We start from the raw sequence: 57,671 nt of genomic DNA, 5'->3' as shown, positions 1-57,671 counted from the left end.
CAAACAGAGTTTTTTATTACATAAGATAGCCAATTATTATAAGGTTGTCATCACATTAGTTTTCCACGTATCGTGAACTACTATTCCCGCATGTGATAAACGTTTAGCATTATCATTATGTTTTATTGTGCCATCAGATATCATTATGCCCACCAACATATTGCTATCTGTGAATTCTTGAACCGCGTTAAAGTCCCAAGTACCTTAACAATGATTCTTTCATAGTATAGCCAGTAATAACCGCTTTGCGGGCTTGACGTCATCACTACCCCAAAATATGTCACCAAATGATATCATTTTGTAATTCTATTCGTATTCCAAAATTTTACTGTTCATTTAGTCGCGCTCTCAGAGTTTTTAGTTTTAATGCAAGATACTCATGATGACCACCCTCATGACCATTATAGGGATAAATGTACAGTTCCTTATTACTACTTATTTTGTCATAAACAGGTTGGAATAACCGTGCAGGACATACATCATCTTTACCGCCAACCGACACACTCACGGGTGCTGATATAGATTCTACAAGATTTATCAAATCGAAGTTTTTTTGTACGGAAAGTACCTGTGATTCTGTTGAAGGATATTTTTTGATAAATTCTGTAATGGAGTGATAACTTCCTGATCCGTCTTGAATTCGTAAAGGAATTGATGATGAACTTGGGACATCCGCAAAAATATGAAAAAGTTTCTGACTGGTGAGTGCTGCGGATGCTAGGACTAGCGCCCCTCCCTGACTTGCACCATTTAAAATGATTTTAGTTTTGTCTATCTGAGGTAGTGACGCAACAATATCTATTGCACGAACCGCATCACAGTATAGTCGACCTTGATAGTAATCATGGGCATCCATCAAGCCAAATGCTATGGGTTGATTCCCAGAGGGATACGACGTATATTTTCCGTCAGTTGAACGACCGCCTTGCATTCGATTATCATAGACAAATACTGCATAGCCTTCTAATATCCAGTGCATATATTGATACAAAGACGAGATAGTAACCATGTATCCTTGCTGTTCAATAACACATGGTACAGAAATAGCATCAACTGGTTGTAGGAAGTAACCTCGAATTTGGCCATCTTGGATACTGTTGAAGCAAACGTCATAGACTATAGTATGAGGCAATACTTCCGGCGATTCCACAATGTTTACATTAGCATCAACATTACGCAAGTGTTTGAGCTTTTCAGTCCAAAACTGGGATACGTCATTCATGGTACAAAGATGCTCCATTTGTGGCAATCACATCTTTGTACCAGAAGAATGATTGTTTCTTACTTCGTTTCATTGTACCTTGGCCTGCATTATCTTTGTCCACATGAATAAACCCATAACGTTTTTCCATCTCACCAGTACCGAAACTTACGATATCGATGCAACCCCAGGCCGTATAGCCCATTACGGGAACACCGTCATTTTCAATTGCTTCCATCATTGCCTTGATATGGGCTCCTAAGTACTCCATCCGATAGTCATCATTAATGCTTCCATCTGCATTGACCGTATCATATGCGCCAAAACCGTTCTCAACAATAAACAAAGGTTTATGGTATCGTTGCCAGAGCATATTCAAGACATAGCGCAAACCAGTTGCATCAATAGGCCATCCCCAATCACTGGATTTAATATAGGGATTATGGGTAAATTTAAACCCTTGCGCATCAGGATCTTTCCATCCTTCAACATCATCACGATTTGTAGCGGTATGGGACATATAGTAACTAAAACTAATAAAATCAACTGTACCCTTTTTCAATGCAACAAGTTCTTCCTCAGTATAGTCAATATCATAGGATTTGTGTTCCCACTCTTTCAATGTATACGTCGGAATTTCGCCATAGACATGAATATCATTGTAGAAGAAACGGCGGTTCATTGCCTTAAGTGCTGCCATTTGATCATCCGGGTGACAGGAATAAGGATAGACAGGTACATATGCCATCATGCATCCAAACTCAAAATCCGGATTAATGCTTCGCCCTTTTTCAATAGCCTTAGCACTTGCAATCAAAGCATTTAAACCTGCTTGATATACTGTTTTTTCTTTGTTTTCACCCGGTTCAAAAACAATCCCTGAATTTGTGAATACATGTAAATCATGTGCACCGTCTGCTTGATTATTAATTTCATTAAATGTTAACCAGTATTTTACTTTATCTTTATAGCGCGTCATTACTGTTTCAGCATACGTAACAAAATAATCTATTACTAACTTACTACGAAATCCGCCCAAGGTTTTAGCAAGATGATATGGCATTTCGAAGTGGGATAACGTCACAACTGGTTCGATATTATACTCACGCAATGTATCGAATAAATCATCATAGAATTGTAATCCTGCTTCATTCGGCTCGGATTCAATGCCATTAGGGTAGATACGTGTCCAGTTGATACTGGTTCGAAACGCTTTAAATCCCATTTCGCTAAGAAGTTTGATGTCTTCTTTATAGTTATGGTAAAAATCAATTGCGGTATGGTTGGGATAATTCAAGCCTTCAATAACGCCATCGGTAATTTCGCGATTAACGCCGTTTGCTCCTGCAGTCATCACATCTGCTATTGATACACCTTTTCCGTCAACATTCCAAGCGCCTTCAATTTGATGTGCAGCTACTGCGCCACCCCATAGAAATTTGTCATTACTTAATTTCATAATTGACTCCTTTATATATTGTTTTACCTGCACATGGTGCAGTACTGTCCGTACCGACAAAGATTTCAAAAGAACCTGATTCAACAACTCGTTGTTCACGACTATTTATATATGCAAATTCATCGCACGGGATAGTATAGTGCAAGGTTTTTGTTTCATCTGGTTTTAGAGTCAGTTGGACATACCCTTTTAAAAGTTTTACGGGTTGGGCAATTTCTGCAACTTCATCCCTAATGTAAATTTGAATAGTTTCGGTACCAACACGCTCGCTAACATTTTTAAGTGTAAATGTCAGTGTCAGTCCTTCCCGAGTAAATTCTGCAGGTACTTTAATATCATCTAGTTTAAACTCACTGTAACTTAAGCCATAGCCAAATGGGTATAAGGGCGTATTGGGTGCATCAAGGTATTTCGATACATATTTGTTATCCTCATTCCAAGGGCGAAGTGGGCGTCCCGTTACTGTCTGGTTGTAGTAAATTGGAATTTGTCCAATATTATATGGGAAGCTCATGGTCAATTTACCACTAGGATTATAAACACCATATAGGACATCAACAAGAGCATTGCCGGCTTCACTTCCAAGAAACCATGCCTGAACAAGGCTATTACTATTTTCTTTCGCACGACGAAGATCAAGTGGACGACCACTATAAACCACTGTAACGACTGGTTTCTTAAAAGTGCGAAGGCTATCAAGTAATGCTTCCGTTTCTTCGGAAAGGCTAATTGAAGTTCGGCTCGCTGCTTCACCGCTCTGTTCGGATGTTTCGCCAACAACTGCAATTATCACATCAGCATCTACAGGACTCACAATTTCTATGTCCTGGGCAACTAACGCGTCATAAAGGCTAATGCTTTCATCCGTCCGTCCGACCCATGACCAGGCACCAAGAACATCTTGAGTCTTAACTTTGTCACCAACGAGTGCAATCTTTTGCTGTGTTTTAAGCGGTAAAGAACCGTCATTTTCAAGCAGGACGATGGAAGATTGACCTGCTTCTCGTGATAATTTACGAGCTTCTTCTTGTTTAAATTGATAGTCATAGCGAGAGAGCAGTCCCCGATAAGGATCTTCAAAGAGCCCCAGTTCTTGTTTCAAAGTTAGGACACGTAACACTGCCTCATCAATTTTCATCGCAACATCGTTATCATTGCTAGCAATTCGTGCTAAATTTTTTAAATATGAATTCGTCATCATATCGATATCAACACTTGCATTAATTGCCTTGTGAGCAGCCGCTTCTCCATCAGCTGCGACACCGTAAGGAATCATTTCGCCGACACTACCCCAATCCGAAATAACCACACCTTTAAATGCCATTTGATCTCTTAAAATACTCTTAAGGAGCCATTGATTTCCGGTTGCTGGAATACCATCGATAAGATTAAAAGATGTCATAACCACTTTAGCGCCCGCATCAATTCCAGCTTTAAATGGTGGAAAAACAAATTGATGGAGTTCGTTATGTGAAATATCTACTTTATTGTACTCGCGCCCAGCTTCAGTATAGCCGTATCCCGCAAAGTGCTTGAGACATGCAGCAATTGCATCATAGTTCTCATCCAATTTCGAATTCCCTTGATATCCTTTAACCATTGCTGCTGACATCATACGATTAAGATATACATCTTCACCCGTTGATTCCATCACACGACCCCATCGGGCATCTTTAACGGTATCAACCATTGGAGAAAACGTAACATGAATCCCCTGTGTAGCCGCTTCGTATGCGGCATACTGAGATACACGCTCAACTAAATCAGTATTCCAACTCGCACTTAATGCCAATGGAATCGGATAAATCGTTTTATATCCGTGAATGACATCTGCCATGAAAAGCAATGGAATTTGATGACGACTTTGCTCGAGATATGCCTTCTGGATTGCGATTACTTCTTCTTTTGTATGCGTTCCGAGGACCGAACCAATATGATTCAAATCTTCGATGGAATAACCAATATCATGGAGCGGTCCCGTGATTTCGCCCTTATCTTCCAAGAAAAAATTGGGTGTAATTTGCGCTAATTGTCCAACTTTTTCCTCAAGCGTGAGTGATTGAAGAAGTGCTTGAATATCAACTTTAGACATTGTGCATTCCCCCTTTGGCTTTATATGCAGCACCAATTATTCCTGCATCATTAAGGAATCGGCATTTTTTAATTTCTGGAAATTTTACAAGTCCCATGTTCACGTGATTGTCTTTTAGTGCATTGACACTTTGACGAAGCCCATCCATGAATGCATCGTTAGTGCTAATTGCACCTCCAATTAAAATAATCTCTGGATCCAAAGTCACAGATATATTAAAAATACCGATTGCTAATTTATCATAAAATGAGGCAATCACGTCTTGTGCTTTTTGATCACCGCGTTGGGCTAACTCATAAATCTCTTTGCCATTGTATGATTCCATTGCTTCAGCATCATTGTAGGATTCAATGAGTCCAAACTGCACAGACGATACCATACTGTATGTTGCTTCACGCGTATCATGCGCCTCAATCGGTTTAACTATCATAAATCCAAATTCACCTGCACTAAAGTTTCCACCTCTATATAACTCATCGTTAACAATAATACCCCCACCGATTCCGGTACCAACTACAACAGTTAAACTATTCTTGTAATCTTTGGCATTACCATTCCACTTCTCGGCAAGTGCAGCACTGTTCGCATCATTTTCAATAAAAACAGACTTGCCAGTTATGTCTTCAAGTGTATCTTTTAGATTTATACCATAAAAGTCACCAATCGCACCGGCTGTTATCATAAATCCATCATCCGCCACAATTCCCGGAACACTAACACCAACTGCCTCAACACGATAGTCTTTCTCATAGTCACGAATCACACGATTCATGACGTCATAAATCTCTATATCCGATAACGGTGTTTGTGTTCGATCTTTAGCAATAACATTTCCAGTTTCGTCAACAAGACCAAACTTAATATCTGTTCCACCGATATCAAAACCAATATAATATTTCATATCAATCCTCTATAAACTTTCAATAATTGTATATGCACATTTTGCTTTCATTGTTATTGCGATACCCTCGTTTTCAAAGGCAACATTTTGATCTTCCCAACTATCATTGAAACAAACCAACACGCGACGATTATCTGGTCGTTCAAATGCCACAACACGTAATGTCTCAGTCTGATTTGAAGCTATTTGAACAGATCCCTGCGGCACGAATTTACTAAAGTGTCCGATTCCATAGTAATCTAGTGTTAATTGATAGCATCTGGTAGATTCATCCACTTTCACTAAACCGCGACATGTACTTGTTCCAAATCCAGGTACGAATGGACCATTTTCTTCATTCAGAGCCATATTCCATAAAATGAGTGTCTTACTGTAGTTCCGCATAATTTCGATGGATGTTCGCATTAGGTTTGAAAATGCTGGTTCAAACTCAGGAATCCACGAACCTCCTGATCCTTCACTAAAATAAGTTTCTTTCATTGGATACGCCTCATGGACCATAGTCTGTGCATCAGGTCGACCACCATACCAATGCCATGCCGTTCCATCCACACTTTCTTTCGCATGCTCGAGAACATATAGCGGAAACTCAGGATGATCCCAGTTATGATCATATGCGATGATTTTCGTTTGAAGATCACGCGCCTTGAAGTGAGGCTTCAAGTGATCAACAATCACCGTCACCTGTTGTTGTGCATCCATAAGCATGCTTGGGTAGTGCAATGGCATATATCCCGGTTCATTTTGTAGTGTCACCGCCTGAATCGGTATGCCTTCGGCATGCATGTGTTCGATATAATCCACAAAATACTTAGCGTAATGATCATAGTATTTTGTAAGAAGTTTTCCACCATTCACATGATTACTGTCTTTCATCCATCCTGGAACAGACCAAGGCGAAGCCATGATCCATAACTTAGGGTTTAGGGCTAATGCGTCTTTTAGTGTTGGAATGACGTACTCATAATCAACACCTAGATTAAACGGTTGGCCTGGTTGATCCTGATACGTATAGAAATCGCGTGCATAATCACTTGCACCCATCGTATTTCGTAACGCAGTAAGTCCTATTCCCGCTTCAGTGTCAAATAATTTATGCATTACTTCATGGTAATCACTATCGGATAAAACTCCTTTTAAGAGATATGATGCACTATCTGTAAACGATGCACCAAACCCTGAAATTGTTTGTTTCTTATGCGTGCTATCGGTTGTGATAGATACCGTTGCTTTATCTTTCGCAACCATATATGTCTTTAGCGATTGTGCTCGCAACATTGATGTCATGTCTTTTGATTCAAATATTTTCCACATCGTCATGATCCTCATAGTTTCTATAAATTTTTAGCAGTGATTTCATATTTAACGTCGCGATCATCGGAAATCCAAACAGAATTCCGAGAATTAAAAATGTAAATGATAGTACCGACGCCATAATTACGGCAACATTAATTGCAAACAGGATTATGCTTATCGCAATATTATTAAAACCTATGTAGAATGCATTCATGATAACTTCCTTAGCATTATTATCAAATCGTGATAAGAATGGGAATGCATGGAATGCACCAATACATAACATTGCAAGGATTACCATTAATGGATACGCTGCATAGGGTGCAGCAATAAACTCAAAGACAACTTTCATGAGTAAAAAGACGATTCCAAATAGAACCATAAAGACAAACCACACTTGGGTCGCTACTTTAAAGTCTGCTAAAAAGCTATAAGTATATGTTTTTAGAATACCTTCGTCTTTATGTTCCATCATTTTTGTCACGGTATAATGTAGCGCAGTTAACGCAGCGCCAAGTGTCACAATTGGTAACGCACTGATAATAAAGAGTATGCTCAATGTAATCAGTTTACTCAGGTAGTCTAACGTTTTGTAAAGTTTTCCTTCAATGCTAAATATTTTCATAAGATACTCCTATATTGAGGATATCGTGAGATATCCTCAATCATTTATTTTTCTAAGCGCTCAATGTTTGCTTTGATATTTTTTGTATAAATTTCTTGAATTCCAGCGAAATTATTTGATTCTAAGAATGCTTTATAGGCATCCATGTGACCATTTAATTCTGCCTCGTCTTTTGAACGAATCATACTTACTAGTGTTGTATTCCACTGTGTTTGAATTGCTGTTAAATTACGTGCTTCCGCTGATCCAGCTTCTGGTTGAATGTTTTCAAGGACAAAGTGTGGATAAAGTTTACCTTCACCCCATTCTTGCATTTGACGAATTGATGATGGGAAACCATCAGGACTCATTGCTTTATATTTGTCATGACCGAAGATAATGAACTCACCCAATCGGTATTCTTTCTTAAATTTGTCAGACTCTTTTTGACGCATTTCTGCAAGTTCTGGAGTGAGAACATATTGGCCCTCTGCATTTTTAGTAAATGTTTCGCCTTCAATTCCAAAGTTCGTAAGAATTTGACCCTCTTCACTTAGTAGGTATGTAAACAATTGGATTGTTTTAATTGGATCTGCATTCTTTGTTGTAACATAAGTGCTCATCCATCCAGAAATCCCACTTTGATTTAACGTCTTCGCATTTCCTTTTGAGTGATCCATAGCATCCACAGCAATGTAACGTTTGCCTTCTGAGTTGGCTGTAAATTCTTCAAGTTGGCCTGAACGTTGTGGCGTACCGTTAATTAATAATGTTGCATAATTTCCTTGTTTAATTTTTTCTTCAAACGTTGTACCATCATCAGAGAAACTATCATCAGTAATTCCACCGTTACGGTAAACTTCGTTCATTGTAGCAATCCATGATTGATATTCTGGATCAAGATCACGTTGATAGAATTCATTGTTCTCATCGACCAATGGAATTCCCAACATATCTTGCAAGACATTCGTCATCGGTCCTACAGATTGACTCATAGGGTCAAATCCAAAAGGTACTAATTCTGGGAACTTTTCCTTAATTGCATTCATGCTTTTTACAAATCCAGCTTGAGTTGTGAAATCCAAATCTGGAAGTGCTTTTTGAACATCATCACGTACTACAAATGCTGTCGTTGCAGGAATCATGCCACTTTCGTAGTCTGCTGCAGTATTTGAATAGTTAGGATAACCGTAAGTTTTTCCATCTTCTAGCGCATACCAGTTAAAACTATCTTCGGAAGCAACTTTCTTAAAATGAGGATCGTATGCTGTTGCTAACTCATCTAATGGAATTGCCCATGTATTTGCTTTTTTCGCCACCGGTGAGTTCTTATCAAAGACAGTAATAATATCTGGAAGATCCTCACCTGCAAAGAATGTATTCAGTTTTGTATCATCACCTGTGATAAATTTAATATCGATGTTTAAGTCTTCTTTAATTTTTTTCGTCACTACATCATTACCAAAATCGGTATTCCACCAGTCTGCATTTACATACCACGTTAATGTTGTGGTTTCTTTATTTGTATCTAATTTCCAAGCTGGTGTATTCTCATCCAATGCGTAACGGTCTCCAAGTTCAGGGAGTGTATATCCTGTAGTTGAACCACCTTTACTTCCACACGCAGCCAATACCATTGACATTGCTAACATAAGCACAACTAATAAAGATTTTCTTGTCTTCATAATTTCCTCCTATTTGACAGTCAATCGTTTTCCCTATTCCTTAACAGCCCCAACCATCATTCCAGAAATAAAATGTTTCTGTAATAATGGGTAAATCACAAGAATTGGAAGTGTCGTAATTACAATTGTTGCTAATTGTACACCACGTGTTGTTGTTTCAATGGCGAAACTTCCTGTATTTTGTAAGTTACTCATTTGCGACTGAACAATGATTTCATATAATTTCATTTGTAACGGATACAATGCTTTGTCTGTGATATAGAGCTTTGCCGTCATGAAATCATTCCATTGTCCAACACCGTTAAACAATGCTATCGTCGCTAATGCTGGTTTTGAAAGCGGTAGGTATATTTTTAAGAAGATTTGCCACTGGGTGGCACCATCTATGTTCGCAGACTCCTCTAAAGACTGCGGTACATCTCTGAAGAAGTTCATTAAGATAATTACATCATAATAGCTAAACATAGCCGGAATGATATAAACCCAAAAGGAATTCAGTAACCCTAGAGATTTAATTAAGAGATACATTGGGATCATACCACCACCAAAGAACATCGTGATAATTCCCATTGTTGAGTAGATTTTTCGTCCTTTTAAATTTTTCTTACTCATCGCATAGGCGACCATAGCACAGAAGAAGACGTGTGTCGTCACTCCGACAACAGTCTTTAAGACCGAGACACCAAAGGCACGCCATATCGTTGAATCGTTAAACACCATTCGGTAGTTTTCTAACGTAAATTCTTGAGGCCAGAAAATCATACCAATACCTGTATTCCCTCCAGCTTTACTGAAAGATGATACAATCACGTTCCATAATGGAATAACTATCAAAAGCGTGAAGATAAGGAGCAAGATACTATTTATACCGTTGAACACCTTTGTATCACTATGTTGAAATCGTTTCTTTTTCATAGATCCTCCTATAACACTGAACTGTTATCGTTTAAGCTTCTCGTTGCTTTGTTTGCAAGCAAGAGTAAGATAACTGAAATAATCGAGATTCCGAGTCCAACTGCAGTGGCATAAGAGAAGTTTCCTTGTGTCATCCCCATACGATATACATATGAGTTGATGACTTCTGCTTTGACTTGGTTTTGTGTATTCATCAGAACAAGTGTTTGATCAAGATTTGAACCCAAGATTCCACTAACACTCAGTATTAAATTAAGACTGATAATATGACGTATCATGGGAAGTGTAATCATACGTATCTGTTTTAATTTTGAAGCACCATCAATACGCGCCGCTTCATAGTAAGTCGGATCAATGCGAGACATGGTCGCTAAGTAAAGAATTGTTCCCCAACCTGCCTCTTTCCAGATATCTGAGAATACTGCAATGAACCAGTATTTATCAGCATCCAGTAAAAAGTTCGTTGGTTTATCAATTAAGCCAAGACCTAAGAACATCTGTGTTATCAATCCTGTGGTTGATAGCCAGTTGATAAGCATTCCACCAAGAATGATCCACGATAGAAAGTGTGGCATATAGGAAATCGTTTGAACGATTTTCTTGAATTTAGTATCTTTTAATTCGAAAATCATAACTGCAAGTATGATTGGAACAATAAAGCCAATACCTAGTTTCAATAAGCTGATGCCCAATGTGTTCTGTACTGCATGCCAGAAGAATTGATCGGTAAGTATTATTTTAAAGTTATGAAGTCCTACCCATGGGGCAGTTGCCATCGTATCTACTACGGTATAATCTTTGAATGCGATGGTGAGTCCGTAAATAGGAATGAAGCAAAAGACTATCATAAAGATTACACCCGGCAAGACCATACTTTGTAACTGCCATTGCTTCTTCAATTCAGCACAATGTGCTTTGAATGATTTCTTTGGCGGTTTGTTGTCCATTTCAAGTTTATTCGTACGTAACATTATTCCTTACCCTCCTAATAAAAACGTTTTTATTTTTTTACAAAAAATATATGTCATTGACCTATATTTTTATTTAAATAGCATGATCGACGAATTACTAAATTTCCTGGTAATAATTCTTTATGTCCTAATTTTTCCTCATCTATCATACTTAGTAATTGTTTCACAGCACGTTGCCCCTGTTCTTTCACTTGATTTTTCACCGTTGTTAATGGTGGTACAAAATAGGGTGCAATATCAATATCATCAAATCCCATAACACTAATATCTTCAGGTACACGATATCCTGAATCTTGCAACGCCTTTATACAACCAATGGCACTGAGATCATTGGATGCGAGGAAGGCTGTTGGTATCGTTTCCGGTGTCGTTTCAATAAACTTTTTAACGGCTTCGTATGACTCCCGTTCAGCAAAATATCCAGGCAGCAAATACGAATCGTTGAACGGAATTGCTTGTTCCTCTAGAGCTGCTAAGAATCCATTTTTTCGATGTTGTGCATCATACATTGAAAGATGCCCTTCGATGAATGCAATGTCCTTATGACCAAGACTTAAGAGGTAATGTGCCGCATCATAGCCAGTTTTATAAGAATCGAAGAGTACAGATCCGATTGTGTCGGATTCAATTTCTCGGTCGAGGAATACAGCTTTAACCCCTTCCTTTTCCATCTTTTTGATTTCACGCTCTGTAATTGAAAACTCTTCAAAGATTATGACTCCATCTGTACGATCACCATGAATGTAGCTAAGAATCGTGTTCTTATCTTTGGTAATCACTACGTTTAATCCATAATGGTTACTTTCACATTCTAATGACATTGCTTCAACCAGATTATAGAAGTATGGTCCAACAACATTCGTTGTTAGAAACGTAATCATATTGCTTTTTTTCGCCTTCAGTAAGCGTCCATTAAAATTGGGAACATAATTGAGACGTTCAGCGACTTCAAGGATGCGCAGTTTGGTTTCTGGTTTTAGAACATCAACGTCGTTGAGTGCGTTCGAAACCGTTGATATCGAAACACCCGCTTCCCGTGCTACGTCTTTAATTGTTGTTTTTTTCATAGGTCCCCTTTCAGTAAAAACGTTTTTATTTCACTGTTAGTTTAGCACTATCTTTTTATGAAAACAAGCATAATTGAGAAAATAATGTAAACGGATACATTTTTATTCCTCGAAATACCACTTGTAGCTCGCTTTATTGTATTTTATTCTTTTTTGTCCTCCCATAAAAAAAGCATCCAAATTGGATGCTTACTGATATTTATTAAAAATCAAGAAAGATGGAAACTTTGGATCAAATGCAGTTGATTTGGGAGGCATGATTGCTCGCTTACTCGAGACAAACAAGACTTCCTCTTTGGAGATAGGTGCAAGCTCTAACTGGACCGCTTGAATATTATGTTTGCATTTATCTTTGCATGACTTAGAACTAATATAGTACTCTAATTGACTTGTATCATAGATTCCAAATGCTTGTGACAGAATCTGTGTGTTAAGTCTATAAACATCATTGTTCCAAAAATCATCGGACTCTAGGTCGATCAATTTAACATTGACGCTTTCAGTACCACGGCTCACACGGACCATTCCTTTGGTTAATGGGCCACTAGCGTCAGATACTTCAAACTGATTCTGAATGAATGTCATCGCTTTTGAGAATAAGGCATCATCAACGTAAGGAATCATACGATCAATACTATTAATCTCAATATCATCGATACTCATCAAGCAACTGAAAATTGTACCTTTACGACGCCATAAAGAACTTGTATAGAGGCGATGATGACCATCCCCAACAATCAGTGTCTCTATGCTGCTAAGTCGTTGCATGATTCGTTTAGCATTGGGTTCCTTGAAAATGTGAACGGCCATTGCTTCAATTTGAACAGTTTCATGGTCGAATGTTTCCACAATATCTTTCAATTGTAGGTCCGTTGGACTCATCAAAAACACCGGCGCAGTTTCTGCATTGTATGCTTTAAGATTGCTGAGCATCCCCTGAATGATATCAGGTAACACAAGTTCGTGAGTAATCAAATTACCATCTGCATAATCACTCATATCTACATTACATATGACACAGTATTTTCCATCTCTTTCAACGATGTAAACAACATTCTCATAAGCAACAATTGCTTGTTCATTTAGAATATCTTTCTCATCCTGATTTAGAAAACGAGTTTTTTCATCAAAATTAATGCAATCATCGGTTATTTTCGCAAGATTGATGAAGTCAGGTCCATAAACATGGCCACTTACGTTCAGATGACTCTTTTTTAAAGGTGAGAGTTTCATGAAGCACGCTCCATGATTGTACGCAATCCTTCCACAAGAATCTTGTTTTCTTCAGGACGTTTCACCGCGATTCGAATAAATTCTTTTTTGAAGCCAGCTTTTGTTGATAAGTCTTTAATAAAAACATTGTGCATATCAAGAAGTTCTTCAGTTACACTTTGTGCTGTATGATTACCTAAAATTTCAATCATGATGTAGTTCGCTTGAGATGGATAGACGTTGAGGTTTGGAATTGTATTCAACTGATCCACATAGTCGCGACGAACCGCTCTAAATTGAACCATCGCCTGTTTGAAGTCTTTTTTATATTTATCCACAATTTGCATATAGTACTCACCAAAGGAGTTGATGTTCCAAATGGACACATCTTTTTTAATATGGGCGATCATCGATGTGTCTGCTGTCGCAAGAATACCAAGTCTGAATCCTGGAACGCCATATGATTTGGAAATACTCTTAACCAAGTACAGATTTGGGTAAGTATCCAATATATCTGATTTCAAGAGCGTACCCGCATCATCACTTTCTGCAAAATCGATAAATGATTCATCGAGAATAAGTCGGATATTTTTTTGCTGACACCATGCAAGTAGTTTGATTACATTATCATGGGTTATATAGTTTCCTGACGGATTATCAGGGTTAATGAGTATTAGCGAATCAAGATTCTTATCTTCATAGAAATCAATCAGTGTTTCTGTATCGTATTGGTAATCTACAATCGAGCTATCAAATGGTATTACATGCATATGTCCACAGCGATTGGGATACTCTTCAAAAGTAGGTGTAATAACCCCAATATTACCTTTTAGTGTTTCCATAAGGGATTTAATGAGTTCAGCAGCGCCATTTCCGATGACGACGTGTTCTGGACGCAAGCCAAAATGTTTTGCCGCTAGCAATGTATTAACACCCATACCGGATGGATAATCACGAACCAGACGATCAAAATTGGCTTTGACTTCATCCAACAGACGCGCATTGGGATAGAATGGATTCACCAGATAACAGAAGTCGATTAATTGTGGGTAACGCCAGTATCCACCATAACGTTTCTGCATTAAATCAAGTTTCTGACGGGCAGTTTGTGCAAACATAACCTGAGCGATATCAAGATCTTGAACATCATCAATTTCATACCATGTAATGCCATCGTTAACTACAGCCTTGAACGCAACAGTCGGTAATTCTACAACAAACTTAAGAACATTTTCATAGTATTCATTGACGCCAGAAGCTTTCATGTAAGCTTCCATAAACGGAACATACACATCTTTTGAAAATTCTTTACTAAACTTATAAATATTGATTGTTTTGTAGTAAGTATCGGTATGTTGATAATTGAATGCTTGTTTACCAATGAAATCCGTAATTGTTTTTGTACTATCAAGTGTTACAACGGTTCCATCCATCCATGCTTCATACTTCGATACGAGTGCACTATTCGGATTCGGATCATCAAGAATGACGTCAAGAAGTGCTTCATCAAAGATTAAGTCGGATTCTAGAAGAATCGTGTCCGACTCCAGCAACAACTCATGGGCTAAGTACAGAGAATAGATATTATTCGTCTGATCATAGATTTCGTTTGTGATAAATTGAATTGGTGTTTTAATCTCAAATTTGTTAATGAATGATTCTAGTACATCGTTTTGGTATCCGTCCACAATAATGATGCGTTCTAAGTTCTTAGCATCCAATTGACGAAGTACACGTTCAATCATTGATGTGCCATTGACTTCTACCATACATTTTGGATGAACTTCAGTAAGGTTCCCCAAACGAGACCCCATTCCAGCTGCGAGTATTAATGCTTGCATAATTGCCTCCATGCAAAGATTTGTATCTTTGTTCAAATATACTATAATTCTATCACAAATGAACATTACATTGAAACCCTTGTTTCTTGACCGTCCATTTTCGTGTGGTCAGCGTGCACATTTTCCGGCTGAATGTGTAACTTTCATGACATCTGTTTTATTGATACTTTTCTTCACAAAATATGAGCTCCAATGGAATTGGCTACATTCTCGCGTCTGGTGTTGCTGTGTTGCTCATCGACGTTCGCATCCCAAAAATTTCCAAGAATCTATAAAAAACTGAAACCTTTCGGCTTCAGTTTATGATTATTGTTTTATTCTCTTATGACGGAATGAAAGCATTGTAAGTCCTAGAACTGCTACAACACCCCCGACAAAGATTGCCAAGTTGTCTGCATATCCTGTCGCCGGTAAAACAGCTTCTTCTTGGTTCCATTTTGCATACAGAGTCATTGTATTTTGGACGGTATCAGTATCAAAGTTCCAAACTGTTTCAAATGTTGGACTTGTGTACCATCCTGCGAATGTGAATCCAGTACGGGTTGGATTACTTGGTTTCACGACTTTTGCACCTGCTTCTAAATTTTGTTGCGGTGCTACTGCTGTTCCACCATTACTTTCAAACGTTACATCATAGGTGTTTACACCTGGATTTTGATTCCATTTCGCATACAGTGTCATTGTATTTTGGACGGTATCAGTATCAAAGTTCCAAACTGTTTCAAATGTTGGGCTTGTATACCATCCTGCGAATGTGAATCCAGTACGGGTTGGATCACTTGGTTTCACGACTTTTGCACCTGCTTCTAAATCTTGTTGTGCTGCTACCGCCGTTCCGCCATTACTTTCAAAATTCACATCATAAGTATCCACTGCTAGTTCTTCCCATTTTGCGTGCAAGGTTATTGTCTTATCGACATAGTCTTGGTCAAAATCCCATGATGTTGTGAATGTTTCATCAGTAAACCATCCTTTGAAAATTGCATTAGCCTTAGTTGGATCAGCGGGCTTTGCAATTTGGGTTCCGATGTACACTTGAAGCACTGGTGCCACCGTGTCACCGCCATGACTATCAAAATAGACATCATACTTAGCATCAAAGGCAGGAAGATATGTTGGTTTTATGACATTCATATCTTTATTAATATCAAATCCATCATAAGCATAGGAATGCAAAACAAGCCCTTGATCCATTCGGTAGAAATCGGTATCCATATAAGATCCAATATCTTCGATTTCTCCCATATCGTATGCATCATACAGTGCTGAATTCTCAGCAAGTCGTTCTGTGACTAGATCTATTTTCGCTATATACAAATCAATCCGTTGAATACTTCCAACGATTGAGGTATCGGTATCAAAATCATAAAAGAAGGTGTAGCGTTCGTCATCGTCTATTTTATCAACATCATCATAATAAATGCGGTCAGCTTCAAACATACGACCATCCGCAAGCGTTGCTTTGACTTTGAAGGGAATCGTCGTTACTTCATCATCTCCCAATGAACTATCAATAAAATACGCTAAATTATCCAAATCAATTCCCACTGTTTTTTGGTTTGCATTCGCTTTTTGGAAGGTATTGCCTTCTGTGCGAATTACATAAGGAATGTTTTCATCTTCAATTGTGATTGCATAAAACAAAGTATCATCCAGGCTTTCAAGGCGCACTGGACGTCGTATGAAACGATCTGGTGATTCTGCTTCGATTTCATAATCCATATTTCGATTCAGCCCAGCCAACCAATTTAAATTGACAATGAGTGGATCTGCTTCATCCAAGTATACGATGACGCGTGACCCTGTGTATTGTTCGGACACTGAGACTAATTCTGAAATGAAAATTGTTTGATACGTTTTTAATGTATTGTGGTTGAGTGTTTTCGCTGTTGCTGGATCACTGTCACCCCAATAGGTATCACCCAATTGTTCGTACATTCCGGTTTCAGTTGAATACTCGGCTGCAAAAATACGAATTCCACTTCCATAATCATAAAATTCTTGAGGAAGTGTTGTTAGATTTTGTATGGTCTTTGGGGTTCCTGTTTCGCCCATTGTTCCTAAATCCACGACAATAGTTAATTCGGCTAAATTTTCGAATTTTTCAATTCCCTTATAATCGAATATATAGTAATTCTTTTGATCTGTTGTTGATTGGTAGCTTGGACCCACACTGTGAATCATTTTTACGTATTCATCAACTGCTTGATCATCGACAAGTAAATCTTCTTCCTGATTATCACGTGCTGTCGCATAGACAACATCTAAAATATCTTTTGAATATGTAGCACTCCCCGGTCGCGTTTCAGCACCGATTGGCAATGCCATAATATACAGTAAAACAACTAAACTAATGCTTAGTATTTTCTTCATAATTACCCCCTTGGTTATTAGACCTATTTTACCAATTTATGCCTTAAATTAATGTGAGATTCTCTCGAAATTCTTAGATGTAAATCCATCCCTCTTGATGATAGATTACCGCCATCATTTGCGGTATAACCGATGTAAAAAACCATAAGAAAAAAGGACTAAGTGCAACACGTATTGTGCACTCAATCCTCATAGCATTAATACAGTTTTATGATATTTGATAACGCTTATTGTAGCGGTAGAGAACGCTTAAGAGAAGTACCAAACCAATGAGCATGATGCCCAAACTTTGAATCCCAACCGTCTTTTGACCAATTACGACACAGGATACGCCAACAATAAACATCACAAATTGAAGACTATATGATAATACTGTTTTCATCAAGGACCTCCCAACGAAGTTCTTCACTTCTCAGAATCATACTGTGGGCATTCCCATTACCGTCATAAACTGTTGTGCGTTGCTCATCGGCGGTATTATTGATGATTGCAACTTTCCCAATCTCTGGGTACACATTCACTTCGCAATTAAAGTTTGTCGAGAACCAACGGTGTAGTTCTGTTTCTTTTCCTGCGGCATAGAATAAGCTACGGTAGAGAATGCGTGCATTCTCCGAAGAGTATGGAAGACCTGATAAATAGACACCGCGACCGCGACCGTATTGATTCGCCGCAATCGTTACATTCTGATCTTGGATATCGATGACTTCAGTCTCTTTATGGGTTGCGTAAATATTCGTTACAGGTTCACCACTTTCGAATGGTTGCGTTTTGTCTTCTGTGATGAAGTGCTTATCCATGGCAGTATAGAAGTATTTGTTTGATGAAAGTGTTAGACCACGTTCCCGCTCAACCCCTAAGATATCTGCAAGTTGGAAGAATTTTCCAGATTTATCGTATGCACTGGGTTCACCCACACCGACGAAGCCATGACCTTCATGAACCCATTGGCGGATGATACTTACAACTTCTGGATCATTCCAATTGCTTCCGCCACTCATCGCAGTTCCTGCTTGACCGGCATTAATCACAACATCAATGTCCGCTAAGGCACCTTGCTTCACATCGTCGAAGTTAATAAATTTCACATCCACACTCATGCCACTAAGAGCATCCATCATGCCGTAGAAAGAGTATGTTTGTTTGTACCACAATTCATGCGCAACCATAAAGGCTTGCCAGGTTCGTAAACGACCCCATGAGTTTAAAATTCCAACCGTTAAATTGGCATGTGGTTTTACGTCTTCAATGTTTTCAATAATATCTCTAAATTGATCGGCAATCCGTTCGACATAATCGACAAATTTCGGAAATTGGTAAGCAAGACTTGGATAACCACCATAGCCAATACGATTCACAGGTTTACGCATGATTGCACGACGTGCACGTAACCAATTATCTGATGCTTCAATTACAGGGTCATTTCCTTCACGGAAGGTATCTGGGAAGAAGTAAGGCAGGAAACGACCCTCAGTGTATTTAACATGTGGAATATCTGCAATAACACGAAGGCTCGCACCGCCTCCGACAGAACCAACAACGGCATCCAAACCAATTGAAGCAAAATAGTCACCATACGGTTCGGTACCAATCCAGTTGTCACCCAGGAACATCATCGCTTCTTTACCATGGGCATGAACCATATCGACCAGTTCTTTTGCTCGACTTGCGACAAACCGCTGCTGGAAATCAATGTAATCAAGGTAACGTTGGGTTGGTTCGTTAAAGGTTGAGTTGTACGTTCCTGCTTGGATGAAGTCTTCGGCAAGCAAACGATAACCATGTTCCGCTTCAAATGCTTTCAAGGCTGCTGGTGACACACTAGCGCCATAGCCAAACCAATCGACAAACTTATCTTTTTTCATATCGTTAAAGAATAACGTGAAATGGTAGAAGAAGGTAGTAAATCGGACCACGTCTGTCTTAGGATTGTTTTCTAACCATGTCTGCAATGTTGCTTTCATGAATTCCCATGATTTGGGTCCTCGAGCATCAAACGGTATGTCTTTCGGAACATCACCCCAATTATTCGTTAAGTGATTGTACATTTGTGTTGGATCCCACATTACAAAGGCTAAGAAGTTGACTGTGTATTCATGGAAGGGTTGCACATTATTGATTGTGACGGATTGTGTCGTTGCATCATAAGTCCATGCATCCACAGGGAGTAATTCACCCGTTGTTCGGTTATGTACTTGCCACCATTCTTTCGGATCTTCTAGGGTATTGGGTTGAATTTGTTCAGTGAAGAACCCTTTCAAAATTTCAATCGTCATATGGGTCGACGTTGCAATGGTTCGTTCACTCATAACAAAGATTTGTTGGGTTTCATCCAAGTGTTGAAGAGCAAACTCGTTATAGTTTCGTGCTACAAAATATGTTGTATAGATTTTTGCATCCAGATCTTTAACACGCTCTTCTAACTTCGTCCCATCACTATCACGGATTGCATCAGCTCCCCATCGTCGCATCAATTCTTTCGTTTCATCATAAAATTCATGTTCGCCAGGTAATGTAAGTCGGCCTTTTGTTTCGCTCATAATAATCTCCTAATCTTTCAATCCACCAAGAGTCATCCCTTGGGTCAATTTGTTTTGCACAAAGATGTACAATATTAAGGTTGGAAGCATGACAATCACCAATCCCGCATACAACGGTCCTGGATTTGCAGCTCCTCGTGCAGCCTGTTGCAAATTTATCAAACCAACAGGTAAAGTTTTGGTTGTGCCGGGCATCAGAGTGAGGGCAATGATATATTCATTCCAAAACGATAGAAAATTGAATAGAATGACTGTCACAATGCTAGGTTTGGCCATGGGTATCATTATCTTCATCATCGTTTGAAAATGTGAAGCACCGTCAATTGATGCCGCTTCTTCAAACGCATGGGGTAAAGTTTTGAAGTATCCAGATAACAGATAAATTGTGAACGGCAATGCTGTCGCCGCATAAACCAATGCAAGTGTGAATCGATTGTTGATGAAGACATCACCAAACACTGCTTTAACACCTTGGTTCCATTCCAATAGCATCAAGAAAATCGGAACAACAATATAGTTAACATTAATAAAGAGACCTGCCATAAAAAGACTATTAATTGGTTTCTTAAATTTAAAGTCAAAACGCGACAACACATAAGCAGCCGGTATCGCTGTAACAAGCAAGATTACAATTGCTAATGCTGTCACTATAATCGATGTCATAAAGTACTCACCCATTTTAGCTTGGTTGAATGCATCGATATAGTTTTGGAAATGGAAGGATTCGGGAAGTTTCCAAGGATTCATAAAGAATTCTGCGGGAGCTTTCACCGATGCAAGAAATACCCAACCTAACGGAATAATGATTGAAATTGCCAGCGTTATTAACGCAACATATACAAACAGTTTGTAGAGTTTATCAATTGGCATATTTTTAAGTTTTGTCATTTTACGCTCCTTCTACATTTGTATGGTGTCACGCTTAGTAACACGATTAATAATGGCTGATAAAGCAAACGAGAATATAAAAACGATGACACCAATGGCCATACCATAGCCATACGATGCATTGTCATAAGATTGTTTATATAAGTAACTTAAGAAAACTTCACTGGATCCACCCGGTCCTCCCGAGGTCAAGACTTTTACAAATAAGAAACTCATATTAATCGTCGAAATGACAAAGAATGTCAGTGTCGTTCGAAGATTCGTCCAGATCAGGGGTAGAGTAATTTGAAAGAACTGTCGTGTTTTTGACGCGCCTTCAATTTTAGCGGCTTCATACATATGCTCAGGTATGCTGCTAATACTTGCCATATACATAACCATATAGTAACCAACCGCCTGCCAAACCATCGCTCCAATAATTGAATACAAGACAATATTCGGATCTCCGAGAAACTGTATGCTTTGCCAGGTATCAGGTTTGAATAATGCAATGACACTATTTAAGAGACCACCTTGATCCACTGCGTAAATCTGCGCAAAGACCGCTGATATGACGGCTACCGATAAAATATTCGGAATATAGAAAATAACGCGGAAGAAACTTTTCCCTTTCACATTTTCACGGACTAAGACATTCGCAAAGAGAATGGCTAAGACAAAGGTAACAAGTGTTACAATAACGATTAATAGTATGGTGTTTTGAAATGACTGAATAAATTTTTGGTCGCCAAATAAGGTTACAAAGTTACTCAACCCGATAAATGTTTTGTTGGCTGATAACCCACCCCACTTAAACAACGACATGTAGAAAATATTGAGGGTTGGATAAACCATGAAGACACCAATTAATATTAGAGCCGGCGCCAAACATGCAATGATAAAGCGATTTCGGGATTTTTTGTGGATCATAAGCTACCTCTTCTCATAATAAGGGCGATGAATAGACATCCATCGCCGTTAAACTTCGTACTAGTTAAATTTAGCGACTGCCTCAACGACTTCGTTGTACCATTGGTCTGCTGTTTTTTGACCTGAAACAACGGCATTTACAGTTCCATATAAAATACCTTCTGGTGATGTTAAATCAACACCTTCAACTGCATCGTGTGCAACAAAGCCAACTGTGTTTGCTTTTGCACCATTATCATAGACACTGTAGAAGAGATGTTTTTCATCATCTGCTGGAATTAGACTATTTGCTTTTGCTGTTGGTTGGATTGCTCCACCATTAGTATAGAGAAGCTCTACCGCTTTATCGGAATACATAAATGCTAAGAACTCTTTCGCAACATCAATATTTTTTGCTCCTTTAGGAATGTACATTTCTTCGGTAAATGTTGATGAGTATGCATCTTTCGTTGTTTTTGGAATTGCTGTGAATCCCCATTTAAATGAATCTGTACGTGGTGCATCTTTCATTTCTTCAGTAAGCCATGTTCCATTCGGAATAAAAAGTGCTTTATTATCCAAAATTAATTGTTGGTTCTTTGTGAACCCTTCTTTATTTGCTTGTGCAACGGTATCTTGGTGTGTGTATGTTGCAAGCTTCCCTACAATATCAAATGCTTCTTTCACTTCAGGAAGTTTCCATGCCGCTTCATCATAATTCATCAGTTTGGCATACACATCTGGACCTGCTGTTGCATTTAAGAGTGACGAGAAGAATCCATCAAAGTACCCGGTTGTTGGGTATGTAAAGAGGGCAATTCCTTCTGCTTTTGCTTTATCTCCTAAAGCAAACATTTCATCCCAAGTTGTTGGAACTGTCCAGCCTTTTTCAGCGAAGAGTCCTTCATTGTAGAATAGACCAAGTGGTGAATAGTTTTGAGGCATTAGATATGTTTTACCATCTGCATAAGGTTGTGTACGAATGCTTTCTAGAAATCCTGGAAGCACTTTATCTTTGACCGTTACTTCTTCACCAGGAATTTTCATATTTACAACATCCGAAATTTCTTCAATGTTCTTTTCTGCAATCATAGTATCTGTTAGTTTTCCTTCAGCACCAATACTTAAATGAATCACATCTGGAACATCACCTGCTTGAATTTGTGGACGTAGAACGTCAGTAATGTTTTTCGCTAAGGTGAGCTCAACTTTTACCGTGCCACCTTTCGTTTCCTCAAAAGCTTTGGCTACAGCTTCAAGTCCTTTATTTCCATAGCCACCTTCTAAGCCGGCAATTTTTAAGACTGTAGGTTCTGATGCCGATGGCGTATCTTTAGATTTAGAGCCACATCCTGTCAGAACAAGTAATGCTGTTACTGCTACAACAAATAATTTTTTCATCAGTAAATCCTCCTGTAAGTTCATCATACATACTTGAAAGCGTTCTCACTACGTGAATGTTGCCTTTGTCTTGTAATATCTTGTTTTTACCGGTTTACTAATAAATTTCATACATATCGTATTTCTGGGCTTCCTTTTCATATTCTTTACAATCTCGAAATATCTATAGATAAAAGAAAAAAACGTATGCTTATAGCGAATACGTTTCTCTTTCTTTTAAAGTTGAATTGAATTTTCCACAATGGATTCCCAACGGAGTTCTTCACTTCTCAGAATCATTGTATGGGCATTTCCATTGCCATCATAAACTGTTGTGCGTTGCTCATCGGCGGTATTATTGATGATTGCAACTTTCCCAATTGCTGGGTACACATTCACTTCGCAATTAAAGTTTGTCGAGAACCAACGGTGTAGTTCTGTTTCTTTTCCTGCGGCATAGAATAAGCTACGGTAGAGAATGCGTGCATTCTCCGAAGAGTATGGAAGACCTGATAAATAGACACCGCGACCGCGACCATATTGATTCGCCGCAATCGTTACATTTTGATCTTGGATATCGATGACTTCAGTCTCTTTATGGGTTGCGTAAATATTCGTTACAGGTTCACCACTTTCGAATGGTTGCGTCTTGTCTTCCGTAATGAAGTGTTTATCCATGGCAGTATAGAAGTATTTGTTTGATGAAAGTGTTAGACCACGTTCCCGCTCAACCCCTAAGATATCTGCAAGTTGGAAGAATTTTCCAGATTTATCGTATGCACTGGGTTCACCCACACCGACGAATCCATGACCTTCATGAACCCATTGGCGGATGATACTTACAACTTCTGGATCATTCCAATTGCTTCCGCCACTCATCGCAGTTCCTGCTTGACCGGCATTAATCACAACATCAATGTCCGCTAAGGCACCTTGCTTCACATCATCGAAGTTAATAAATTTCACATCGACACTCATGCCACTAAGAGCATCCATCATGCCGTAGAAAGAGTATGTTTGTTTGTACCACAATTCATGCGCAACCATAAAGGCTTGCCAGGTTCGTAAACGACCCCATGAGTTTAAAATTCCAACCGTTAAAGTGGCATGTGGTTTTACGTCTTCAATGTTTTCAATAATATCTCTAAATTGATCGGCAATCCGTTCGACATAATCGACAAATTTCGGAAATTGGTAAGCAAGACTTGGATAACCACCATAGCCAATACGATTCACAGGTTTACGCATGATTGCACGACGTGCACGTAACCAATTATCTGATGCTTCAATTACAGGGTCATTTCCTTCACGGAAGGTATCTGGGAAGAAGTAAGGCAGGAAACGACCCTCAGTGTATTTAACATGTGGAATATCTGCAATAACACGAAGGCTCGCACCACCTCCGACAGAACCAACAACGGCATCCAAACCAATTGAAGCAAAATAGTCACCATACGGTTCGGTACCAATCCAGTTGTCACCCAGGAACATCATCGCTTCTTTACCATGGGCATGAACCATATCGACCAGTTCTTTTGCTCGACTTGCGACAAACCGCTGCTGGAAATCAATGTAATCAAGGTAACGTTGGGTTGGTTCGTTAAAGGTTGAGTTGTACGTTCCTGCTTGGATGAAGTCTTCGGCAAGCAAACGATAACCGTGTTCCGCTTCAAATGCTTTCAAGGCTGCTGGTGACACACTAGCGCCATAGCCAAACCAATCGACAAACTTATCTTTTTTCATATCGTTAAAGAATAAGGTGAAATGGTAGAAGAAGGTAGTAAACCGGACCACGTCTGTCTTAGGATTGTTTTCTAACCATGTCTGTAATGTTGCTTTCATGAATTCCCATGATTTGGGACCTCGAGCATCAAACGGTATGTCTTTCGGAACATCACCCCAATTATTCGTTAAGTGATTGTACATTTGTGTTGGATCCCACATTACAAAGGCTAAGAAGTTGACTGTGTATTCATGGAAGGGTTGCACATTATTGATTGTGACGGATTGTGTCACTGCATCATAAGTCCATGCATCCACAGGGAGTAATTCACCCGTTGTTCGGTTATGTACTTGCCACCATTCTTTTGGATCTTCTAGGGTATTGGGTTGAATTTGTTCAGTGAAGAACCCTTTCAAAATTTCAATCGTAATATGGGTCGACGTTGCAATGGTTCGTTCACTCATAACAAAGATTTGTTGGGTTTCATCCAAGTGTTGAAGGGCAAACTCGTTATAGTTTCGTGCTACAAAATATGTTGTATAAATTTTTGCATCCAAATCTTTAACACGCTCTTCTAACTTCGTCCCATCACTATCACGGATTGCATCAGCTCCCCATCGTCGCATCAATTCTTTCGTTTCATCATAAAATTCATGTTCGCCAGGTAATGTAAGTCGGCCTTTTGTTTCGCTCATAATAAACTCCTAATCTCTATTTTCGTTCTACACCCATCATACCCAATCTTATTGAAGCCCGACAATGCGTAAATTGTGGACAATTTACGGTATCTTGCTATAATTTCATTTTCTTAATAATTGACATTCGGTTAAAAACATATAGACTAAGAAGTAAGGAGCCTCTTCATTCATGAACAAAAAAAATCAGACCGTGAAACCTAAGCTTTTAAGCATTGAGCAGTACGCCTATGAAAAAAACTGGCACTCTATTTTGCACTCCCATTCATTCACCGAACTCTTTTACGTCGTATCGGGAAAAGGAAAGTTTCTCTTCTTTGATGGATACACTGTCAATGTTCAAAGTGATGATTTAATTATTATTGACTCGAATATAATGCATACTGAGATGAGTAGTAATGAAGATCCACTTGTTTATATCGTATTGGGAATCCAAGGGATGACCTTTATTCCCAACGAGGATGAATATCGTGGATATTCTATGCATAATTACCAAGAATATAAGCATGAAGTGCTTTTCTATTTGCGCTCACTATTACAAGAATTTAAGTCACCGGATGCTTTTTTAGAATCTGTATCTGACCATCTTCTTAATGTTCTCATTATAAATATTTTGCGACGCACACATTTAAAAATGTCCATCAAACAATCACAAACTGAGGGCAAAAATGAATGTATCTTCGTGGAAAACTATATTAATACGCATTATAAACAGGATATTACGTTAGATGAACTTGCCGACTTAACGTTCTTTAATAAGTTCTACTTATCCCATATTTTTAAAGATCATTCAGGATACTCACCCATCGAATTTTTACTCAATAAACGGTTGAATGAAGCAAAGAAACTGCTCTTGCGCTCCAACCATTCGATATCCGATATTGCTACCGCAACCGGATTTAACAGTGCCACCCATTTTTCTGCATATTTCAAAAAGAAATTAGGGATGTCACCATCAGCATTTAAACAACAAGGAGAACACCATGATAACACTTAAATCTGCCCGTGAAATTGAAGGAATGGAAGCATCTGGGCAACTGCTTGCACGCGTTCACGAGGCGCTACGAACCTTTATTAAACCTGGAATTACAACGCACGATATTGATCAATTTGTCCAATCGATGATCGAAGAGAATGGCGGAACCGCTGCCCAAATTGGCTATCAAGGCTACAAATATGCAACATGCATTAGCGTCAACGATGAAATGTGCCATGGTTTTCCAACATCACAAGTTTTAAAGGCTAATGACCTTGTTAAAGTTGATTTTTGCATTGATTTGCACGGATTCTTATCCGATTCATGTTGGGCTTACTGTGTTGGAGACAATGCACCAGAACCCATCCAAACACTTATGGATGCAACACTGAAGGCACTTGAATTAGGCATTGAACAAGCTGTTGTGGGAAATCGTACGGGTGACATCGGTTTTGTCATGGATGAATATATCCAACAATTTGGCTATAAAATGTCTTTAGAATTTACGGGTCATGGTTTGGGACCTACCATTCACGAAGACCCAATGGTTCCATTTACTGGTCAAAAAGGGACCGGAACGCTTCTCAAAAAAGGCATGGTCATCACGATTGAACCCATCGTAAATGTTGGCACTCACTATGCAAAACTGGATTCAAATGGTTGGACCGCGCGCACTGTAGATGGCTCACTAAGTTGCCAATACGAGCATACCCTCGCCATTACAGATGGTAAACCTCATATTCTCACATTACAAAAGTAGGATCTCCTACTTTTTCTTTTTTTTGCGTTATAATTGATGTGGAGGATTTTATGATACATACCAAAAATTTAACCTTTAAAAACATGTTGATGTACCCAGACATCACAATTGAAGCACAGTCTATGAGTTTCATCATCGGACCCAGCGGGGTCGGTAAAAGTACTTTTTTCAAACTTTTAAACAGTACTTTGTCGGTCGACGATCACCAAATATATTATCATGACCGTGATATTAATACCTTAGACCCTATCGCACTGCGTCAAGATTTACTCTTATGTGGTCAATCAGTTTTTCTCTTTCCTGGAACCATCCGTACTAATTTTAATCAGTTCCGAGAGCTACGACATTTAGAACCACTAACTGATACTGAAATATCAGCATTTCTTGAAATTGCCGAAGCACAATTTGATCTCGATAAGAATGTTGATGTTCTCTCTGGTGGTGAACGACAACGCGTTTACATTGCAATCTTTGTGTCACTTGCGACGACGGTCCTTTTATTAGATGAGCCGACAGCTGCATTAGACAAAACTACAGGTTCAAAAGTTCTCGAAAATATTAAAAAATATATAAAAACCAAGCAAATGACCGCACTCGTTATCAGTCACGATCCTGATTTGGCGCGTGAATACGCAGATGCATTGATTGACTTTAGTGCTGTGAAACGAGGTGAAAACTAATGAACTCTGGAATTATTCAACTCGATATTCTACAATTTTCAACTGTCTATGTATTACTCATACTCGTTTTAGCAATTATGAAATATGCAAAAATCGACCAAAGCAAACTGCTTTTCGTAGCAAGTTTACGGATGTCGATTCAACTCTACCTCGCAGGGCTCGTCTTAACATATGTCTTCGGCAATCCCCACCCTTTATTTGTGGTCGCTTATTTAGTTGCAATGGTTATCTTTGCGAGCCACCGTATTCTTAAGCAAAATCAACGCTTGAATAGAGCCTTTCGTCGTCGCATTGTCATGGCCATCGCAGGGTGCGGTACACTAATTCTTGTCTTTTTTGTTACATTGGTCGTTCGTACCGATTTCTTCAACCCACAATATACGATTTCCTTAGGTGGAATGATTTTCGGAAACTCGATGACAGCTGTGAACCTAGGTCTTAAAGCCTTCACACAAAACCTTGACCAAGAACGTGCAAAATCTGAAACACTCCTTAATGCCGGTATCGAACCTAAAGCAATTCTTATGCCACATGTAAAGAATGGTTTAGAAATGGCATTCATCCCAACGTTAAACTCCATGCTTAACATGGGAATTATCGCATTACCAGGGATGATGACAGGGCAAATTCTGTCGGGCACATTACCACTTACGGCTATTATGTACCAAATTGCAATCATGATTTCGATTGCAACGAGTGTCACCTTGACTGCCTTTGTGGCTCTATACTGGGGATACCCTACTTTAATCTCGCAACGCAAACAAATAACTTGGTATCAACATGAGCAGTAAACGACGCAAACAACAACCAAGTATGATTGGATGGGTTCTACTCGTTTTCGTCTTATCCATGGGTTTCATGATGATTCGCAATCATTTTTCAGAGCCCGAGATATCGTTTCAAGAACAGTTTATTGAAACCTTGAATGCCAATATGACCCCGCATCCGACATTTAAAAGTGTTGTCTACGCGCAAGCTATTCTTGAGTCCAATTGGGGCCAAAGCGAACTGTCGACCGAAGCAAATAATCTCTTTGGGATTAAGGGTGACTATCACGGGGAATCCTATATTGTTACCACAACTGAGTTCGAAGATGGTGCCTTTGCCTCAATGGATGATACCTTTCGACGATACCCCGATTATCGAACATCCATTGCGGACCATGCTGAATTGATGTATCTTTCCCGCTATGATGGGGTTCGTGAAGCACGAACTTATCGCGAAGCCGCTCAAGCTTTACAGGATGGTGGTTATGCGACCGACCCAAATTACGCTGCGAAACTCATCGAGATTATCGAAACCTATCGCTTATTTGAGTATGATTTGACACAATAAAACCGCACATAAGGTGCGGTTTCTTTTTAATCAATCGTAGTTTCAAAGACGAATTGGTTATTGTATAGTTCGGCATAATGATTTCCATCTGCGAGTAAGGACTCATGAGTTCCTTCTTCGATGATACGACCATTCTCTAGAACTACAATCTTATCTGCCTTGAGGATCGTTTTTAAGCGGTGCGCAATTACAAAACTTGTGCGCCCTTCAATAACAACATCCATTGCTTGTTGAATGTCAGCTTCGGTTACAGTATCAACATTGCTTGTTGCTTCGTCTAGAATTAATAAATCTGGATCTACCAACATCGTTCGCGCAATACTAATCAATTGTTTTTGACCAACACTCATGCGACTGTTGCTTTCGCTTACAATCGTATCATAACCATCTTCAAGCGTCATGATAAAGTCATGGACATTGGCCTGTTTCGCAACGCGTTCAATGGCTTCCTGGGATGCCTGAGGATCTCCAAAAGCAATATTATCGCGAATTGTACCTGTAAACAACACAGAATCTTGGAGTACGATACCGACATGTTTCCGTAGAGTTGGTAATGAGATATCGCGAATATCGCGACCATCAAATTCGATTCGCCCCTGACGGACATCATAGAAGCGATTTAGAAGATTCATAATCGTTGTTTTACCAGAACCTGTATGACCAACAAGTGCGACCATTTGTCCCTTATCCGCTGATATATTAATACCATGAAGAACCAATGACTCATCATAACCAAACGATACATCCACTAAATTAACATCACCATGAATGCCATCGATCGCCGTTACTGTACTGCGATCTTTTTCATCTTCTTCCTGAAGTACTTCCATGATACGTGATGCACCAGCAAACGCCAACTGCATTTGTGTATATTGGGATGCAATCTGTGATAAAGGTTGGTAAATCATTCGTACATATTGTGTAAATAAGAAGATGGTACCCGCAGCTTGTGCTATAGGGAGGCGACCAACCGATGTCATCCACGCACCATAGAAGATTACAATTCCAGTACTTAGCATCGAAAGACCTTGAAGTGTTGGGAAGAGGACGTTTGAATAAAACTGTCCTTTAAACGTTGCTTCAAACAATGCTTCATTTTTCTCATGAAACTGTGTACGCGATTCATCATGCAAACCATTCGCTATAACCAGCTTTTGGCCTGAAAACTGTTCGTCAACGTAGCCGTTCATTTCTCCGACACTTTTTTGTTGTAAGATTACAAATTTCTGTGCCTGCTTAATAATGAAGATGGCTGCACCGATAATCAAGGGTGACATGGACAAGACTACAAAAGACAATTCAACATGATTCATGAACATCATTATTATGGTTACAACAAGCATAAATGTATTAACCATTATTTGATGGATGGATTGGTTTAACGTGTTTGAAATATTATCCAAGTCACTGGTAAATCGTGACAAAATATCGCCATCATTCGATTTGTCAAAATATTCAATTGGAAGTCCTTCGAGTTTTTCAAAGAGATCTTTTCGCATATCATTGGTTGCATCTCCTGAGATTTGCGACATTAATACGTTTTGAATCAAATTGAATACCCATGATGCAACCGCAAAGATGATCATCAGCATAATAACTCTAAAGAATCCTGATTTGTCTTGGCTGCCCATGATATAGGCACCCAATTCATTAATTCCTTCACCAATAAATTCTGGTGATTTAACCGTTAAGAATGTACTTACGATTAATGCTGCTATCACGACCCACAGTTTGAGACTGTGGATTTTGATATATTTCCAAAAATACCCTAATGTGCTTTTCATAAGTACCTCCTATTCTTCTGACGCAAATAGGTTTTTCCCTTTTTGCGATTCAAAAATACGTTGATAGATTTCCGACGTCTTCATGAGTGATGCATGAGTGCCTTGAGCCACCAATTCACCATCATCAAGAACGAGAATGTTGTTAGCGTGAATGATTGACGAAATTTTCTGAGAAACAATAATTTTTGTTGTATTGGGTAAGTCTGTTTTTAAAGCTTCTTGAACTTTTTTCTCACTCTTCGCATCAAGAGCACTGGTACTATCATCAAGAATCAATACTTTAGGATTACCAACTAAACCACGAGCAATAGACAAGCGTTGCTTTTGCCCCCCTGAGAAGTTAGCTCCCCGTTGGTATACTTCTGACTCAAACCCTTTGGGCTCTTTCGCAATAAACTCAGACGCTTGGGCTATATCCGCAGCCCGTTGCATTGCTTCAAGACTTGCATCTTTTTTTCCTTGGCGAATTGTATCCGCAATGGTTCCTGAGAATAATGTTGGTCGTTGTAACACAAGTGCAACATCTTGACGCAAGACCACTTCAGATACAGCTTTTAAGTCTTGATTTCCAATGAGCACACGACCCGATGAGGGGTCATAAATACGTGCCATCAATTGGACTAAGGAGGTTTTTCCAGCACCCGTAGCACCGACAATCCCCAAAGTCTCACCATGTTTAACACTGAAACTTATATGTTTCAAGGTATCAGGTGTATCTTCTGCATAGGCAAAAGACACATCTTCAAAGACAACATCTCCTGTAGCAATTGGTTCAGATTCACTCACGTAATCCATATCACGTACGGTTTCCATTACTTCTTTAATACGTCCTAAAGAAACAAAAGCACGTGATGAGAAGCTTACCATCATTCCACCAATCATTAAGGACATCATTACCATAACTAAGTAACTGATAAAGGACACGGAGTTTCCAATAATGCTTGGATCAACCTCCGCACTACGTCCTACTAAAATCATAACAAGTGCAATACCAGTATCCATTATGAGGAAAAAGGATGGCATCATAATTGAGAAGATATAGCCAATCTGAATTGTTTCTTTAGTGAGGATGTCACTTTCTGCGTTGAATTTAGTTTTCTCTGAATCTTCTTGGACGAATGATTTTACGACACGCATACCAATGAAGTTCTCTTTTGCAATCGCATTGATTTTCTCAATTAACATTTGGATTTTTCCAAAGCGTGGTCCCATTTTTCCAAAAGCTGCACCGACAACAAGGCCAACGAGAGCAATCGCTAAAATAACAATCCACCAGAATTGTGGTAAAACCGTCATTGCGAGAATGAAACTACCAATAAACATAACTGGGATACGTGTTAAGGACTGCAACATAATCATGATCAAGTTTTGAACTTGTTGCGTGTCATTAACAAGACGAATCACGAGATTGCTTGCACTAAATTTTTCAATATTACTGTAGGAAAATTCTTGTACCTTTTCAAAAATTTCCCCGCGTAATTCACTCCCAACACGTTGTGCAATTCGTGCTGCGATGACGGTATTTAGAATCCCTGCTACAAATCCAAGCAATGCTAAACCGATCAGAATTACACCCAATCGTGTAATTGTACTTGTGTCCTGTTGAACAATTGCTGTAATGATTGTTGCAAGGATGTTTGGTTGGATTAACTGTGCTGCTGCAGAGGTTCCAATTAATACAAATGAGGCAACAAACCACCATTTATATTTTTTTATGTATTTCCCTAAAATATCCATACACATTTTCTCCTCTTTAATATCATTTCGTTGGGTAAGTCTCGAACATTATACAAGACTTATTTTTTATTGTATACAGAGATGCAACGTGAATTTTTGATTTTTAATTTTCTGAAAATGAACATTAATGAACAACGTTCGTTTACGCTACTATTTGAGCCTTATATCCACTGAACACGCATTATTAAAGAACTTCCGAAACTTTTTTCACAAATGAAAAAAGTGCTAATGCACTTTTTTTAAAACTGTAACACTGTTAAAACGCCCAATGTATTTTTAAGTGATGAAACGAGTTCATCTTGATCAATTTCTTTATCCAATTGGATAATAAACTGCGTATTATAAATCCGTTCTTCGCCATCGCGCAATGTGGGTAGTTTATTGGATTCAATTTCAATAATTCGCGCATGCGCCGCTTCAAGTGAATTCACAAATTGTTGGAGATTAAAGCAACTGGTATAGGATATATAGATTTCAATAGTAGAAACGCCGTTTTGAAGCACTGACATCCGAGACAATACTTTAAAGATAATGATTTCAAAAATAACGGACCCGATTGCCCCTTCATAGAACCCAATACCAACCGCAATCCCCATACAGGCACTAAACCAAATTGTAGCTGCTGATGTTAATCCTTTAATACGATTTCCACCCATAACCAAAATTGTTCCCGCACCAAGAAACCCAATACCACTAATTACTTGTGCTGGCATTCTTGATAAATCCGTGCTACCTGTTAACTCACTGATGTACTGGCTGGTGAGTATTACTAACGCTGATCCTACAGCAACCACACTATGTGTTTTTAATCCTGCGGGGCTGCCTTTTCGCGAACGGTCCGTACCAATCATGGCCCCAAGAACCATCGCTAACCCCAATCGTAATAAAATTGTAAAGAAGGAAAACTCATGCAAAGCCTTCATGATTGCAGTGATACTATCGATCATCTTTTTGTGTTAAGTAGAGCGTAATGGAAGAAATAATCATTAAAACAACAGTATAGACAAAGGACATTGCAATAGCATTGGTTGATGCAATATCATCACTCGCAGCTTTTACAATAACACCTAATGGCGAATAAAGCGGATGATAAAGGAAAACCGTTAGATCATACTCCGCCAGTAAACTGTTAAAGTTTAGTGCGATAACCGAAAGAAGGACTGGTAAGATGATGGGAATAATAATTCGACGTAATGTGTAGAATTTACTTGCGCCCATTGACTGTGCAGCTTCTTCTAAACTATCTTCAATACTATAGAATGCTGACCGAATCATTCTAAAGGAGAACGGTAGTTTTACCACAATGTAGCCCAAAAGAAGAATGACAAGTGTACCGATTAAGACTTTATTTCCAACAATTAATCGTGACTGATCATAGGTCAACATGAGTCCTAAGGCAATAAGTGTAGATGGTAAAATCCAAGGTATTAGCATACTGTATTCAAAGAATGCATTCGTCTTTGATTTACCTTTGTGGACAATTCGCGATACGATTACTGCAATTGCAGTTACGATTACAGCTGCACTAATTGCATAAATCACACTAATGAGATACGGCTTGAATGCTGATGAATCGACGAAGAGGCGTTGGAAATTTTCGAGTGTAAATGCACTGAACGATAAATTTCCCGTTGTGATTGCTAAAGAATTGGAGAATGCAAAGAGAATAACAAGAACAACTGGAAGTGTATAGATAAAGAACAGAGCATAGGCCGTAATGTGTGCTAGGATGTTAAGTCCCTTATTTTCGATTTTTTGTTTCTGTAATTTCGTCTTAGTTTTAGAAATCGAAATATAGTTTTTACCCTTTTCAAGTTTATTTTGAATCATCAATAATAGAATCGTTGCCACACCCAAAATAACAGCAAGTAAGGCTGCCAGTTCTTGCGAACTTGGTGTTTTGGCGAATGCCATGATCATCGGGTTAATGGTTTGAAAATTTGGTCCACCCACAATCAATGGCGCTGACATGGCACCTAAACCTGTTAAAAATGTAAGAATTGTGACTGCAAAGAAGGTTGGTCTAAGCGTTGGCATCACAACTTTCATTAGAATGCTGGTCCCTGATGCTCCTAAGTTTTTGGCAGCTTCAATTGTATGGTAATCCAAGCCACGAATCGCATTTCTTAAGAAGATCATATGATTCGAAGTGACAGAGAATGTCATAACAAATACAACCGCAAAATAACCCGTGAACCAGTTGGCATTCATTGCAGGAAACAGTCCTGTCAAAAGATTTGTAACGATTCCCGTAGGACCATAAATGAATTTATATCCACTTACTAAAACAACCCCACCATAAATAAGTGTACTCATGTATCCCAGGCGAAGTATTTTTGCCCCTTTGATTTCAAAGTATTCCGTAAAGAGAACAATGAGTGTTCCAACGACATTTACAGTGATAACTAAGGTGAAAGCTAGAACAAAACTATTCATCAGTGCTTTCATAGCGCGTTCCGAAGTTAATATTTTTCCAAAAGCATCTGTGGAAAACTGTCCGTTTTTGAAGAAAATACTTACTAAAAGATTTGCATTAGGGTAAATTACAAATGCGATTAAGAACCAAGCAATAACAAGTTTAACTGCAAGGCTACCCAACTTTAGATTATGAATTTTTTCTTTTATTGTCTCCATAATTCCCCCTAAAACTGCATAACATCATCAGGATTGATAGCGAAAGTAAGCACTTCGTTTATAGCATATTGGCGATCAGTCATATTTTTTTCAATATGTTTAAACTCTTGACCATATGCTGATACAACATACGTGCTAACTTGCCCATTAAACATTACTTCTTTAATTTCACCTTCGAATTCAAAGTGTTCATTTTGACTACGATGAATTCGTTCAATACGAATATAACCTGGTTTTGTAACATCAAGTTTTGATGTTTTCGCAGAAATTGCCTCAATAAAAGGGAGGTCGAGTTTATTGATAGCACCAATAAACTCACAGACAAATTCAGTTTGAGAATTATTGTATATTTCGAAGGGGGTTCCAACTTGCTCAATCTTTCCATGATTGAAAACAGCGATTCTATCAGATAACTCTAATGCTTCATCTTGATCATGTGTTACATACAGGGTTGTGATTCCCAACTCCCGTTGTAATCGTTTGAGTTCCTGACGTAATCCCACGCGAAGTTTTGCATCAAGATTTGATAACGGTTCATCCAAACACAGAATCTTTGGCTCCATGACGATTGCACGTGCTAACGCAACACGTTGTTGCTGTCCACCTGATAATTCTGAGACATTTTTATAGAGCTGTTCCTCTTTTAATTCGATTTTTTGAGCTACATCCATAATTTTTTGATGGATAACATCTTTAGATAGTTTTTTGACACGCAACCCAAATGCAATATTCTCGTACACGTTCATCGTTGGAAAGAGTGCGTAACTCTGAAAAACCATTCCGATTTGACGCTGTTCTACTGTTTGCTTTGTAATGCGATCTTCTGCGACATAGATATCCCCTTGCGATGGTGATAAGAAGCCAACAAGTGCCCGTAAAGTTGTCGTTTTACCACAGCCCGAAGGTCCTAGAAAGGTGAAAAATTCACCCTCCTCAACCTCTAGGTTCAGATTTTCAATAGCAACGAAGTCACCGTACTTAATTTCTATATTCTCAAATTTAATCATAGTCTTCCCTTCCTAATTCATACTATTGAACAAATTCTAATTCAGCTTTTTCCACCCATTGATCTATATTTTTTGTTACAAACTCCCAGTCAATGTCTTGTGCATGGACTGAATTCATAAATTCTATGACGTCTGCCGAAGCATTTTTCATTGCTTCTGGATGAGCAGGAATTGTCCCAAACTTTTCACTCCATGCTGCTTGTGTTTCTGCTGATCCGAACCAGTTTGCGAATTCTGTTGCAAGTTCTTTTTTCGAGTCATTTAAGATTGCTACTTGTTCCACAACATAAGGTACTCCAATTTCTGGTGAGATAACACCAAACTTGTAATCACGTTCTCCTTGATGTTGCATTACACCTGACCCCCACATCATTGAGATTGGGCGTTCTCCGGATATTACATTTCCAATATAATCTTCACCTTTAATTTCAAAATGTGCATTTTGAATATAAGCTTTTGCAACCTTCCAACCTTCTTCAGATACTCCTAGGACTCCACTTGGATCAGCGTAACGAACGAGTATGCTTGAGTACAATGTTTTTCCTGTACCCCCGCCTAAACTGAATACATTGTATTGATCTTTGTATTTCGGATCTGCAAATTCAACTATATCCTTAGGTACATCGTTACCCACAACGCTTTCATTGTAAATAAAGACTAAGGGTTGAACTACGATTGGATAGTAGTGTTTTCCATCACCCAACGATGTATCCACATCACTCGCCCATGCTGGTGTATATTCAACAAGCATATCTTGTGCTTTCAACTTTTCAAATTCAATCGTATTCAAACCATAAACCATATCTGCAATCGCGTTGTTTTTTTCTGCAATAAGACGGTTTGTAAGGTCACCAGCTGGTATTGGAACAATTTCAACCGTGAATCCTGCTTCTTTTGCTTTTTCAGTGAGCCATTCACCACGCCCGTCACTCGCCGAGTTCGAATAAATAACGAGTGAATCTTTTTTCTCAGCAGTACTACCACATCCTGTTAATACCAATAATGTTACGAGAATGCTTACTATTATTTTTTTCATCATAATCTCCTTTATCTGTTTTTGATGAAATTCTGAATCAATGCAGGCCAATCGGTTTGAATCATATCAAAACCAAGATCAATAAAGTGTCCCCATACGGATTCATAATCGCCAGTTTCAATTGCACGATTATCGTCGCGCTGTGCCGAAAGAATCGTTTTGTCGTCCAACGTAATTGTATTAATCCATAAGCTGTATCCTTCAGCTTTTAGGGTATTGAGGTATGCTTTATCTGCTAAAGTATCGGTGTCTTTTGTTACAATCATTTCAAAAGCAATTGTATTTAATTCCATTGCCTTCACAGTTTCAACATCATCAACACTTTTGGTAATCGGCATGTACATAATCGATGGCCCTTTTTCTTTGAGCGTTGTGAGTAAGGATGTATCGACTGGTGACTTGATAATAATTTGTGATGCCATTGATGCCTTATTGATATAGTCAATAATCTCTTCCCAGTAAAACCATGAACGATCAATGTTAATTAAGCAATCCGGTGTTTCCTTTACAAACGCAAGAACATCATCAAGACGCTCCAGTTTGTAATGTGTTGGTGTTGCATTTGATCCACTGATGTACAGAGTTTCGATTTCTGCAGATGATGCTTCACGAATATCTTTATCAAATCCAAGTACTGTTTTCTCAAGACCATTATGGAATGCGTAGAAAACACCATCAGAACTTTTGATTACATCAATCTCAAGGATATGAGCACCGTGACGTAATGCATTTTTATACGCAAGAATTGTATTTTGAGCAATATACCCACCATTCAATCCTCGGTGAGATGCAATTAAGACCCCATGCTTTTGGAGCATTTGTTTTAAGTAATTATTTTCGGACATAAGCTTCCTCCTACATCAAGATTACCAACGAAATTGGAACGTGTCAATTCAAAAATTGTTAAAACGTTGTAATTAATGAAAGGGATTACATTAATATTCAGTTAAATAGCGGTTTATTGATGATTATGTGATTTGAACGTTCCAATATAAAAGAGAAGGCTTTACCTTCTCTTGTTTAGTGTTGCGATTGCGCGTTCTAATGCATCATCAAGTGTTGACACACCTAAAATATAGGATCGAATCGCTTCCCCCAAAATCATCTCGTAACTGAATTCATCGATGCCAATATCACTTAACGATTCTTCTCGACGTTTTCCTTTGGCAAAATACTCAGGATATTTCTCAATCCAAGGATAAATACGGAGCACATCAACATTCTCATGAACTTTGTTCGTTAAGATGCTACCCCCAAGATATGTAATTAATGCTGATATCTCAGGACTGTATAACCACTCTAGAAACTTGATACCTGCAGCTTCATGGGTGGTGGTCTTTGTAATACCAATAACACCCCCACCAAGCATCGGTTGTCCACCTGGGATATCAGCATAACCAATGCGATGAATACCTTCTTCTGATTCAATCAGTGAAGACGCGTGATTAGAATAGACAGTCCCCATTGCAGTGCTCCCGCTTGTAAGATTATTTAAAACATCGCTCCACCAATGGTTCGTATCTCGGTCAGAGTACTTTTTCGATTGTACATATGCCTCAATGGCCGCTCGCATCACCGGATGTTTTAAATCATACATCTTGATATCTACTTGTTTCTTTTGGCTATAGTCCCGAACACGCGGGATAAAATCACTTGCCGTTACGATATTTGATCCATAGACCAGAGATGTACCGTAGTGAGTTTTTGATTTATTATTAAATTCCCGTGTGAAGAATTCGCTGATTTCGTCGTATTCTTCGTAGGTCGTAGGAACCGCTAAATTGCGTTTATGCATTTCATAAAAACTACGTTTGATGATCGCATCTTCGAACAAATCTTTCCGGTAGTACAAAACTTGAACTGATGCATCGAGCGGAACGGTATACATGATGCCATCGATGTGAGTATAGTCATCCGGAATATAGCGTGGAACACGTGCTTGTAGTGTATCAATTTTCAAGTTTTCAAGTTTCTTAAAAATGTGTGCACCAACGCGGGTCATCCACCCCATATCTATTCGGATTAGATCATAGTTTTTTACTGAATCAGGGGTCGATACGGTCTTCAAGAGCTCATCATATGTAAGTTCCACAATATTAACACGAATGCTATATTGGGTCGTAAAATCTGCGACAATGGCACGAATGGCATTAGTCGTCGGTGACTTCAACATCAAAACATTAATTTCTTCAAATTCATGGGACGTTGTTAATGTTTCGTATTTGAATCCGTCATCAGCAAGTATTAGATGACTTACAGGTGCTTCGAAATCGAGTTGTGTTACAATCTCAGCAGCTCTTTTTCCAAGTTGCTGATAATTTACATCCAAACGATAGGCTGCTTGGGGATCTAGAAGTCCTGTAGCTCCAACTGTATATATATTGGGTACCGTTGCATGATTCGTAAATCGTGTGAGCTTTATGGCATTTTCGACAACATCCTCGTCCATCGCAATGATAGCATCATACAAATGGTGTTGTGACAAAATATCCAAAGTTCCCTTCATTAACAAAAGGTCATCCAGACGTTTATGTGTTATTGCAACGTCTTCATCTTCAAGCACTTCATTTACACCTTCAAGAAATTCGCGATACATTACTTTCGATTGACCTGTTACAACAACAATATTGCGACGTTGGTCTTGCAATGCTTGGCGGGCAAGGGCACGCCCTAAATCACGATAATCAAAACTAATTGAATGAATCAAAGGATGTGTTGATGTTAAATCGCGGTTCAAAATCATAACAGGAATATCCAACGCCTCATACTCTTCAAGTCGTTTTAATATGCTATATGCTATAACGCATGACGCTCCAGAAGACGCGATTTTTTCTATAATACTCAATTCAATGTCGCGATTTCCATTTGAAAAATAAACATCAAACTCAAACTCAGTCTTTGCGATTTCGAATTCGATTCCTTTGTAGATTTCATTATATTTATGGAGCATTAAACTTGGAAGAACCAAGCCGACTTTACGTGCGCTTCCTTTTCGAAGCTGTTTGGCCTGTACGTTCATAACAAAGCCCAGCTCTTTGGCTGCCTGTTCAACGCGACGAATTTTTTCAACACTGACATTACCGTTTTTATTTAAGACGTTTGAAACTGTTCCATGCGAAACGCCTGCGCGTTTTGCGATATCTTTGATCGTTGCCATCGTTTCACCTCATAGTTTAATAATATGCGATTTTAGCTTTTTTTAACAGACTTCTGGTGATTTTTAAAAATGTAGACACACGCAGTGAGTGATCCCGCCATATTTACAACAATATCTTTCATTGTATCCCAAAGCACTTCATGACCACTTCGGTCCATGTACCGTTGTAGGTTCAAATCCATCAAACCATCAGCAGTATACTCATAAAGTTCCCAGAAAATACCCAAGGTCATCGCAAAACAGAAGACAAATATCATGATGACGATGATCGGTGCTGGTTTTTCTTTCATAAAATGGCACCATACTTCATAACCAATCAACGTCAGTAATGCCCCACTTGAGAAATGAAGCATTGAATCGTAATGTTCGAAAGTGGAATAAAAACCAAATCGTTCACCGGCATAAAGCGTTGCAAGGATGAAGAGAAAATAGAGAATATAGATACTATCATCAAGATTTTTGAACCATGATTTTTTGAGATACCACGGTACGATGATTGCCACAAGGCCGATTGAAAACTTTGATAATGGCAGAAGATTGGACATAAAATTAGTACTGTATGTCACGATATTGTAGGCAAAAAGTCCTACTCCCATCATCATTAATAATTTCGCTATTTTTTGTTTCATACTAAAACTCCTATCAAAACCAAAAAGATGCCGACTCCGCCAGTTAAAAGCATTACTAACGTGGGATCCCACTTTAGTTTTCGAATAATCATAAATGCGCCAATAAAAATAAATGCGTTGGTCAGATCTAGCGTGTCAAATGATACAGGATTCCCATTCCACATCGCATTCATGAAAATAGAGACACCTGCGACGGCGATTAACGCGACAACTGTTGGGCGCACAGCATCTAATGTAGCTTGAATTGCACGAACTTTTGAATAATTAAAGTATATATACGCAAGCACGGACACAATCACAATGGATGGAAACACATTTCCCAACGTTGCAACAATTGCTCCGGGAATACCCGCAACTTGAAGTCCCACAAAGGTTGCGGAATTCAATGCAATCGGCCCTGGCGTCATCTGTGAAATTGTAATAAGATCTGTAAACTGTGCAAGCGTTAGCCAACCATGTTTATCAACCACTTGAGCTTGAATCGGCGCCATAGCAGCATAACCACCACCAAAGCTTACCAACCCAATCTGCAAAAAACTGATAAACAATTCCCAATAAATCATCATTTCTGTGTCCTCACTGTCATTTCAAAGACACCCATTAAACCCGCTACAACGATCAATATTAACGCATTAATTTGGAAGAGCAATGATAAGACAAACGTTGCAATCATAATCATGAGATACATACTATTTTTGGATTGAATGATTTGATTCCCTAGCGTTACAACAACATCAAGGATAACCGCAGCGACTCCTGCTTGCATCGTATGTAAGGCAGCCGCAATATAGCGGTTTGCCTTAAAGGCATCATAGTATTGCGAAATCACAGAAAGTAAGATTAGGGGCGGTAAAACTGTTCCCAATGTACATACTAACGCTCCTGAAATACCAGCAATTTTATATCCTATCAAAATAGATGCATTCACCGCGAGAGAACCGGGTGCTGATTGTGCGATGGCAGTCATATCCATCATTTCATCATTACTAATCCAGCCCAAGTTATCCACAAATTTCTTTTGAAGCAATGGGATGATGACATACCCGCCACCAAAGGTAAATGCACTTAAGTAAAATGAAGATGAGAATAGTTGCCAGTACTTTTCAATTCGTTTCATGATATCGCCTCGATTTCTTTACTAATCATATACTTTTTGTGCGTTACCTTCAAATTGGGTACATAAAAAAAAAGAGCAAGATGCTCTTTCTTTAAACTCGTTGTGGCTCTTCTTGTTTGGCGACATTAAGGTTTACACTGACCTGGCGCCAAATCCATACGGAGGCAACCATCGTAAGCACTTCCGCGCCAATCACGGCATACCAAATACTCGAGGATCCAAAAATTAGTGGTAACACAACCAGGAACACCATGAGTGGTACCGTTGAACGCATGAGTGATAAATTCGTGGACGACTTTTGATAATCCAATGCTTGAAGCACTGTTGCAAGCACGATATTAATAGCTGCAAAGACAAGATTCAAGAAATAGATATTCGCAATTGCACTTGTGTTGGCAATTAATAGAGCATCATTGGTGAACAGACTAATAACAACAGGTCCGGCTACCCACATAAGGATGGTGAGTGCTAACGCCAACCCCACATTAAACCAAACTGTTGAACGCGTTAAAGATACGATTCGTTCATTTTCACCACTACCGGCAAAGAAGCTAATCGCAGGCTGAATTCCCTGAGAGGAACCCAAGAAGGCCGTTAATGCGATTAATGCTAGATACCCTATAATGACATAGGCCGATAATGTTGCTTCTCCCATGCCTTGATGGGTGATTGAAAGGTTATAGAAGAGTGTTACCAGACCAATCGAAAAGTTTGTAATGAAGGCTGCCATGCCTTTTATGGTTATATCCCAGACATCTTTGATTGTAAAAGCCATGAACGCGAACGATAAGACACCTTTCTTTCGTAAAAAGTGGGGCAGTAAAATCATAACACTGAACACTGGCCCCAGTGCCGTTGCAAGCGCAGCACCTGCCATCCCCATATTTAAGGGATACATAAACACCCAATCCAGTAAAATATTTGATAATGATCCAACTATAAGTGCCCACATTGCGAGTCGTGGAGCATTGTCATTTCGAGCAAACGTACTCAACGTAAAACTAAAGATTAAAAAAGGTGATGCCGTTATAAAATAACGCAAGTAAACCATCGTATCGTAAAGAATCAGATCTGTCGCACCCATAAAACGCGCTAGCGGCTCTAAAAAGAGGTTACCTAACACAACAACACTAACTGCTAATACAAGTGTTATCATATTGGCCTTATTGAAGATTTTGTTAGCAGATTCAGTATCATTCTTACCTAAAGATGAGGAGATAACAACACCCGCTCCCACTGAAATCAACATGGATATCGCAATCATAATTTCAACAACCGGAATCGCTACCCCTGCAGCCGCAAGGGCATCAGGGCCTAAACGACGTCCAATAAAAATTCCATCTATAATAAAATAAATTGAATTGAAAATGAGTCCAATCATTTGTGGAATCGCAAATTTCCAAATAATATGCCTATTACTAATTTTCGAATAATTCATAGTTCCTCCTTGAGCATATAAAAAGGCCAAAGTAGCATTTACTTTGGCCTTGCATGCGTTTCTTTATGACACCCTGCGACTCGGCAGTCTTCCGGATGTAGTCTCCTCGTATTTTAGCACACTGACGGTAGTTGTCAATCGCAATGAACAGTGTGCATCATTCGAAATTCGTGCTAATTTTCCGTATAACTATCCCCTTTAAACCAAAAGCACCTACCTCGGGGAAAGTAAGTGCCTTTATGTTTGATTTAGACTGATAAATCGAGAATTAAGAGAGATAAAGTAATGTTAGTTTTGTGCTAAACGCATGAAGCGTTTAAAGCCAACATAACCCATTATTATTGTGAATACAACCATACCCAACACACTGAATACAAGTGGCATAGACGCTACATCCACATACATCAATGCTCGAAGTGCTTCGTTAATATACACAAGCGGGTTTACAAGAACAAGCATCTGGAATACTGGTAATGCGGACAATGCATCCCATGTAAAGAAGATTGCACCTGTAAATACCATAGGCATTAAGAATCCTGGGAACATTGCAGCAATTTGCATCGGCTTCACGATTGTTCCTACTAACAACCCTAATGTTGCGGAAGCAAATGATGCAAGAATCAATACACCGATAAGTCCAATGATTTGTCCGAATGTGAAGGAGAAGACAAGGTATTCGTTCATGAATATGAGTGAAATTGGTAGTACGATTAACGCACCGATCCATGACTCGATGATACCAACAATCATTTTCGCTATCGCAATGTATCGTGTATCAATTGGTGCCTGAAGACGGTCTTCAATTTCTCGGGAATTATTGAAGTCCATTGTTAAGGGAACTGCAGTACCATGGATACCTGTAAGGAGTAAACTCATTCCAACCATGCCAGGGAACATATACTGTGGAAAGTCTGCGGATACGACACCTATTTTCGGAAGCACATATCCATAAATTAAGATAAGAATAAATGGTAACATTCCAACTCTAAATATAAATTCATATTTGTCACGGGCCTGAATCACTAAGTCACGTTTGACCATTGTTGTGATAATTTGACGGTTGCTAATTTTTGTTTCCATTATTTTGCTCCTTTTGTTGTTAAGTGTACGAAGACATCATCCAAAGTAATGTTGCTGAGGTTGAAGGATCGCATTTTTAAGTGGTTCTTGTTAATCCACTCAAGGACTGCTTCTGATGCTGCAGGTTTGTCTTCAAGATAGAGTGTTAAGCTTGTTGGCGATGTTTCAGATGCTGAACTGACTTCGGGTAGGTCGGCTAGGGCATCTTTCAGTTGTTGTTCAATCGCTTCAAACTCAACATTGATAATCTGGTTACCAGGTGTTAATTGCTTCAATTCTGCCGAGGTACCAATCGCTTGGATGACACCATTACTGAATATCGCAATACGATCAGAGAATCGTTCGGGTTCTTCCATATAGTGTGTTGTCAAGAACACTGTTGTTCCCTCACGATTGAGTTCCAACATTTCTTCCCATAAAACTTCACGGTATGCTGGATCAAGACCTGTTGTTGGTTCATCTAAGAATAATATTTCTGGCTTATGAACCATAGCTCTTGAAATCTTCAAGCGTTGTGCCATCCCACCTGAGAAGCTCTTCACGTATTCGTGTTGCCAATCTTTAAGTCCGAATTTTTCCAATAAGAAATCCGCACGAGATTCAGCCTCTTTGCGACTCATTCCGAAGTACAGCGCATGGTAGATTAGCCTCGATCTAAATTGTTGTGTTGTGCCACGATACCAATTTTGCTTCGTGCTTCGATTGCGTTGAGACGCAATGGTTTACCGTCAATGAAGACGTGTCCATCTGTAATTTCTTTTTGTGTCGTCAGCATTCCAATTGTTGTCGATTTTCCTGCTCCGTTTGGTCCTAAGAAACTAAAGATTTCTCCACGTTTTACTTCAAAGCTAATCCCTTTAACAGCTTCAAAGATTTCTCCATTCTTTTTGCGGTAGTGCTTCACGAGATCGCGTACTTCAATAATGTTGTCCATAACTTCCTCCTGTCGTTTACGTTTGTAAACACATTTATAGATTACAACTGTAAACGATATTTGTCAAGCCTTTCGGTAAAAAATTTTTTAAATAAATTTTCGCATGAAAAAACACGAACCGAAAAGTCCGTGTTGATTGTAAGAATTTATGTATTGGTTGTGCTCGCGATTTGTTCTTTAATGGCTTCTATGATTTGTGGTTGCGCTAAACCCATGTGTCCTGAAACCATTGTCGTAATTTCCAATGACGCATATTGGTCTAAAGTCGCAATGTATGTTGAGACATCCAAATCTAGTTCCGGAACGATGTGTGACACATCATCACCAAGATTATCGCCAACGTTAACAACTTTTTCAATACGATCATAAACGCTGATTCCATCAACAGTATGGCCTGGCGTATGAAATAGATAAATCCCATCATCTTCGAACCAACAATCATTGAAGAATGTCTCTGTAGGCAGACACTTCGGTGGTTGTGTCTGTAAATAATCGGCACCTTCGGCAATTAATGCATCCCAAGAATCGCTGAGGATTGTGGCCGTTTTATGGTGCGCAACAATACGATCTGCTGGAATGGCATAATTACCCAAAACATGATCCCAATGATAATGACTGTTAATGAGTACCAACGGTTTTGATAATGATGCAAGTATATCCAATAATGGTTCAAGTGCGATGTGGTCTATACCACTATCAATCAAATAATTACGATGCTCCCCTTTAATCAAATGAAGATACAAGTCCCATTCTGGATACTGGAATTTGAATAAGTGGTGGCGATTACTGAGTTCAATATGCTCCATGCCTCCCTCACTATGCCTCAACACGATAATTGAACGTATAGGTTTTGCAGACATTATCTTTGGCTGCATATACCGTTCCTTCATATGAACCTTCTTCAGCTGTATCTATAAAACGGAACATCATATCTTGGGGTTGATCACCACATGGTACTTTATTAAATGATGCGACATCGTAATCTGAAACATTCGGCTTTAGAATTGACTCCACCGTAATTGTTGGGCGCTCAGGATCATTTGGCATATCCTCTTCCTCAAACGACAACTGACCAATCTTGAAGGTAATGTCATCTTTAAAAACAAGGATCGGCTCGTGCTTTGTTTTGGGTTCATTTATAGCATGTAAGGTGAACCAAGAACCTGCTCCAACTAGAACAAGCAAGACGATTAGTGCAATGGGTTGATATTTGTGTTTTTTCATTTTGTACCCTCCGTTTTTTACAGTCTATCAAAAAAATAGGCTAGGAGCGAATTGAAATTTGCATCTTTTATGGAATGTATGATTTTATGTGATGCCTTACATCTTAGGACCATGTTTTTGAATAATCGCATCATAGGCCGTCACGACCGCGCGACCCGCATCCGTTATTACATATTTCCGTAATGGAAAGGAAGTTTCTAACGTATTCTCACTGACATGATCACGTACACGTTCTAAAACATCCTGCTTCTTACCTTTTTTATCCAGATTATTTTCCTCTAGAATCCTTTTTAAAACTGGAATACTTAACATATCTAACGATTCTTTAGCACTGGCTTTATAGGCATATCCCTTTTCAACTAAGAGTTCCAGACTTTCATCACTATTGATACCATATTTGTATTCAAAATAGTTGGGAATCATGCTGAGATTATTAAAAGTTCCAAGACCAATTCGCCACAACATAATAATATCGCCAGGTAGCAATCCTTCTGGAAGGCGCTCCATGTTCTTCTTTTCAACCTTCGAATATGGAAATTCTTCCGGGTATTTTTCCCATCGCGCAAGATCGCGTTCTGGAGAAATATACGGATACTCTGGGTAATTGTCGTAAATTGGATGTTTGATTTTTGTCATTGTCTTTACCTCACTTTAATCCTATTTTATCACAGCCCCAAACCAAGCGAATCTCGAATGCATAAAAAAACACACTAACTGAAGTGTTAGTGTGTTCGTAGTGATTTAAGTTTTAATGCCATCCGTTCGAGCATGCCTGATTCTTTCATATACGTAATCAAGTGAATGCTGACGCCAATCAGTGCGATTCCTGTGAGCACCATCGTAATGACACCAAATTGATAAGCAATTCCAAAGAATAATCCTGCAAGCAAGATGGTCTCAATTAAGTAAAGTGGTGGTGCCAACATTTGGTTGCGTCGGGAGACAAATTCCAATACTGCTACCGATACCACAATGATTAGAGATACGACAGCATTAAACATCGGAACACTGATGAATTGTGCCACACCTTTGTTGATTGTATCATCCGTAAATCCATTGATGATTGCACCAACATCTAAAGATTCAACACCAAATTGTTTTAATACCGTGTTTTCATCAACATACTCAGGTAGGGTGACACCAACATATTTCAATGGATCTTTGATTTTACTTGGCACTTTTAGCAAAATATGACCATCTTGATTCGGCGTAAAATCTAAGACATAGGAAACGTGGAAGTTTTGTTTCATATCGTTGACTACGACGCGAGTGGTAATCAACCCTACACTCATGACCGCCATCACAGCGAATGTTGCAATCAAGCCATTTCGTGTATATTTACGAGCTCGTTCATGAGTCCATAGTTGGCGCAAATCGAAACGACCTTCACGATGTAAGGCATAGAGTAAGGCAATAAATCCTACAATTTCCAGCGCTAAGACCCAACGAATAATAGTATCTTTTTGCATGACTGTCGGTGTTGAAAACATGCGGGTTAAGAACATACTATTCGGTGTTGTCATCCACATTGATACAAGAATAATTAAGGTTGTGACAGCAGCTAATAGAGCATGATCGTGTTTCACAATATAACGTTTCATCAACATCACAACAATTTGGAAAACAATAAATGGAACAACAAAATATAAAGCATCTACTATAATCAGCGGGTTAAAAATCGATGTTACAAACCCTCTTAAATCAATCATTTGCGTTGCTTTTGCATATGAATATGCTAAATTCCCCACATAAGGGATGCGATCAAAAACGGCCGTCAACGCCCGATAAAAAAGCGCTGAGCTTGAGCCAATTAATGTCACGGCTAAACCAATTCCGGCCACCATTGCCAATATCCAAAAACTATTAAATAAGACATTTATCCGTTTAAACAGATAGTTTTTTGAATCACTCATAACATCCCCCTGTCATGCACATTCGTGCAATTTGAATGATTAATGCAGATCGCGACTTATTGTATCAACAGTTGCTTTTGCATCGCGTAAGCCGACACCATATTTGTCGATAATGTACTTAATTGCACGAACCTTTTGCATTTCTTTGATTAACCCTGTGACGTAGACTTTATCGTCAGCATCCAATTCAAATGCACCTGTAAATTGTTGGTTTGCACGCTGTTGATTGCGTTTCATTGCATTGAATTGACTTTGATTAAAATCAGATTTCTTTTCTTCATGTGAGTGCAAGTGTCCATCACGAGTCGTTGTATAACTCGTATGGCTTGAAATGCCATCTGGCTTTATATTTTTCGAGCGATCGTATTCTACAAAGGCATCATGAGATTCTCGTTTCCGTGATACAAGCAACAATATAATAATCACGACTAAGACCACTATTAATATCCATTCCATGTCAAATCCCCCTTATAGATACAGTTTACATGATTCTATACCGTAACGCACCTGCTTCCCTTTAAAAAGTTACAAAATTGATGCTAGGCATCCGAGTATGTTGAAATGACATGGCATGCTACAATGGCATACACATGGGGGTATTATCATGAAATTTGTAGTAATTGGCATCAATGGTGCAATTGGACAACGATTTGCGCAAAAAGCTTTAGCGACAGGACATCACGTCATTGGATATGCTCGTGGTGAAAAATCTGACCACATTTCTCATCCTAATCTTACTTACGTCTACGGTGACCTTCGTGACCTTCAGATGCTGGAGCGATTGGTTGTTGAGGCTGATATCATCGTCAGCACCTTAGGACCTAAACTTAAATCGAAGCGTTCCGATAAAACAACACCGATTGCGAATGCGCATCACGCAATCTTAAAACTCATGCACGTACACGGTAAAAAACGACTCATCACCATCGGGACACCATCCGCTTCGAGTCCCAGCGATCCGAATACATGGTTCTTTAAAATGGACCACTGGATTGCGAAACATTTTATGCCGCAAGCATTTTTAGAAATGAAGCAACTCAGTCATGTCTTGCATCATTCCAATTTGGATTGGACGCTCATTCGTTTTGGTCGCTTAACAGATCAGGAAACATCCGACTATACACTTGCCTCTGGTTCAGAAGCAATGAAAGATCGCGTAAGTCGCGACGGTGTAGCCCAAGCATTGCTTGATGTATCCCTTCAAGACACCCATCTCAAAAATTCTCCCATCGTCTTCACACCCTAGCATAATAAAAGCCATCTATCCGATGGCTTTTATTTGTGCTAGGTGGTCAAGAAGCGCAGATACAATTGCTTCCATTTCAACTTCATCCGTCTTGGTGAAGCGATTCAATTCTGGGGAATCAATATCCAAGACACCAAATGGTTTCCCATCAAGATACATTGGAATCACAAGTTCACTCCTCGATGCAGCATCGCATGCTACATGTCCTGGAAATGCATGTACGTCCGCTACGTTCATCGTCTCATTGGCCTCTAATGCCGCTGCACATACCCCTTTACCCGGATAAAGATGAACGCATGCTGGTTTCCCTTGGAATGGTCCTAAAATAAGATGGTCTTCTTTGAATAGATAAAACCCCACCCAGTTGATACGGTCCATATTCATATTTATCAACGCAGAAATATTTGCGAGGTTCGCGATTAAGTCAGTCTCTCCTTCGAGTAATGCTTCAGCTTGTTTTGTAAGTAGTGACATATAAACTCCTTCTACAACATGTGTTTTTCTCATTTTATAATTAATCAGTGTTACTTTACCGCGAATATGCTCCTGTTTCGCATAAATTTCATACCCCTGTTGTTCGAAAAATAAGCGTGCGCTCATTGATGCGTCAACTTCGAAGTAAGTTTCAGATTGTGACACCCCTTCAAGTTTAGTCAGTAATGTTTGTGCAATTCCTTGACGGTGGTATTTTGGATCCACATACAACATATCTATATAATTATCCACAAGATTCGCAAAGGCGACCAAGCGGTTGTGATCAAAGGCAACAATCGTATGGGAGGTCGCGAAGCGGTGATGCCACGTATCACGATCAATTGTATCCATACTGCCAGTCCACGCATCCTGTTGCGCTTTGTTATAGTCTTTTCCTGTTGATTCGTGGACCGCATCAAAGAAAACACGAATCATCGACTCAAGCATATTTCGTTCATATTTTCTTAAATTTATCATAGTTTATGCCCACCTTGTAAAAACGTAATTTAAGTGTACCACAATTAGAATGTACCTGCTTTCTTTCATATTTTTTTAAGATGCGAATGGTATAATTATAATTAACGGGAGGCACACTTATGGCCCAACAATACACCAAATGTTTAATTCGCGATGCCTTCATCGCTATGCTCAATGAAAAACCATTAAAGAAAATCACTGTCAAAGATATCGCGATTGCTTGTCAAATCAATCGCAATGCATTCTACTACCACTATAACGATGTATACCAACTTTTAGAAGAAATTTTTGACGATGAACTGAATGCCGTAATCCAAACTTACAACGATACCTTATCATGGGAAGAAAGTTTTATTTTGGCTGCAACCTTTGCGCTTGAAAACAAAACGGCAATTTACCACGTCTATGACTCGATGCAGCGCGATTCTTTACTCAACTATATTTATCGCGTCTCTGGTAACGTCATGCAGCAGTATGTGCATGATGCGAATGCAGATATTGGTGCAGATGAATATGATGTTAATCTGATAGCGTCCTTTTATCAATCCGCACTCACCACGCTCGTCATTCGTTGGATTGAAACCGGAATGAAAGAAGACCCGCATGAAGTTGTTGGACGGATTGGGTATCTGTTTGACGGTAACATTCAGAACTCATTAGAACGAAGCATCAACTAGACACCACAACCGATATGCCTAGTATTTATACAAAAAAGATGGACTGTCCGAAACTTAGACACCCATCTTTTTTTGTATAATGCATCACGTTTCTAAAACACGTAAACTATCAGTGTAGGCAAAATAAGACGCCACATGGTCAAGGCGTATTTTGCTAAGAAAGAAGGAATAACAATGGAATTGAAAACACATGACCCACGATTAACGTTAACAAACGGATCGTATCATTCACTCGTGAATGCACGCAAACCAATCGGAATCGAAGATAAAAGTGCTTATCTTATCGGTACTGGAATTGGTTCATTAGCAGCTGGATGTTTCCTCATCCGAGATGCACACATGGACGGAAGTAAAATTACTTTCCTCGAACAACTCGATTTACCGGGTGGTTCACTGGATGGAATTGTTCGTCAAAACGCAGGATATGTTTCCCGTGGTGGTCGCGAAATGGGACACCATTTCGAAGTCCTATGGAGTCTCTTTAGTTCACTCCCTTCAACCGAAGATCCAAGTGTTAGTGTCCTCGATCATTTTTTCTACACGAATTATGACGACCCTAACTACAGCAATTGCCGTGTCACAAAAAACCAAGGAAAACGCTATGACAACGGTAAATTTAACCTTGGACAAAAACTAGCGAAAGAACTTGCAGAATTTGTCATGATGAGTGATGCATCACTCGAAAACAAAACAATTGATGATGTCTTTTCGAAAGAATTGCTTGATAGTGATTTCTGGGTATACTGGCGTACAATGTTTGCCTTCGAAAACTGGCACAGTGCGCTCGAAATGAAACTCTACATGAACCGCTTTATCCACCATGTTGACGGACTTCCAGATCTTTCAGCGTTACAATTCTCAGAACATGATCAATATACATCGTTTGTTTTACCAATGGTTAACTATTTGAAAGATCACGGTGCTCAATTCCGTTATGGCGTCAATGTTGAAAACGTTGAGTTTGATCTTAGTGATGCACGAAAAGTTGCTAAAAAAATTGTTGCATACGATAAATCTGGTAACGATATCTCAATCGACTTAACTGAAGATGACTTCTTATTTATTACCAACGGTTCGATGACCGAAGGTTCCGGATATGGTGACGATGATACACCTGCTCCATTCGAAACTGAAGCTAAAGGTGTTTGGACCTTATGGAAAAATATCGCAGCACAATCACCAGAATTCGGCCGTCCAGAAAAATTCTGCAGCGATCCCGAAAAATCAAACTGGGAATCATGTACAGTAACATGTCATGATGACCGTGTTCCTAAATATATCGAGGCTATCACAAAACGTTCGCCTTACGGTGGAAAAGTCGTCACCGGTGGTATCGTATCAGCAGTGGATTCGTCATGGCTTATGAGCTGGACGATTAACCGACAAGGTCAATACATCGGTCAACCAGAGAATGATGTCGTTGTATGGGTCTATGGCCTCTTCTCAGACGTTCCTGGCGATTTCATCAAGAAACCGATGCGTGAATGTACAGGTAAAGAAATCACAAAAGAATGGTTGTACCACATCGGAGTTCCAGTTTACGACATTGATGAACTCGCAGAATCATGTACCGCTGTTCCAGTCATGATGCCATTTATAACATCACAATTTATGCCACGCGCTACCGGTGATCGTCCTTATGTTGTACCCAAAAATTCGATTAACTTCGCCTTTTTAGGTCAATTTGCTGAAACATTGGATGACCCAGGACGAGACACAGTCTTTACCATCGAGTATTCAGGACGTACTGCAATGGAAGCCGTTTATGTTCTTGCAGGCGTTGAAAAAGGTGTTCCAGAAGTTTATAATTCACGTTATGACTTACGTTATCTTATGTATGGGGCTGTAAGTTTACTGGACGGGGAACAACCTGAACTCCCACTTCCAAAACTTGTTAAACACCAAGCATTGAAGAAAATCAAAGATACAGATATTGAGCTAATGCTTAAAGAATACGGAATCATTGATTAACCAAATACATAAAATGAAAGCTCTCAAGTTTATCCACTCGGATAGTCTCAAGAGCTTTTTTGTTATGCTTTTTTACGTTTTGAATAGATAATCACTAAGAATCCACTAATTACTATAAGAGCACCCACACCATAAACATAATGTGTATTTACTTGGCCTGTTGCCGGCAATGTCGCGAGTTGCGAATCATCTTGTGTCTCAGTAGGAGAGACAGGTCTGATAGGTTCTACCGGATCAACTGGGTCAATTGGATCAATTGGATCGATTGGGTCGATGGGATCGATTGGATCAATTGGATCGATGGGATCAATTGGATCGATTGGGTCGATGGGATCGATTGGGTCAATTGGATCAATTGGGTCGATTGGGTCGATTGGGTCGATTGGGTCGATTGGGTCGATTGGATCGATGGGATCAATTGGATCGATTGGGTCGATGGGATCGATTGGGTCAATTGGGTCGATTGGGTCGATTGGGTCGATTGGGTCGATGGGATCGATTGGATCAATTGGATCGATGGGATTTTCGGTATAGATTGCGTAAACTGTCATACTATCTGTTATAACCGCAGTCTCCGGGTTAAATCCGTTCCCTGTTCCGTCAGGATTCGTATTCCACTCTTTAAAATGATGGCCCACTTTATCTGTAGCAGGAACGCGTGAAGCGTCAAGTGTCGTGTTATAATCTGTCGAGACTAAGGTCGTGTCACCGTCAACATCGAAAGTAACCGTGACTAATGAAGGACCATATTGAGCCTTATATTCGGTAAAATCGTCGAGTAAATTGGTAGTTTCAGTTTTATTTCCATTGTCCGGATTCCATCTTCTAAACGTCTGATTACTGTCACTTGCAGTTGGAACACCATCTAAAAACTGGTTATAATCCTCTGCTGAAACTAACAATTCATTCATTTCTGTAATCGTAAATTGATTGAACATTTTAATAATTTTCGCACTATCTTCAAATGCACCACCTGCCATTGCATTTTTTGAAGGACCAACGGTATAGCGTTTATCTCTTGCATAATCATAAGATGTTAATTTTGGATCCTCAGTTTTAATAACCAATGGACTATCAAACCCTTGATTCATCACAAACACGCGATCCATCGAGATTCCATGTTGCAGTTGCCAGTTTGTCATATCAATGAAATGCAAGTTTAAGTCATAAGCAAACATGAAACTAATGTCTTCCATTGCCGCAGTATTCCATTGAGAAGGATTAATCCCCGAAAGATTTTGCATACCAGAAAATGCAGATCGCGCATAAACAACATTGCTGACATCCCATGCTTCAACATCGAGGGTTGTAAAGTTTGAATCTTTGAACATATTGTTTATTATCGTTACATTGCTCATATCAAAGTGCCCAACATCTACAGTTCCAGGAACATTCCACTCACCCGGAATTTGCTGTGTAACCTTGGTTCCTTCGAACATCGAATCCATTTGAGTTGCACTTTGGGTATCGAAATTAGAGAGATCGAGAGACCATAACGATGTCGCATTCTTAAACATACCTGAGAAATTTGTTACCTGAGCGGTATTAAAAGACGTTAAATCTACAGTTTTTAAAGCGTTTGTATTCGCAAACATCCCTTGCATTGTAGTGGCTGAACTTGTATCAAATGATGACAAGTCAAGATTCGGGATTGCAGAATATGTAAACATTCCAGAAAAGTCTTCAACATTTGACGTATTCCAATTATCAACATTGAGGGACGTAATTCTCGTTGTATTGTGGAACATCGATTGAACAGATACTAAATTTCCTGTGTCCCATGTACTTAAATCAAGTTCCCAAAAACCAGAACCACTAAACATAAATTCCATCGTTTTTACTTGTGATACATCCCATTGTGATAGATCAATCGTTTTAATACTTTGGATTCCAAAAAACATGCTATTCATGCTTGTAACCTGTGATACATCCCAATTGGAAACATCCAGATATTCAATGGCAGATGCGTTTGAAAAGACGCCATCCATGGTAGTAACACCCCCGACATCAAGCCCACTCAAATCAACATAGGTAAGGCGTGAATGACCGGCAAAGGCACTTGATATGTTTTGAGTATCAAGCCCCACTTTATGAATTGTTGATGGATCATTTTCTGCTGGTACTGATTCAATGATGATTGATTCATAGGGACGTGTATCAGTTGAAGATTTCATTTTGAACATATTTAGGTTCAATAAACGCACTTCAATATCGTCCCCTTCAACATTTACAGTTGATGGAATGTATATATTTTTTAAGTCCTTGTTAGTAAGATCTGTTAATGTCCAAACACCTTCTACTGACTTGTCGATACTCCAATCATTTTCATCAAACTGTCGCATCGCGTCGGTTCGATATATTTCCAAATCTTTGGTCTCATGGCTCACATGCTGCAATTGTTGCGCCCCATCATGTTTCTCATTTGACGCTTCTAAAGCATGAACATTTGTAAATCCGAACGCAATAATTAATGATGTAATTCCGAATGTTTTTATCAGTTTCATCGTGATACCCCGTCTTTTCTTTTTATAGTCTTAACACTATCACGAATGTTAACATTCAATTAAAACATGTCATAAAACATTGCTCTCAAGTTATCAACACCATAAGTAAACAAAAAATGCTCACCTATCCAAGAGTCTACGGATATGTGAACATTTATAGATTATTACCTTAACATTCAGAACTAAGCTGCTTGAATTTCACCAGACATTTCAAACGCCTTTTTAGCAACAATGACTGCAATAACTTCATTAATTACAGCTGCGGCTGCAATTGTTCCTTGAATAATCATTGCTGAATTGGGATCAAATGGCATGATTGTTGTAACGGCAATCCCAGTGAAAACAAGAGAGACTCCTGAATGGGGTAGTAATGTAAATCCAAGATATTTTTGAACGGTCTTTGGCATGTGCATAAGTTTAGCACCTGCTGTAGCACCAAAGTATTTACCAATTGCACGTGACACGATGTACACTAATGTAAATATTCCTGCACTAAAGATTAAATGATAATCTAGAGGCATTCCTAAATCGAGAATTACAATGATTAAAGCAACCCCAATAACTGGTGAAAGTGATGTAAAGAGTGCTTCTTGTTTTGATGATTCTAACATATTTGCAAACCCTGCCGCGAATGCCATTCCCAATAACATAAAGTTTACAAGAGAGTCTTTAAAGATGACTCCATTCATAAACAGCCCAACAGCGGTAACAATCGCAACGGCAACCATTACCGTATAAAATGAGTGTTGATTACTCTTAATTTTTCTGAGAACAAATCCAGTTCCAATACCCAATATTAATCCGATAGCGATTGGAACAACAATCATAATAAAGAGAGTCGTTCCTAATGACATCGTACTGCCACCACTTGATGCACCAATCAAGGATACTGTTGTGAAAAAAATAATGATTCCGATGATATCATCAATAGCTGCAAGTGGTAGTAATGTGTCTGTTATTGGCCCTTTAGTATTAAATTCTTTAACAATAGACAACGCGGGAGCAGGTGCTGTTGCTAAGGCAATCGAACCCATAACAATTGCGACATACAATGGAATACCCATCACTTTAAACACGATTCCAAATGCTGCTGACACAACTACAAATGTTACGATTGATTGGATAACTGTTGTCACAATGACCGCTTTAC

The 57,671-nt window shown here is 39.0% G+C and carries 49 protein-coding genes and 1 pseudogene (1 of these 50 running past the window's edge); 8 read left to right on the top strand and 42 right to left on the bottom strand.

The annotated features are described in order from the left end of the window. Positions 1 to 325: 325 nt before the first annotated feature. The 19 genes from G7061_RS02695 to gnpA (G7061_RS02605) all read right to left on the bottom strand — a co-directional run bounded on the left by G7061_RS02695 (position 326) and on the right by gnpA (G7061_RS02605) (position 25,731). On the bottom strand, positions 326 to 1,222 hold the full coding sequence (locus tag G7061_RS02695; protein ID WP_166118685.1) for an acetylxylan esterase: 897 nt from the start codon (positions 1,220 to 1,222) through the stop codon (positions 326 to 328). Continuing rightward, positions 1,215 to 2,660 carry a 6-phospho-beta-glucosidase gene (locus G7061_RS02690; protein ID WP_166082950.1) on the bottom strand — a complete coding sequence of 482 codons (1,446 nt, stop codon included), beginning with the start codon at positions 2,658 to 2,660 and terminating at the stop codon, positions 1,215 to 1,217. Before G7061_RS02690 ends, G7061_RS02695 begins: the two co-directional genes overlap by 8 nt. Further along, positions 2,647 to 4,752, bottom strand: a complete 2,106-nt coding sequence (locus G7061_RS02685) for a glycoside hydrolase family 3 N-terminal domain-containing protein (protein ID WP_166118682.1) — start codon at positions 4,750 to 4,752, stop codon at positions 2,647 to 2,649. The genes G7061_RS02690 and G7061_RS02685 overlap by 14 nt, the downstream gene beginning before the upstream one ends. After that, positions 4,745 to 5,653 (bottom strand): ROK family protein, encoded by a 909-nt coding sequence (locus G7061_RS02680; RefSeq protein ID WP_166082953.1) that lies wholly within the window; start codon positions 5,651 to 5,653, stop codon positions 4,745 to 4,747. Before G7061_RS02680 ends, G7061_RS02685 begins: the two co-directional genes overlap by 8 nt. Positions 5,654 to 5,662: 9 nt before the next feature. Next, the gene (locus G7061_RS02675; protein WP_205700109.1) at positions 5,663 to 6,967 is read right to left on the bottom strand and encodes a glycoside hydrolase family 30 beta sandwich domain-containing protein; all 1,305 of its coding nucleotides are present in this window, start codon (positions 6,965 to 6,967) and stop codon (positions 5,663 to 5,665) included. After that, on the bottom strand, positions 6,951 to 7,574 hold the full coding sequence (locus G7061_RS02670) for a YesL family protein (RefSeq protein WP_159635820.1): 624 nt from the start codon (positions 7,572 to 7,574) through the stop codon (positions 6,951 to 6,953). Before G7061_RS02670 ends, G7061_RS02675 begins: the two co-directional genes overlap by 17 nt. A gap of 44 nt (positions 7,575 to 7,618) precedes the next feature. Beyond that, positions 7,619 to 9,238, bottom strand: coding sequence for a sugar ABC transporter substrate-binding protein (locus G7061_RS02665; RefSeq protein ID WP_166118679.1), 1,620 nt, complete (start codon positions 9,236 to 9,238; stop codon positions 7,619 to 7,621). A 33-nt stretch (positions 9,239 to 9,271) separates the two neighbouring features. Continuing rightward, positions 9,272 to 10,153: a carbohydrate ABC transporter permease gene (locus G7061_RS02660; protein ID WP_166118674.1), complete on the bottom strand. Its 882-nt coding sequence runs from the start codon at positions 10,151 to 10,153 to the stop codon at positions 9,272 to 9,274. Positions 10,154 to 10,161: 8 nt separating this feature from the next. Continuing rightward, positions 10,162 to 11,124, bottom strand: a complete 963-nt coding sequence (locus tag G7061_RS02655; protein ID WP_205700108.1) for a sugar ABC transporter permease — start codon at positions 11,122 to 11,124, stop codon at positions 10,162 to 10,164. A 53-nt stretch (positions 11,125 to 11,177) separates the two neighbouring features. Beyond that, on the bottom strand, positions 11,178 to 12,191 hold the full coding sequence (locus G7061_RS02650; protein ID WP_166118670.1) for a LacI family DNA-binding transcriptional regulator: 1,014 nt from the start codon (positions 12,189 to 12,191) through the stop codon (positions 11,178 to 11,180). Positions 12,192 to 12,380: 189 nt separating this feature from the next. Continuing rightward, on the bottom strand, positions 12,381 to 13,424 hold the full coding sequence (locus G7061_RS02645; RefSeq protein WP_166118666.1) for a DUF1015 family protein: 1,044 nt from the start codon (positions 13,422 to 13,424) through the stop codon (positions 12,381 to 12,383). Next, entirely contained in the window at positions 13,421 to 15,244 is a 1,824-nt protein-coding gene (locus G7061_RS02640) for an aminotransferase class I/II-fold pyridoxal phosphate-dependent enzyme (protein WP_166118661.1), read from the bottom strand. The genes G7061_RS02645 and G7061_RS02640 overlap by 4 nt, the downstream gene beginning before the upstream one ends. A gap of 306 nt (positions 15,245 to 15,550) precedes the next feature. Beyond that, a complete protein-coding gene (locus G7061_RS02635) occupies positions 15,551 to 17,617 on the bottom strand; it encodes an InlB B-repeat-containing protein (protein WP_166118657.1) in 2,067 nt (688 codons plus the stop codon). A 208-nt stretch (positions 17,618 to 17,825) separates the two neighbouring features. Then, positions 17,826 to 17,999, bottom strand: a complete 174-nt coding sequence (locus tag G7061_RS02630; RefSeq protein ID WP_166118653.1) for a hypothetical protein — start codon at positions 17,997 to 17,999, stop codon at positions 17,826 to 17,828. Next, the gene (gene gnpA, locus G7061_RS02625; RefSeq protein WP_166118646.1) at positions 17,977 to 20,157 is read right to left on the bottom strand and encodes a 1,3-beta-galactosyl-N-acetylhexosamine phosphorylase; all 2,181 of its coding nucleotides are present in this window, start codon (positions 20,155 to 20,157) and stop codon (positions 17,977 to 17,979) included. The genes G7061_RS02630 and gnpA (G7061_RS02625) overlap by 23 nt, the downstream gene beginning before the upstream one ends. Before the next feature lie 9 nt (positions 20,158 to 20,166). Continuing rightward, on the bottom strand, positions 20,167 to 21,045 hold the full coding sequence (locus G7061_RS02620; protein ID WP_166118642.1) for a carbohydrate ABC transporter permease: 879 nt from the start codon (positions 21,043 to 21,045) through the stop codon (positions 20,167 to 20,169). Positions 21,046 to 21,057: 12 nt separating this feature from the next. After that, positions 21,058 to 21,954 (bottom strand): carbohydrate ABC transporter permease, encoded by an 897-nt coding sequence (locus G7061_RS02615; protein WP_166118639.1) that lies wholly within the window; start codon positions 21,952 to 21,954, stop codon positions 21,058 to 21,060. A 60-nt stretch (positions 21,955 to 22,014) separates the two neighbouring features. After that, positions 22,015 to 23,334 (bottom strand): carbohydrate ABC transporter substrate-binding protein, encoded by a 1,320-nt coding sequence (locus G7061_RS02610; protein ID WP_166118635.1) that lies wholly within the window; start codon positions 23,332 to 23,334, stop codon positions 22,015 to 22,017. Between the two features lie 216 nt (positions 23,335 to 23,550). Continuing rightward, complete coding sequence (gnpA, locus tag G7061_RS02605; protein WP_166118633.1) at positions 23,551 to 25,731, bottom strand: 1,3-beta-galactosyl-N-acetylhexosamine phosphorylase; 2,181 nt, start codon at positions 25,729 to 25,731, stop codon at positions 23,551 to 23,553. 172 nt (positions 25,732 to 25,903) lie between these two features. On the opposite strand from gnpA (G7061_RS02605), the gene G7061_RS02600 reads away from it, so the two are divergent. Genes G7061_RS02600 through G7061_RS02580 form a run of 5 tightly spaced genes read left to right on the top strand, consistent with a single transcriptional unit; the run spans position 25,904 to position 29,482 of the window. Beyond that, the gene (locus G7061_RS02600; protein ID WP_159635859.1) at positions 25,904 to 26,728 is read left to right on the top strand and encodes an AraC family transcriptional regulator; all 825 of its coding nucleotides are present in this window, start codon (positions 25,904 to 25,906) and stop codon (positions 26,726 to 26,728) included. Further along, positions 26,715 to 27,467 (top strand): type I methionyl aminopeptidase, encoded by a 753-nt coding sequence (gene map, locus G7061_RS02595; RefSeq protein ID WP_159639579.1) that lies wholly within the window; start codon positions 26,715 to 26,717, stop codon positions 27,465 to 27,467. Before G7061_RS02600 ends, map begins: the two co-directional genes overlap by 14 nt. Before the next feature lie 50 nt (positions 27,468 to 27,517). After that, positions 27,518 to 28,147, top strand: a complete 630-nt coding sequence (locus tag G7061_RS02590) for an ATP-binding cassette domain-containing protein (protein WP_159639580.1) — start codon at positions 27,518 to 27,520, stop codon at positions 28,145 to 28,147. Further along, complete coding sequence (locus G7061_RS02585; protein ID WP_159635868.1) at positions 28,147 to 28,938, top strand: ABC transporter permease; 792 nt, start codon at positions 28,147 to 28,149, stop codon at positions 28,936 to 28,938. Before G7061_RS02590 ends, G7061_RS02585 begins: the two co-directional genes overlap by 1 nt. After that, entirely contained in the window at positions 28,928 to 29,482 is a 555-nt protein-coding gene (locus G7061_RS02580; protein WP_166082964.1) for a glycoside hydrolase family 73 protein, read from the top strand. The genes G7061_RS02585 and G7061_RS02580 overlap by 11 nt, the downstream gene beginning before the upstream one ends. 26 nt (positions 29,483 to 29,508) lie before the next feature. On the opposite strand, the gene G7061_RS02575 is transcribed toward G7061_RS02580, so the two are convergent. From G7061_RS02575 to G7061_RS02485, 20 genes and pseudogenes are all read right to left on the bottom strand, one after another. Then, positions 29,509 to 31,266 (bottom strand): ABC transporter ATP-binding protein, encoded by a 1,758-nt coding sequence (locus tag G7061_RS02575; RefSeq protein WP_166118627.1) that lies wholly within the window; start codon positions 31,264 to 31,266, stop codon positions 29,509 to 29,511. Positions 31,267 to 31,275: 9 nt separating this feature from the next. After that, the gene (locus G7061_RS02570) at positions 31,276 to 33,003 is read right to left on the bottom strand and encodes an ABC transporter ATP-binding protein (RefSeq protein WP_166118624.1); all 1,728 of its coding nucleotides are present in this window, start codon (positions 33,001 to 33,003) and stop codon (positions 31,276 to 31,278) included. 239 nt (positions 33,004 to 33,242) lie between these two features. After that, entirely contained in the window at positions 33,243 to 33,950 is a 708-nt protein-coding gene (locus G7061_RS02565; protein ID WP_166118619.1) for an MgtC/SapB family protein, read from the bottom strand. Further along, a complete protein-coding gene (locus G7061_RS02560; RefSeq protein WP_166118614.1) occupies positions 33,940 to 35,637 on the bottom strand; it encodes an iron ABC transporter permease in 1,698 nt (565 codons plus the stop codon). Before G7061_RS02560 ends, G7061_RS02565 begins: the two co-directional genes overlap by 11 nt. A gap of 8 nt (positions 35,638 to 35,645) precedes the next feature. Further along, positions 35,646 to 36,644 (bottom strand): ABC transporter ATP-binding protein, encoded by a 999-nt coding sequence (locus tag G7061_RS02555; RefSeq protein WP_166118608.1) that lies wholly within the window; start codon positions 36,642 to 36,644, stop codon positions 35,646 to 35,648. 22 nt (positions 36,645 to 36,666) lie between these two features. Next, a complete protein-coding gene (locus G7061_RS02550; RefSeq protein ID WP_166118602.1) occupies positions 36,667 to 37,680 on the bottom strand; it encodes an extracellular solute-binding protein in 1,014 nt (337 codons plus the stop codon). A gap of 11 nt (positions 37,681 to 37,691) precedes the next feature. Then, a complete protein-coding gene (locus G7061_RS02545; RefSeq protein WP_159645393.1) occupies positions 37,692 to 38,525 on the bottom strand; it encodes a glycerophosphodiester phosphodiesterase family protein in 834 nt (277 codons plus the stop codon). A 161-nt stretch (positions 38,526 to 38,686) separates the two neighbouring features. Continuing rightward, positions 38,687 to 40,837, bottom strand: a complete 2,151-nt coding sequence (locus G7061_RS02540; protein ID WP_166118595.1) for an extracellular solute-binding protein — start codon at positions 40,835 to 40,837, stop codon at positions 38,687 to 38,689. Positions 40,838 to 40,869: 32 nt separating this feature from the next. After that, positions 40,870 to 41,466, bottom strand: coding sequence for a DUF2238 domain-containing protein (locus G7061_RS02535; protein WP_166118590.1), 597 nt, complete (start codon positions 41,464 to 41,466; stop codon positions 40,870 to 40,872). Beyond that, complete coding sequence (locus G7061_RS02530) at positions 41,463 to 42,029, bottom strand: chromate transporter (protein ID WP_159639963.1); 567 nt, start codon at positions 42,027 to 42,029, stop codon at positions 41,463 to 41,465. Before G7061_RS02530 ends, G7061_RS02535 begins: the two co-directional genes overlap by 4 nt. Further along, complete coding sequence (locus G7061_RS02525) at positions 42,029 to 42,583, bottom strand: chromate transporter (protein ID WP_159645397.1); 555 nt, start codon at positions 42,581 to 42,583, stop codon at positions 42,029 to 42,031. Before G7061_RS02525 ends, G7061_RS02530 begins: the two co-directional genes overlap by 1 nt. 91 nt (positions 42,584 to 42,674) lie before the next feature. Further along, a complete protein-coding gene (locus G7061_RS02520) occupies positions 42,675 to 44,021 on the bottom strand; it encodes an MATE family efflux transporter (protein WP_159645399.1) in 1,347 nt (448 codons plus the stop codon). A 288-nt stretch (positions 44,022 to 44,309) separates the two neighbouring features. Beyond that, a complete protein-coding gene (locus G7061_RS02515; RefSeq protein WP_159635901.1) occupies positions 44,310 to 45,101 on the bottom strand; it encodes an ABC transporter permease in 792 nt (263 codons plus the stop codon). Continuing rightward, positions 45,101 to 45,457 carry a DUF4162 domain-containing protein gene (locus G7061_RS10880; protein ID WP_240914435.1) on the bottom strand — a complete coding sequence of 119 codons (357 nt, stop codon included), beginning with the start codon at positions 45,455 to 45,457 and terminating at the stop codon, positions 45,101 to 45,103. The genes G7061_RS02515 and G7061_RS10880 overlap by 1 nt, the downstream gene beginning before the upstream one ends. A gap of 15 nt (positions 45,458 to 45,472) precedes the next feature. Next, positions 45,473 to 46,035: pseudogene (locus tag G7061_RS10875) on the bottom strand (ABC transporter ATP-binding protein); the annotation flags it as partial. A gap of 146 nt (positions 46,036 to 46,181) precedes the next feature. Continuing rightward, entirely contained in the window at positions 46,182 to 46,841 is a 660-nt protein-coding gene (locus G7061_RS02505; protein WP_166118581.1) for an MBL fold metallo-hydrolase, read from the bottom strand. Positions 46,842 to 46,851: 10 nt separating this feature from the next. Next, positions 46,852 to 47,259 (bottom strand): hypothetical protein, encoded by a 408-nt coding sequence (locus G7061_RS02500; RefSeq protein ID WP_166118574.1) that lies wholly within the window; start codon positions 47,257 to 47,259, stop codon positions 46,852 to 46,854. 96 nt (positions 47,260 to 47,355) lie between these two features. Next, positions 47,356 to 47,895: an SAP domain-containing protein gene (locus tag G7061_RS02495; RefSeq protein WP_159645408.1), complete on the bottom strand. Its 540-nt coding sequence runs from the start codon at positions 47,893 to 47,895 to the stop codon at positions 47,356 to 47,358. An 86-nt stretch (positions 47,896 to 47,981) separates the two neighbouring features. Continuing rightward, positions 47,982 to 49,172: a hypothetical protein gene (locus G7061_RS02490; protein ID WP_166118566.1), complete on the bottom strand. Its 1,191-nt coding sequence runs from the start codon at positions 49,170 to 49,172 to the stop codon at positions 47,982 to 47,984. A gap of 39 nt (positions 49,173 to 49,211) precedes the next feature. Then, positions 49,212 to 49,628 (bottom strand): hypothetical protein, encoded by a 417-nt coding sequence (locus G7061_RS02485; protein WP_159639593.1) that lies wholly within the window; start codon positions 49,626 to 49,628, stop codon positions 49,212 to 49,214. A 148-nt stretch (positions 49,629 to 49,776) separates the two neighbouring features. On the opposite strand from G7061_RS02485, the gene G7061_RS02480 reads away from it, so the two are divergent. Then, positions 49,777 to 50,418 carry an NAD(P)-dependent oxidoreductase gene (locus G7061_RS02480; RefSeq protein ID WP_166082973.1) on the top strand — a complete coding sequence of 214 codons (642 nt, stop codon included), beginning with the start codon at positions 49,777 to 49,779 and terminating at the stop codon, positions 50,416 to 50,418. Positions 50,419 to 50,433: 15 nt separating this feature from the next. Here the strand turns inward: G7061_RS02480 and G7061_RS10985 are convergent, their stop codons facing one another. Continuing rightward, entirely contained in the window at positions 50,434 to 51,369 is a 936-nt protein-coding gene (locus G7061_RS10985; RefSeq protein ID WP_166118471.1) for a GNAT family N-acetyltransferase, read from the bottom strand. Between the two features lie 119 nt (positions 51,370 to 51,488). Between G7061_RS10985 and G7061_RS02470 the strand changes: the two genes are divergently transcribed. Together G7061_RS02470 and G7061_RS02465 are read left to right on the top strand one after the other, a co-directional pair. Then, complete coding sequence (locus G7061_RS02470; RefSeq protein WP_166082975.1) at positions 51,489 to 52,046, top strand: TetR/AcrR family transcriptional regulator; 558 nt, start codon at positions 51,489 to 51,491, stop codon at positions 52,044 to 52,046. A 174-nt stretch (positions 52,047 to 52,220) separates the two neighbouring features. Next, positions 52,221 to 54,017, top strand: coding sequence for an oleate hydratase (locus tag G7061_RS02465; RefSeq protein ID WP_166082976.1), 1,797 nt, complete (start codon positions 52,221 to 52,223; stop codon positions 54,015 to 54,017). Between the two features lie 62 nt (positions 54,018 to 54,079). On the opposite strand, the gene G7061_RS02460 is transcribed toward G7061_RS02465, so the two are convergent. Both G7061_RS02460 and G7061_RS02455 read right to left on the bottom strand, forming a co-directional pair. Further along, positions 54,080 to 56,521 carry a DUF4573 domain-containing protein gene (locus G7061_RS02460; protein ID WP_166118421.1) on the bottom strand — a complete coding sequence of 814 codons (2,442 nt, stop codon included), beginning with the start codon at positions 56,519 to 56,521 and terminating at the stop codon, positions 54,080 to 54,082. A 182-nt stretch (positions 56,522 to 56,703) separates the two neighbouring features. Continuing rightward, on the bottom strand, positions 56,704 to 57,671 hold the 3' portion of the coding sequence (locus tag G7061_RS02455; protein WP_166118413.1) for a cation:proton antiporter. The gene runs 259 nt beyond the window's last position; the window shows 968 of its 1,227 coding nt (coding positions 260-1,227); its start codon lies off the right edge, out of view; its stop codon occupies positions 56,704 to 56,706.

The sequence above is a fragment of the Erysipelothrix sp. HDW6B genome, assembly GCF_011301115.1.
Classification (GTDB): Bacteria; Bacillota_I; Bacilli_A; order Erysipelotrichales; family Erysipelotrichaceae; genus Erysipelothrix; species Erysipelothrix anatis.
This window is presented reverse-complemented; position numbering and strand designations above follow the sequence as displayed.

What these genes read in the sequence shown, in the direction of transcription:
- G7061_RS02695 (WP_166118685.1), bottom strand. Translation starts at nt 1,222, where the DNA reads ATGAATGACGTATCCCAGTTTTGGACTGAAAAGCTCAAACACTTGCGT.
- G7061_RS02690 (WP_166082950.1), bottom strand. Translation starts at nt 2,660, where the DNA reads ATGAAATTAAGTAATGACAAATTTCTATGGGGTGGCGCAGTAGCTGCA.
- G7061_RS02685 (WP_166118682.1), bottom strand. Translation starts at nt 4,752, where the DNA reads ATGTCTAAAGTTGATATTCAAGCACTTCTTCAATCACTCACGCTTGAG.
- G7061_RS02680 (WP_166082953.1), bottom strand. Translation starts at nt 5,653, where the DNA reads ATGAAATATTATATTGGTTTTGATATCGGTGGAACAGATATTAAGTTT.
- G7061_RS02675 (WP_205700109.1), bottom strand. Translation starts at nt 6,967, where the DNA reads ATGTGGAAAATATTTGAATCAAAAGACATGACATCAATGTTGCGAGCA.
- G7061_RS02670 (WP_159635820.1), bottom strand. Translation starts at nt 7,574, where the DNA reads ATGAAAATATTTAGCATTGAAGGAAAACTTTACAAAACGTTAGACTAC.
- G7061_RS02665 (WP_166118679.1), bottom strand. Translation starts at nt 9,238, where the DNA reads ATGAAGACAAGAAAATCTTTATTAGTTGTGCTTATGTTAGCAATGTCA.
- G7061_RS02660 (WP_166118674.1), bottom strand. Translation starts at nt 10,153, where the DNA reads ATGAAAAAGAAACGATTTCAACATAGTGATACAAAGGTGTTCAACGGT.
- G7061_RS02655 (WP_205700108.1), bottom strand. Translation starts at nt 11,124, where the DNA reads ATGTTACGTACGAATAAACTTGAAATGGACAACAAACCGCCAAAGAAA.
- G7061_RS02650 (WP_166118670.1), bottom strand. Translation starts at nt 12,191, where the DNA reads ATGAAAAAAACAACAATTAAAGACGTAGCACGGGAAGCGGGTGTTTCG.
- G7061_RS02645 (WP_166118666.1), bottom strand. Translation starts at nt 13,424, where the DNA reads ATGAAACTCTCACCTTTAAAAAAGAGTCATCTGAACGTAAGTGGCCAT.
- G7061_RS02640 (WP_166118661.1), bottom strand. Translation starts at nt 15,244, where the DNA reads ATGCAAGCATTAATACTCGCAGCTGGAATGGGGTCTCGTTTGGGGAAC.
- G7061_RS02635 (WP_166118657.1), bottom strand. Translation starts at nt 17,617, where the DNA reads ATGAAGAAAATACTAAGCATTAGTTTAGTTGTTTTACTGTATATTATG.
- G7061_RS02630 (WP_166118653.1), bottom strand. Translation starts at nt 17,999, where the DNA reads ATGAAAACAGTATTATCATATAGTCTTCAATTTGTGATGTTTATTGTT.
- gnpA (WP_166118646.1), bottom strand. Translation starts at nt 20,157, where the DNA reads ATGAGCGAAACAAAAGGCCGACTTACATTACCTGGCGAACATGAATTT.
- G7061_RS02620 (WP_166118642.1), bottom strand. Translation starts at nt 21,045, where the DNA reads ATGACAAAACTTAAAAATATGCCAATTGATAAACTCTACAAACTGTTT.
- G7061_RS02615 (WP_166118639.1), bottom strand. Translation starts at nt 21,954, where the DNA reads ATGATCCACAAAAAATCCCGAAATCGCTTTATCATTGCATGTTTGGCG.
- G7061_RS02610 (WP_166118635.1), bottom strand. Translation starts at nt 23,334, where the DNA reads ATGAAAAAATTATTTGTTGTAGCAGTAACAGCATTACTTGTTCTGACA.
- gnpA (WP_166118633.1), bottom strand. Translation starts at nt 25,731, where the DNA reads ATGAGCGAAACAAAAGGCCGACTTACATTACCTGGCGAACATGAATTT.
- G7061_RS02600 (WP_159635859.1), top strand. Translation starts at nt 25,904, where the DNA reads ATGAACAAAAAAAATCAGACCGTGAAACCTAAGCTTTTAAGCATTGAG.
- map (WP_159639579.1), top strand. Translation starts at nt 26,715, where the DNA reads ATGATAACACTTAAATCTGCCCGTGAAATTGAAGGAATGGAAGCATCT.
- G7061_RS02590 (WP_159639580.1), top strand. Translation starts at nt 27,518, where the DNA reads ATGATACATACCAAAAATTTAACCTTTAAAAACATGTTGATGTACCCA.
- G7061_RS02585 (WP_159635868.1), top strand. Translation starts at nt 28,147, where the DNA reads ATGAACTCTGGAATTATTCAACTCGATATTCTACAATTTTCAACTGTC.
- G7061_RS02580 (WP_166082964.1), top strand. Translation starts at nt 28,928, where the DNA reads ATGAGCAGTAAACGACGCAAACAACAACCAAGTATGATTGGATGGGTT.
- G7061_RS02575 (WP_166118627.1), bottom strand. Translation starts at nt 31,266, where the DNA reads ATGAAAAGCACATTAGGGTATTTTTGGAAATATATCAAAATCCACAGT.
- G7061_RS02570 (WP_166118624.1), bottom strand. Translation starts at nt 33,003, where the DNA reads ATGGATATTTTAGGGAAATACATAAAAAAATATAAATGGTGGTTTGTT.
- G7061_RS02565 (WP_166118619.1), bottom strand. Translation starts at nt 33,950, where the DNA reads ATGATCGATAGTATCACTGCAATCATGAAGGCTTTGCATGAGTTTTCC.
- G7061_RS02560 (WP_166118614.1), bottom strand. Translation starts at nt 35,637, where the DNA reads ATGGAGACAATAAAAGAAAAAATTCATAATCTAAAGTTGGGTAGCCTT.
- G7061_RS02555 (WP_166118608.1), bottom strand. Translation starts at nt 36,644, where the DNA reads ATGATTAAATTTGAGAATATAGAAATTAAGTACGGTGACTTCGTTGCT.
- G7061_RS02550 (WP_166118602.1), bottom strand. Translation starts at nt 37,680, where the DNA reads ATGAAAAAAATAATAGTAAGCATTCTCGTAACATTATTGGTATTAACA.
- G7061_RS02545 (WP_159645393.1), bottom strand. Translation starts at nt 38,525, where the DNA reads ATGTCCGAAAATAATTACTTAAAACAAATGCTCCAAAAGCATGGGGTC.
- G7061_RS02540 (WP_166118595.1), bottom strand. Translation starts at nt 40,837, where the DNA reads ATGGCAACGATCAAAGATATCGCAAAACGCGCAGGCGTTTCGCATGGA.
- G7061_RS02535 (WP_166118590.1), bottom strand. Translation starts at nt 41,466, where the DNA reads ATGAAACAAAAAATAGCGAAATTATTAATGATGATGGGAGTAGGACTT.
- G7061_RS02530 (WP_159639963.1), bottom strand. Translation starts at nt 42,029, where the DNA reads ATGATTTATTGGGAATTGTTTATCAGTTTTTTGCAGATTGGGTTGGTA.
- G7061_RS02525 (WP_159645397.1), bottom strand. Translation starts at nt 42,583, where the DNA reads ATGAAACGAATTGAAAAGTACTGGCAACTATTCTCATCTTCATTTTAC.
- G7061_RS02520 (WP_159645399.1), bottom strand. Translation starts at nt 44,021, where the DNA reads ATGAATTATTCGAAAATTAGTAATAGGCATATTATTTGGAAATTTGCG.
- G7061_RS02515 (WP_159635901.1), bottom strand. Translation starts at nt 45,101, where the DNA reads ATGGAAACAAAAATTAGCAACCGTCAAATTATCACAACAATGGTCAAA.
- G7061_RS10880 (WP_240914435.1), bottom strand. Translation starts at nt 45,457, where the DNA reads ATGGAAGAACCCGAACGATTCTCTGATCGTATTGCGATATTCAGTAAT.
- G7061_RS02505 (WP_166118581.1), bottom strand. Translation starts at nt 46,841, where the DNA reads ATGGAGCATATTGAACTCAGTAATCGCCACCACTTATTCAAATTCCAG.
- G7061_RS02500 (WP_166118574.1), bottom strand. Translation starts at nt 47,259, where the DNA reads ATGAAAAAACACAAATATCAACCCATTGCACTAATCGTCTTGCTTGTT.
- G7061_RS02495 (WP_159645408.1), bottom strand. Translation starts at nt 47,895, where the DNA reads ATGACAAAAATCAAACATCCAATTTACGACAATTACCCAGAGTATCCG.
- G7061_RS02490 (WP_166118566.1), bottom strand. Translation starts at nt 49,172, where the DNA reads ATGAGTGATTCAAAAAACTATCTGTTTAAACGGATAAATGTCTTATTT.
- G7061_RS02485 (WP_159639593.1), bottom strand. Translation starts at nt 49,628, where the DNA reads ATGGAATGGATATTAATAGTGGTCTTAGTCGTGATTATTATATTGTTG.
- G7061_RS02480 (WP_166082973.1), top strand. Translation starts at nt 49,777, where the DNA reads ATGAAATTTGTAGTAATTGGCATCAATGGTGCAATTGGACAACGATTT.
- G7061_RS10985 (WP_166118471.1), bottom strand. Translation starts at nt 51,369, where the DNA reads ATGATAAATTTAAGAAAATATGAACGAAATATGCTTGAGTCGATGATT.
- G7061_RS02470 (WP_166082975.1), top strand. Translation starts at nt 51,489, where the DNA reads ATGGCCCAACAATACACCAAATGTTTAATTCGCGATGCCTTCATCGCT.
- G7061_RS02465 (WP_166082976.1), top strand. Translation starts at nt 52,221, where the DNA reads ATGGAATTGAAAACACATGACCCACGATTAACGTTAACAAACGGATCG.
- G7061_RS02460 (WP_166118421.1), bottom strand. Translation starts at nt 56,521, where the DNA reads ATGAAACTGATAAAAACATTCGGAATTACATCATTAATTATTGCGTTC.